Source organism: Actinosynnema sp. NPDC053489, assembly GCF_044544865.1.
In the GTDB taxonomy this organism is placed as follows: domain Bacteria; phylum Actinomycetota; class Actinomycetes; order Mycobacteriales; family Pseudonocardiaceae; genus Actinosynnema.
The window spans coordinates 57,672-115,342 of sequence record NZ_JBITXT010000016.1 but is presented as its reverse complement, the minus strand read 5'-3'; the positions used below and the strand labels follow the sequence as shown (position 1 = coordinate 115,342).

Below are 57,671 nucleotides of genomic sequence, written 5' to 3'. Positions count from 1 at the left end.
GCGCGCTGGGCCAGGCGGCGGCCGGCTCCGGCCGGTTCGCCCACCTCTTCGACGAGGACACGCGGGCCGCGTTCGGCGCGATCGCCACCGCAGGCGTCACCACCGACCCGGCCGCGGCGGTCGCGCAGCTCACCTACCAGGTGCGCAGCCCGCGCGGCGGCAACGTGTCCCAGGTGCCGCGGTGGGCGCCGAACGTGCTGCCGGTGTCGGCGTTCGCGGAACTGGGCGACCCGGCCGTGCTGCGGCTGGACGACCTGGCCGTCGGCGGCGACGCGCACGGCATGTTCGTGATCGACACCGCCACCGGCCGCGAGGTCGCGCCGACGACGTTCCACCTGCTCAACGCGCACAACGAGTCGCCCAACGCGGCCCGGTTCCTGCGCGAGGTCGGCAGCGTCGGCGTGCGGCGGTGGATGCCGTGGGACTGGGGCGCGGCCACCGCGCTGCCCCACACGCCCAGGGTCAGGCACGGGCGCGGCGTGCTCGCCCTGGCCCGCTGGCGGCCGACCGACGCGCTGTGCGACCAGGACGCGCCGTTCGACGACTGGCGGCGCGCCGCGGACCGGTGGCGGCAGCGGTGGCGCGTGCCGGACCGGGTCTGCCTGAGCTACGCCGACCAGCGGATCGACCTGGACCTCGACCACCCGGCCCACCTGCGGCTGCTGCGCCACGAGCTGGGCCGCCGCCGGGAGTCGATCGTGCTGACCGAGGCGCCGGCGGACGCGGGCCCGGGCACGGGCTGGCTGACCGGCCCGGGCGGCGCGCACCGCAACGAGGTGGTGTTCCCCCTGCTGGCGCCGCGCGCGACGGGCACCCGGCCACGCGCGGCGGTCCGCCCGCGGCCCGCCGCGGGACGGCACCTGCCCGGCGGCGAGTGGCTGTACGCGTCGGTCTACAGCTCCGCCGAACGGCACGACGAGCTGCTGCGGTCGGTGCCCGCCCTCGTCGCGGGCTCCCCCGTCGACCGCTGGTTCTTCCTGCGCTACGGCGATCCCGACCACCACCTGCGGCTGCGGTTCCACGGCGCACCGGACGCCCTCGCCGCACAGGTGCTGCCCCGGTTGTCGTCGTGGGCGGCCGCGCTGCGCGACGCCGGGATGGCCCGCCGGCTGGTGCTGGACACCTACGACCCCGAGGTCGAGCGGTACGGCGGCCCCGAGGCCGTCGAGGCGGCCGAACGGGTCTTCCACGCCGACAGCGCCGCCGTCGTCACCCAGCTGCGGCTGCTCGCCACCGACGACCTCGCCCTCGACCCGACCCTGCTGGCGGCGGCCAACTTCGTCGACCTCGCCACCCGGTTCCGGTCCGGCGTGGCACCGGGCGGCGACTGGGTGGCCGCCGAGGTGGCCCGCAACGCCGAGCACCGCGAGTTCCAGCGCCGCCGCCGCGAGGCGACGACCCTGATCAACCCCTACGACGGGTGGACCGCCCTGCGCGCCGCCCGCGGGGGCGAGGCCGTCCTGGCCGCCTGGGAGGAGCGGGCCACCGCGGTGACCCGCTACGGCGACCTGCTGCGCGAGCTGGGCGACCGGGCGTCGCTGCCGCCGACGTCGGTGCTCAGGTCCCTGCTGCACATGCACCACAACCGCCTGGTGGGCATGGACCGCGACGCCGAGCTGCGGGCTCACGCCCTGGCCCGCGGCGCGATCGTCGCCCACCGCGGACGACTGCGGGCCGGCGCGTGAACGCCCGTGCCGCGGCACGGGACACCGTCGCCGAGATCGCCGCCCGGCTGACCGACACCGGAGGCGTGCTCTCGACCGTGCTGGCGCCGGACAACCTGGACCGCCCACCGGGCGTGCCGCCGCGCGCGCCGTGGTCGCCGTTGTCGCTGTCGGACGGCCACCCCGGCCTGGCCCTGCTGTTCGCCGAGCTGTCGCACGAGGACGACCGGTACCGCGCGAACGCGCACGCCCAGCTCGCCGGCGCGACCGGCGAGCTGATCGGCAGCGCCGCCGACGCGTTGTTCGTCGGCGTGCCCGCGCTCGCCTTCGCCGCCCGCTGCGCGCAGCGCACCCCGCGCGACTACGCCACCCTGCTCGACCGGCTGGAACCGCACCTGGCGGACGGCCTGCGGGCGCGGTTGGAGCGCGAGACCGCCCGCCTGGACCGGGGCGGTGCGGGGATGCCCGGGCCGGTCTACGACGTGATCGGCGGCATCTGCGGGCTGGGCCGCTACGTGCTCGACTGGATGCCGACCGCCTCCGGGCTGCTGACGGACACGCTGGCCTACCTGGTGCGGCTGACCGAACCGGTGCGCACCGGGGACGGGCGCGCGGTGCCGGGCTGGTGGGTGCGGGCCGCACCCGCGCTCGGCCAGGACGACCGGTACCCGGCGGGCCACTTCAACCTCGGCCTGGCGCACGGCGTCCCGGGGGTGATGGCGCTGCTGGCGCTGGCCCTGGAAGCGGGCGTCGAGGTGCCCGGCCAGGCCGGCGCGATCACCCGGGTCGCCGAGTGGGTGCTGGCCAGGCGGACCGCCGGGGGTGAGTGGCCCTCGGCGATCCCGTTCGACGCCGAGACCACCGGCGCGCACGTGCCGCCGCGGTCGGGGCCGGCGTGGTGCTACGGGACGGCGGGCGTGGCCCGCGCGCTGTTCCTGGCCGGTCGGGCGCTGGACCGGCCCGACTGGCGGCGCACCGCGCTCGACTCGCTGACCACCGCCGCCCGCGACACCACGACCATGGCCGACTGCGGCCTGTGCCACGGCTGGGCCGGCCTGCTGCACATCGCGTGGCGCACGGCGCGCGACTCCGGCGACCCGGCGCTGGCGGACCGGCTGCCGGGGCTGGCCGCCCGCGTCCTGGACCGCTTCGACCCGACCGCGCCGTTCGGCTACCGCGGCGACGACGCCGGCGGGCGACGCGGCCCGGCCCGCGCGGGTTTCCTCGAGGGTGCGGCCGGGATCGCGCTGGCGCTGCACGCCTGGGCCCGCGACGCCGACCCGGCCACGCCCTGGGAGTACGCGTTGATGCTGCGCTGATCCCGTGACGCCACGGCACGTCGCATCGCCACGGTGGGGCACCCGCCGTCGTTGATCCGCTTCGCCGCTTTCGGTAGAGAGGAGTGGTGGGTGACAGGAGCGGTCACGAGGGGTTGCGGGATGTCCTGGTCGGCGTGCTGGGCGGGGTCGAGGTCCGGCTGAACGGCGTGCCGGTGCCGCTGGGGCACGCCCGGCAGCGGTCGGTGCTCGGGGCGCTGCTGGTGGACCACGACCGGCCGGTGCCGGCGGACAGCCTGGTCGACCGGGTCTGGGGCGAGCGGACACCGGAACGGGCGCGGGCGGCGTTGCGCACCTACCTGTCCAACCTGCGGCGGGCGCTGGCGCCGACCCCGATCACGATCACCCGCCGGGACACCGGCTACGTCGTCACCGTCGACCCGGCCGGCGTGGACGTGGACCGCTTCGACGCCCTGCACGCCGAGGCGCGCGACACCGACGACCCCGAGCGGGCCCTGGCGCTGGTCGAGCGGGCGTTGGCGCTGTGGCGGGGCGAGCCGTTGGCCGAGATCGACACCCCGTGGGCCCGATCGGTGCGGGACCGGCTGCACCTGCGACGTGCCGCCGCCGAGGCCGACCGGGTCGACTGGGCGTTGGCGTGCGGCCGGCACCGCGACCTCGTCCCGGTGCTGACCGCGCGGGCCGCCGAGGACCCGTTGGACGAACGCGTCGCCGGTCAGCTGATGCTCGCGCTGCACCGCGGGGGTCGCCAGGCCGAGGCGTTGGAGCACTACCGGCGGCTGCGCGCGAGCCTGGCGCGGGAGCTGGGCGTCGACCCCGGCGCCGAACTGCAGCGCCTGCACCAACGAATCCTGACCACCGAGCCCGTCGTCGCCGCGGGCGCCGCGCCGACGCCGGTCCCCCGACAGCTCCCGGCCGCGCCCGCGCCGTTCGTGGGCCGCGTGGAGGAGCTGGACCGGCTCGACACCGCGCTCAAGGCCGCCGACCACGCCGCCACCGTGCTGATCTCCGCGATCGGCGGCGCGGGCGGCATCGGCAAGACGTGGCTGGCGCTGCACTGGGCGCACGCGCACCGCGACCGCTTCCCCGACGGGCAGCTGTTCGCCGACCTGCACGGCTTCGGCCCGACCGGCGACCGCGTCACGCCCGATGCGGTGCTGCGCAACTTCCTCGACGCGCTCGGCGTGGACCAGCGGCGCCGTCCCGCCGACCCGGACGCGCAGGCCGCCTTGTTCCGCAGCCTCGTCGCGGGCCGGCGGATGCTGCTGGTGCTGGACAACGCCGCCGACACCCACCAGGTCACCCCGCTGCTGCCGGGCAGCGAGACGTGCACGGTGCTGGTCACCAGCCGCGACCACCTGACCGGCCTGATCAGCGGCCACGGCGCCCACCACCTGGCGCTGGGCGTGCTCCCGGCCTCCGACGCCCGCGCCCTGCTGACCGCCCGCCTCGGCGTGGACCGGGTCGAGAGCGAGGCCAAGGCCGTGGACGACCTGATCAACCTCAGCGGCGGCTTCCCGCTGGCGTTGAGCGTCGTGGCCGCCCACGCCCACACCCGACCGCGGCTGCCGCTGGCCGTGCTCGCCGCCGAACTGCGCGACCTGGGCCTGGACGCGCTCGACACCGGCGACCCCGCGGCCAGCCTGCCCACCGTGCTGTCCTGGTCCCTGCGCGCCCTGTCCGACGGGCAACGCGAGGTCTTCGCCCTGCTCGGCATCGCACCCGGAGCCGACACCGACCTGTTCGCCGCCTCCGCCCTCACCGGCCGCCCCGTGCCGGACACGCGCCGCGCGCTGCTCGCCCTCGAAGACGCCTCGCTGCTGCACCGGGACGCGCAGGGCCGCTACGGCATGCACGAACTGATCCGGGCCTACGCCGCCGACACCTCCCGGAACCTGCCCGACTCGACGCGGCGGGCGGCCCTGACCCGGGTCGTGGACTTCTACCTGCACACCGCCGCCGCGGCCGACCGCCTCCTGGACCCCGACCGGCAACCGGTCGACCCGGAGCCGACGGGCGTCCCCGCGCGGCGACCGGCCGACCTGGCCGGGGCGATGGCGTGGCTGGACGCCGAGCACGCCAACGTCCTGGCCGCCCAGCAGGTCGCCGCCGCCCACGGGCGGCACCGCGTCGTCTGGCAACTGGCCTGGACGCTCTACACGTTCCACTACCGGCGCGGGCACCACCACGAGAACCTGGCGCTGTGGCAGGAGGCGCTCGCCGCCAACCTGCCCGACCCGCCGGCCCTCGTGCACCGCCACCTCGGCGTGGCCCACGCCTACCTCGGCCACCACGACGAGGCCACCGAGCACCTGCACCGGGCGCTCGCCGCGGCCGAGCGGCAGGGCGACCCGACCGAGCGGGCCAACACCCACCGCCAGCTCGCGTGGACCTGGGAACGCCGCGGCGACGACCGGCAGGCCATGGCCCACGCCCACCAGGCCCTCGACCTCTACCGCGCGCTCGACCAGCCCGTCGGCGAGGTCCGCGCGCTCAACCAGGTCGGCTGGTACGCCGTCCGCCTGGGCGACTACGACACCGCCCGCGCCCACTGCCTGGCCGCGCTGACCGCCAACCGACGCCACCACAGCACGGCCAGCGAAGCCGACATCCACCACAGCCTCGGGTGGATCGAGCACCACACCGACCGCCACCACCAGGCCGTCGAGCACTACGACCGGGCCCTGGCCCTGTTCCGGGACCTGGGCGACGAGGTCGGCGTGGCCGGCACCCTCGAGCACCTGGCCGAACCCCACGCCGCCCTCGGCCACACCGACCAGGCCCGCGCCGCCTGGCGGGAAGCGCTGGAGCTGTACCGCGACCAAGGCCGCACCGCCGACGTCGAGCGGGTGCGCGAACGCCTCGACGGGCTCGGCACCACCTGACCGCGGTGCCCACCACCGGAAGCGGTCCGCCGGGGTACGGCGGGATCACGACCGGCGGGCGGAGCCCCTGGCGGTTCCGCGGAGCCGCTCCCGCAGCAGGGCCGCGCCCGATCCGGCGAGCCAGTCCGCGAACGTGCGCAGTCCGGGGTGGACGACGCGCAGCACCTCGACGTCGGCGTGCCACCGCGATCCGGCCGCCCAGCGTTCGCGGACCCGGGCGAGCTCGGGGCTCAGGGCGGTCGCCTCGGCGTGGGTGAGCTGCTCGTAGCGGACCGCCACGCCGGTGGCCTCGCTGATCGCGGCGACCGCCTCGACCGGGGTGGGCGCGTCGCCCGCGAGCTCCAGGCTCCGTCCCGCGAACCGGTCCGGCCGCTCGAAGGCCAGCGCCGCGAACTCGGCGACGTCCTCCACCGCGATGATCTGGGCGGGTTCGTCCGGCGGGAAGATGTGCCGGTGCACGCCGCCGGCGATGCCGTCCACACCGATGGGCGTCGAACCGAGGTAGTTCGACATGAACCGCACCGGGCGCAGGACGGTCACGGAGCGGATCCGCTCGCGCAGGTGGTCCTCGATGCGCTGCTTCCCCTCCGAACCGCCCGGACGACCCGGCGTGGACGCGATCCCGGTGAACACGACGTGCTCGACCCCCACCGCTGCCGCGGCATCGACCAGCGCCCGGCCCCGGGCGACTTCCCGCTCCACTTCGGAGCCGGCCGGGCCGAAGGCCACGGGCGGCACGGCGAACAGCGCCGCCGCCCCCTCCAACGCCGCGGGGAGGCTCGACGGGTCGTCGAAGTCACCGCGCGCGAGCTCGGCTCCCGCGCGTTCCAGCGCCTTGGCGGCGGGCGCGGTCGTGTCCCGCACGAGCGCGCGCACCCGCCGGCCGGCGGCCAGGAGCCGGTGCGCGGTGGCGCCGCCCTGCCGGCCGGTCGCACCGGTCACGACTACCGGGTGGTCAGTGGTCATGTCGTCCTCCGCCCCGGGGTGGTCGGGGTCGGGCCCGGGGTCGATGTGGAATGCTCGACCCGGTTGAGTGGCACGGACAAGGGATTTCGTGACATGACGGCAGTTCACCCCGACGCCGGCCGGGCCGACGCCCGCCGCAACCGCGAGAAGGTGCTCGCCGCCGCGGCGCGGGCGTTCGACGAGCACGGCGTGGACGTCTCGCTCGGCGTGATCGCACGGCGGGCGGGGGTCGGCGCCGGCACCGTGTACCGGCACTTCCCCGGCAAGGAGGTCCTGCTGGAGGCCGTGCTCGTCCGGCAGCTCGACGACCTGGTGGGCACCGCTCGCCGGTGGGCGGTCCGCGTCGACCCCGTCGCGGCGTTCTTCGGCTTCCTGCTGGACGTCGTCGGCACGTCCCACGGGCGCAAGCACGCCTGCGACGCCCTGACCGCGCAGACGAGCTGGCCGCGACCGGGCCTCGCCGCGGCGGCCCGGCGGTTCCGCCAGGCGCTCGACCAGCTGCTCCGCGCGGCCCAGCGGGCCGGCGGGGTCCGCACCGACGTCGGCGCGGACGACGTCGCCGCGCTCACCGTCGGGTGCGCGGCGGTATGGGCCGCCCACCGCGACCGCGACGGCGGCCCCCGCATGGCGCGACTGGTGCTGGAGAGCCTGCGGACGCCCTCGCCCGTCACGCGAGGGCGGGGCTTTCGTGACACCCCCGGCACGCTCGACGCAGCGCCGCGGTGCGAGGTCTGCGGGACCCGGATCGAGCCCCGGTCCACCGGCCGCCCGGCCCGCTACTGCGGGGCGACCTGCCGACAGCGGGCACGCCGTCGCCGCCTCGGCACCGCGACGCTCCCCGGCGGAGAACGCGTCCCCGGGACCGGGAGCCCCGAGCCGGGCGGTCCCGCTGGGTGACGCCGGGCCCGGTTCGCCGCCCCAACGGTGAGGTTTTCGGGTGACCGGGGCGCAACGGGGTTGCCGGCGGGTCCGGGTCCGCACACCGTGGGAGCCGGGGACCGGTTCCGGTGCGGGTCGTGACGCGGTGCGGAGGTGCCGATGGGCAGGTCGGGTCCGGCTCGGGGCGCTGCCCTGGAGCGGCCGTGAGCGTGTTCGACCTGCCCCGGCTCCACTTCGGCGGCACGGCGCGGACCAGCCTGCCCACCGGACCGCGCAGCGGCCTGGTGGACCTCACCACCAACACCGCGCTCACCGACAGCGGCCCGTTCCCGGTGGGGCGGCCGGCCGGCGAGTACCACCGGTACCTGGTGGACCGGGGTCCCCGCTACGACGCCGCGGGTCTGCCGTGCCCCGACGGGGTGTTCAGCGCGACCGCGGGCTGGAACTTCGGCGGCAGCGGGCACTTCGCGATCGACGCGACGATCACCGGGGTGGAGCGCGAGGCCGGCCGGCTGGACCCGGACGACCCGCTGGTGGGCCGCTGCGTGGACATGTGGGGCCACCACAACGAGTACCTCGCGACCACCGTCAACCGGGCTCGGGTCTTCGACGTCGACCCGACCGCCGCGGACACGATGACCCTCGTGGTCGGCCAGTTCGGCTTCGGCCGCGCTGGGCGGTCGCACGACGTCGGGTACGCGGTCACCGGGCAGGTCGCGGGCACGTCGCCGCCGCGGTGGCAGAACCCGGACCACGTGACCGACGTCGGCGAGCACTTCCTGGCGGCGGAGCTGCGCAGGTCGGTCGTCTACCAGTTCGTGGTCGGGGAACCGCGGTGGCTGGACGGCGCCTCCCCCGCGGTCGAGCACCTGAAGGCCGCGGCGGGCGACGGGCTGGTGGTCCAGTTCGCGCTCAGCCACATGTCCCCGCCCGCGGCGCCGGACACGCCGAACCTGTGGCGGCTGCGGGGCACCATCGCGCCGTGGCGCGCGCAGGAATGGCGCACCCACCCCGCCGGGCGGCTGCTCGTGCCGTGCGGCGAGCGCACCGGCCTGCACACCCTCAGCGTCGACGTCTCGCCGACGCACGTCACGTTCAACCTGATCACGGCCGTGCCGCAGCCGTGGCGCGGTGGCGACCTGCTGCTCCGCACGGCCGAGTCCGACGAACTGGTCGCGACCGTGCCCGAGAAGGTGCACGAGCACGCGCCGACCAACGGGATCGTCACCGTGCCCGCCGCGTCCGGGGCGCGGGCGGCGGACCACCAGGCGTTGCGGGTGGTCCGCCTCGACCGGCGCGGCCACCCCGTGGAGCTGCTGCGCGAGGTCGAGCTCAACGTCCAGTCCGACGACGCCGCCCTGGTCCTCGACCACACCGACGGCACCCCGGAGCACGACGCCCGGGTGACGTTCCGGGCGTTCCTGCGGGGCAGGCCGCACCCCGCCGCCCCCGTCGTGCGCCGGCGGGACGACCTGCTCGCGATCGGCGAGGTCGACGTGGACGGCACCGGTCTCGGCGGCTTCACCGTCCGCGGGCTCCGTGCCGGGGTCACCCGGGTGGAGCTCGGACCGCACGGCGTCGTGGCGGTCCGGGTGCTGCCCGACGACCGGGAGCTGGACGACATCCCGGAGCGGGACGTCACCTTCGAGCTCGTGCACGAGAAGGTCCTGGCCTACTACGAGCTGGTGTCCTCGTTCATGCGCACCGAGGTGTTCAGCCTCGCCGACCGGTGCAAGGTCGAGACCTACGCGACGCTGATGTGGCAGATGTGCGACCCGCGCAACAAGGGCAAGACCTACTACATGCCGCCCACCAGGGACCTGTCGGCGCCGAAGGCGCGGCTGCTGCTGAAGTACCTGCGCCGCCAGCAGCGGCGGGCGCCGCGCCCGGTCGCCGCGGCGACGTCGTGGACGCCGCCGATCACCACCCGCGCCGAACTGGTCACCGCGCTGCGCCAGGCCGTCACCCTCGAACTGGCGGTGATGCTGCAGTACCTCTACGCGGCGTACTCGGTGCCGACCTACGGCGTGGGCGCGGAGTGGGTGCGCGAGGGCCGGTGGACCGCGGAACAGCTCGAACTCGCCTGCGGCGACGGCGGGCAGACGCTGCACACCGGGATCCGGGGCGGCCTGCTCGGGGTCGCCCGCGAGGAGATGGCGCACTACCTGGTCGTCAACAACGTCCTCATGGCCGTGGGCGAGCCGTTCCACGTGCCCGAGGTGGACTTCACCACGATCAACACCCGCCTGCCGCTGCCGGTCGACTTCGCGCTGGAACCCCTGCACCTCGGCAGCGTGCAGCGGTTCATCGCCATCGAGGAACCCGACGACGGCCGACCCCGGGGCGGGCCGTACCGGTCGCTGAGCGAGCTGTACAGCGGCATCCGCGACGGCCTGACCCGGGTGCCCGACCTGTTCGCGGTCGAGCGCGGCAGGGGCGGCGGCGAACACCACCTGTTCCTGCGCGAGTCGATCGACGCGGCCCACCCCGACTACCAGTTCGAGGTGGACGACCTGTCCAGCGCCCTGTTCGCGGTCGACTTCGTGACCGAGCAGGGCGAGGGCGGCGTGCTGCCGGCGGTCGGCGACCCCGGCCCGTCGCACCACGACACCTTCCGCCGGATCGCCGACCTGCTGATGACCGAGCACCTCCGCGGCGGAGGCGGGCAGTGGCACCCGGCCCACCCCGTGCTGCGCAACCCGACCACGGGCACCGCTCCCGGGGTGGGCCAACCCGTCACCGACCCCGACACCGCGCGGGTCATGGCGCTGTTCAACAGGTCGTACCACCTGATGCTGCTGCTGACCGCGCAGCACTTCACCGAACGACCCGACTCCAGCCTGCGCCGGTCCGAGCTGATGAACGCCGCGATCGACGTGATGACCGGGATGATGCGGCCCCTCGCCGAGCTGCTGGTGACGCTGCCCTCCGGCGTTCCCGGCCGCACCGCGGGCCCCTCCTTCGAACTGCCGGAACCCCCCGCCCCGGTGTCCCGGCCCGACGTGGCCCGCCGCAGGATCGCGCGGGAGTTCGCCGACCTCGCGGCGCGGTGCCGCCAGGACGACCGGGTACCCGACCGGGTGGCCGGGATCAGCGCCCACCTCGCGGCGCGCTTCGGCGGGCCACCCCGCTGACCGACCCCTTGGGAACCGACATGACGAACCTGGTCGACATCCGGCTCGACGTGAGCCCCGGCGACGTGCAGGAGCACCTGCTCGACCTCGCCCGCCGCCACCCGCTCGCCCGCGTGGCCTGGGCGGGTGGCGAGGTGTGGCTGGTGAACGACCCCGAGCTGGTCCGCCAGGCGTTCCGCGACCGCCGGTTCACCAAGGACGCCGACGCGGCGCCCGACTGGTTCGACGACGCCACCGGGATGGTCGGCTCCGCCCAGACCTCCCGCGCCGCCGCGTTGATCAGCAGCGAGGGCGCCGAGCACACCCGGCAGCGGAAGCTGCACGCCGCGGTCTTCTCGGCCCGGCACCGGGAGCGCTGGGAGCGGCTGATCACCGAGGTCGTGCACGACCTCCTGGGCACGCTCGACGAGGAGGTCGACCTGGTGCCCCGGCTCGCCTACCCGCTGCCCGTGGCCGTGATCAGCGCCGTGCTCGGGCTGCCGCCGGAGATGCGCGACCCGCTCATCGAAGCCTGCCGGCTGGTCACCCACGGCGTGGACGACGCCGAGCGCGAACGGGGGCGCGTCCTGCTCTACGGCGGCGTCGGGGCCTTCCTCGGCCCGCGACGCCACGAGCTGCGCCCCGGCATGATCGCCGACCTGCTGGCGCTGCACGAAGCCGACGGCTCGGTCAGCACCGTCGAGATCGCGACCTGGACACCCGGGCTGGTCGTCCCCGGCCACGAGTCCACGACGAGCGTGCTGGCCGCGCTGCTGGCCGACGTGCTGGACGAACCACCGGACAGCCGCCCGACCACCGCGGAGGAGGTCGGGGCGCGCGTCGAGGCCGCCCTGTCCGCCCACCCGCCGTTCCCCTTGGCCACCTGGCGGTTCACCACCACCCCGGTACCGCTGGGAGAGCACGAGATCCCGGCGGGCAAGCCCGTCCTGCTCAACATCCCCGCCGTCAACCGCGTCTCGCCGCCGACGGCGCACTACACCTTCGGCCACGGCGCCCACTACTGCGTCGGCGCGCCACTGGCCCGCACCGAGCTGCGGATCGCCCTGACCGAGTTCCTCCGGAAGTTCCCCGACGCCACGCGGACCACCCGCGACGCCCGCTGGGTGAGCGGGTACGCCATCCGGCAGCTCACCTCGCTGCCGGTCCGCCTCACCCCCGTCCGGGTCCCGGCCTGACCGGTGCCCGGGACGGGGGCGGTCGCGTCACCCCGGCCAGCCGGTGCGCAGCGGCAGGGTGTGCGGACCGTGGAAGATCAGGTCGTGGTGGTAGCGCACCGGCTGCTCCGCGGCGCGCGGCGCGGGCAGTGCCCGCACCAGCGAGGTCAGGGCGAGCTGCGCCTCCAGGCCCGCCAGGGCGGCGCCCAGGCACCGGTGGGCGCCGTGACCGAACCCGCAGTGCCGGCGGGGCGCCCGGTCCAGCCGCAGCTCGTCGGGCCGCTCGAAGCGATCGGGATCGCGGTTGGCGGCACCGAGCACCAGCACCACCTTGTCGCCCTCCCGGACCCGCCGACCGCCCAGCACCAGGTCCCGCCCGGCCCGCCGGCTCACCATCTGCACCGGACCGTCGTAGCGGATCAGCTCGTCCACGTGGTCGGCGGTGAACACCGGGCGCGAGCGCAGCACCTCGGGGTGCTCCAGCAGCGCCAGCACGGACTTGCCGATCAGGTGGGCCGTGGTCTCGTGGCCCGCGGTGAGCAGGTGCACGCCGGTGCCGACGACCTCGTCGGGGGTGCACCCGGCCCGCACGAGCGGCGCGAGCAGCCCGTCCTCGGCCGGGTCGGCGGCGGCCCGGCGGAAGTAGTCGCCCAGGTCCCGGGCCGCCTCCTCGGCGGCGGCGTAGTCGCCCTGACGGGTCGAGCTGGCCTGCTGGAGCGCGAGCGCGCGCTGGTGCAGCCACTCCCGGTCGGCCGCGGGCAGGCCGAGCAGGTCGCACATCACGTGCAGCGGCAGCCTGGTCGCGAAGTCGGCCACCAGGTCGATCTCCGGTCGGCCCGCGAGGGCGGCGACGAGGTCGTCGGCGACCCGTTGGACTCGCGGGCGCAGGGAGCGCACCGCGGCCAGGGTGAACCGGCCGGCGAGCACCGACCGCAGCCGCGTGTGCCGCGGCGGGTCGAGGAACACCAGCCAGTCGCCCACCAGGCGGGCCAGCGCGTCGCAGCCGGGCGGGAAGACCAACCCGCCGCGGACGAAGTCCGGGCTGCCCAGCACCTCCACCGTCGGCCGGTGGCCGAACACGTACCACGCGCCGCTCGCGGAACTCCAGTGCACCGGTTCCTCGGCCAGGTACCGCCGGTACAGCGGGTAGGGCCGGACGATCTCCTCCTGCCCCAGGCAGCGGTGGTCGAACGGCGGCAGGTCGGACCGGGGCACGGAGAGCACGCTCACGCCGACACCGCCGTCCGCGTCCGGCTGTCGAGGTGCATCCGCCGCGCGGCGTCGACCGCGGACTGGATGGCGCCGTCGATCCACGCCGGGTTCGCCGAGCAGTGGTCCCCGGCGAAGTACAACCCGCCCTCCGGGCTCGCCGCCCGCAGCCGCTCCTCCGCGCGGCCGACGTCGTCCAGCTCCCACTGGCTCACCGCCGCACCGCTGCTCCACCAGTGGTGGCCCCAGGCCATGCTGGCCGCGCCGACCACCATGCCGGGCTCCAGCAGCTCCGGGTGCATCCGGCCCACCTCCCGCAGCACCGCCTCGTGCCGCTCCTCCGCGGGCATCCGGCCGAAGGACTCGGCCTCCTCCCCCAGCGTGTAGCTGGCCAGCAGCACGGCGCCCTTCGCGGGGTCGCCCTCCGCCGGCACGTAGTAGGTCTGGCGCACGCGCCCGCCGCTGAACGACGCACCGCCGGAGATCCCGTCCCCGGTCCAGAACGCCTCCCGGCAGTGGAAGGCGACCTTCGTGGCCGGCCAGTAGGTCATGTCGCGGATCGCCTCGACCTTGGCCCGGCTGAGGTTGCGCAACCGGATCCGGCGCAGGACCGAGAACGGCAGCGTGCACAGCACCCGGGGGCAGCTCCGCGTGACCACGCGATCGCCGGTGCGGACCTGCACCAGCACCCGCTCACCGCACACCTCCAGCCCGACCACCTCGCACCCGAGGCGCACCGGTGACCGCAACCGCGACACGAGCGCCTGGACCAGCTGGTCCATCCCGCCCTCCAGCCGCACGAGGTCGGGGCTGGTCTCCGACAGCACGTCGTCGACGAACCGGGCCAGCCGGCCACCGCAGGCGGCCCGGGCCCCGGGGTGCGCGGCGAAGAAGGCGTGCAGGTCGACCCGATCGCGGTCGACGCCCACCACGAACGGCGCCAGGTCGAGCCGGTCCACCGCGTCCAGCAGGTCCGCGGTGAAACCGCGCTCGCGGAAGCCCGCCGGACCGATCGCGTTGCCCATCGCGGTCAACCACGCGCCGAACAGCACGGTCTCCTCGCGGTACCGGTCGTCGGCGAGCTCCGCGCGGAAGTCCTCGACGAGGACGCGCGCGGCCTGGCCGAGGCGGACGAACCCCCGGCTGGTCGCGTGGTACGCCCGCGGTTCGGAGAACAGGGTCCGGAACGGCCGCACCTTCCCGGACAGCCCCAGCCGGTCGAAGTAGTCCAAAGTGTACCGGTGGTCGCCGGGCACCCGCATGGCGCCGAGCTCCACCAGCGGCCCGTCGGCGCCGAAGCGGTGGGTGAAGACGCGACCGCCCACGCGTCCGCTGCCCTCCAGCACCTCCACCCGGTGCCCCAACGACTCCAGCTCGTGGGCGGCCACCAACCCGGCGATGCCGGCGCCCAGGATCGTGATGGGCGGGGAGTCCGGCCGCGGGTCGGCCACCGGGCGGCCGGCCGGGTTCACGACGCGCACACCGCGCAGCGGACCGGGTCTCGCCGCCCGGTCGGGGTGGTCGGTGGTGGAACAACGGTCGACCACGTGAATGCCGAGCATGGGTTCTCCTCAGATAGGGCACCTCAGCGACCGCGCCCGCCCTCGTTGCGCCACCACAGTGAGCAGAGTCCCCTGGCCCCAGCAACCCCTCCGCCCTTGGTGCCACTCGAAATTCCCACCGTCAGAGCTCGTTCCAGGACACCGGTCACACAGCGGAACCGGCGTTGGCGGAGTCCGGGGAGTCACCCGGAGAACACCGCCCCCGCGATTCTTTTGTCCTCAGTGGACACAAAATGCGTCTCAGCAGTTACCCGATCGGATGGTCGAAGGTGTGCGCACCCGGCGGGGCCAGCAGAATCGACGGCAGGAGCGGACCGATCACGACGACGCCCGGAGGTGGCTCCCGTGCCCGCAGGCAGTGCCCCGCCCTCGACCCGCCAATCGGACGTCCTGGTCGTCGGAGCCGGCCCGGTGGGCCTGGCGATGGCGCTGGACCTCCGCTACCGCGGTGTCGACCACCTGGTCGTCGAACGGCGGGACGGACGCGTCCCCCAACCCGGGGTCAGCACGATCGGGCCGCGGTCCATGGAGCTGTTCCGGCGGTGGGGGCTGGCCGACGACATCCGGGCCGCGGGCTGGCCGCCGGACCACCCGCTGGACATCGCCTGGGTGACGCAGGTCGGCGGGCGCGAGCTGCACCGCTTCGAACGGGGCAGCGCCGCCACCCGCCCGGAGTTCCGGCACACGCCGGAGCCGGACCAGGTCTGCCCCGCGCACTGGCTCCAGCCGCTGCTCGTGGGCGCGGTGGGCCGGGCACCGGACGGCCCGCTGCTGCTGAGCCACCGGCTCGACTCGTTCACCCAGGACGACGACGGCGTCACCGCGCACGTCACCGACCTCGGCACCGGCACGACGAGCGTGGTCCGGACCCGGTACCTGGTCGCCTGCGACGGCGCCTCGTCCCCGGTCAGGCGCTGGTGCGGCATCGACGCGCCGGCGCGGCACGAGGCCAAGGTGCTGCGCAACATCCTGTTCCGCGCGCCGGAGCTGACCCGTCACCTGCGCGAGCACGGCCACCGGCCGGCCATGGTGTACTTCCTCATGCTCTCCAACGAGCTGCGCTACCCGCTGCGCTCGATGGACGGCCGGGAGCTGTTCAACCTGACCGTGTCCGGCCCGGCGCTGACGGCGGACGCGACCGCGCTGCTGCGGGACGCGATCGCGTTCGACACACCGGTCGAACCCGTGGCCGACGACGAGTGGCACCTCACCCACTGGGTGGCCGACCGCTACCGGCACGGCCGGGTCTTCCTGGTCGGGGACGCCGCGCACACCGTGTCGCCGTCCGGCGGGTTCGGCATGAACATCGGCATCGCCGACGCCGCCGACCTGGGCTGGAAGCTGGCCGCCCACCTCCGCGGCTGGGGCGGGGAGCACCTGCTGGACAGCTACGAGGCCGAGCGGCGACCCGTCGCGCTCGACAGCCTCGAAGCCGCCAACCGGCACCTCCAGCGGACGTTGACCCGAGAGTTGCCCGTCGACCTGCGCGCGGCCACGCCGGAGGGCGAGCGGCGCCGTGCGGAGATGGCCGAACGGCTGCGCGCCAGTGGTGCCAACAAGGAGTTCGACAACCCGGAGGTCCACTTCGGCTACCGCTACCGGTCCCCGCTGGTGATCGGCACCGGCGCCGACCTGACGCCGCGGTGGCGACCGGGCAGCGACCCCGGTTCCCGGGCCGCGCACGCCTGGCTGCGACCGGGTGTGTCCCTGTTGGACGTGTTCGGCGAGGGGTTCGTCCTCCTGTGCTTCGAGCACGACCCGCGGGGCACCCGGGAGGTGCGGGAGGCGTTCGACGCGCGGGGCGTCCCGCTGCGCGTGGTCGAGTGCGACGACCCGGAGGTGGCGCGGCTGTACGCGTGCCCGTTCGTGCTGGTCCGCCCGGACGGCCACGTCGCCTGGCGGGACGAGCGGCTGCCCGCGGACCCGGTCGGGCTCGTGGACGCGGTCCGCGGTTCGGTCCTGGCGGCCGTGCCGTCGGGCTGACGGCACGGGCCCGCGCTACGGGACCGGGGAAGCGCCGATGCCCGCGGGCACCGGGGCACCGGTCCCGGCGGCGATCCGCTCCAGGCGCGGGACGAGGGTCTCCACCGGCGGCAGGGCGAGCATGTGGCGCTGGGCGAGCCGGGCTCGCGCGGTCACCGCCGCGTCGTCCAGCAGGGTCCGGCACGCCGCGGCGATCCCACCCGCCGAGCGGTCGGTCACGTGCAGGCCCAGGCCGAGTTCCCGGACCCGGTGGGCGTTGGCGAACTGGTCCCCGTACTGGGGCAGCACGGCCATCGGCACGCCGGCCGCGATCGACTCGCGGATGCCGTTGTAGCCGCCGTGGGTGATGAACAGCCGGGCGCAGCGCAGGAGCAGGAGTTGGGGGACGTGGTCGGCGAGCCGGACGTTCTCCGGCACCGGGGAGTCGGCCGGGATCAGGCCGCCGGTGGCGACCACGCCGACGCAGTCGATCTCGGCGAGCGCGGCGACGACGGCCAGCAGGGCCGACCGCGTGTCGGCCTGCACCGCGACCGTGAACGGGTCGACGGCCTGCGCGTGCAGCACGGAGATGACGGTCCCGAACGACGCCAGCACCAGGGGGCGGTCCGCGGGCAGTGCGAGGGCCCAGTCCGGCAGGACCTCGGCGCGGTCGATCGCGTCCGGCTGCCGGCAGGTGATCGCCTCCGGCAGGTGGGGAGGTGCGAACGAGTACGACGCGGGCATGAAGTCGAGCCGCCCGTGGCGGTGGAGCGGTTCGAGGTCGTCCCACTCCGGTCGACCCAGCTCGCGCCTGCGCGCGTTGAGCAGGAAGAGCAGGTAGTCCGGGAGGAGCGCGTTGGCGCTGCCGGCCGGTGCCGGGACGTGCGGCACACCGAGGTCCTCGGCGAGCAGCACGGCCGCGAACTCCGCCTCGCCGCGCAGCACCAGGTCGGGGCGGAACCGCTCGGCCACCGCGGCGAGGGCGTGGTACCCCTCGATGACGTGCGGACCGGCGAAGAGGCGGACGCCCACCTTGCGGGCGAGGGTGACCTCGTCCTCCTCGACGCCCCGGCCCGCCTCGGCGAGGGCCGGGCTCACGTCGGGGATCAGCGGTGGCAGGTCCGGGCGGGCGGGGAACGGTTCGCCGTCGAACACGCGCAGCAGCGGCACCGTGGTCGCCACCAGGACCTCGTGCCCCGCGCACGCCAGGGCGCGCGCCACCGGGAGGAGCGCCCTGGCGTGGGAGACAGCGGTGGTCACGCAGCACAGCACTCGCATGGCGCGCCTTTCCGTTCACCCTGGCGCGATCACCGCCCGGTGACCGCCACCTGTCGGCGACCACGGTAAGGCGAACCGGGCCGCGCCACCCGCGCACACACCCGAACGGGTCGTCGCGCGAGTGGGCACCGGCCCGGGTGCGGCACCGGACACGTGCCCCCCGGGATCACCCGGTGTGGGTGAGCCGTTCGTCCTGGGCCGCGTGGTGCGGTGCCGCGCGGTGCCCGCGGAGCGTGGTCGCGGCGACGAGGGCGGCGAGCACCAGGAGGACCGCCGTGGCGAGGAAGACGGCCGCGTGGCCCTCGGTCAACGCGCCCGCGGGCGAGTCGCCCTCTCCCAGCGCGTCCTGGGTCCTGGCGGCGTAGATGGTCGTGAACACGGACAGGGCGATGCAGCCGCCGATCTGCATGACCGAGTTGACCAGCGCCGAGGCGGCTCCCGCGTCGTGCGGGGCGACGCCGGTGAGGGCGACGTTCTGCAGCGGGACGATGGTGCAGGCGATGCCGACCCCGGCGACGAGCAGCCCGGGCAGGACCTGGTCCCAGTAGCCGCCGTCCGGGGTGACGCGCGTCAGGTACAGCATCCCGGCCGCGGCGATCAGCGGACCCGCGGTCATCAGCACGCGCGCGCCGAACCTGGCGAACAGCCTCGCCGCGACCGGCGCGGTGACCATGGTCGTGACCGTCATGCCCAGGGCGGCGAACCCGGCCGGCAGCGGGCTCAGGCCGAGCACGATCTGCAGGTGGAAGGCCAGGTACAGGGTCATCCCGATGAAGACCGCGCCGACGATCGCCTGGATGAGCAGCGCCCCGGCGCGGACGCGGTCGCGGACCACGCGCAGCGGCAGCAGGGGCTGGGCGGCCCGGGACTCGACCCGCACGAACAGGGCGAGCAGCACCAGGCCCAGCACCAGGGAGGTGATCGCCCACGGGTTCGCCCAGCCGGCTTCGGCGAGGGTGAACCCGTAGACCAGGGCGCCCAGGCCGAGGGTGACCGTGACGGCGCCGGCGACGTCGTACCGGTTGTCGCCGTCGGCCCTGCTCTCGGAGACGAACACCAGCGCGCCGACCAGGCCGACGACCGCGAAGACGATGTTCACCAGCAGGCACCACCGCCAGCCCGCGAACTGGGTGAGCACGCCGCCCAGGGCGAGGCCGACCGCCGCGCCGGTCCCGGCGACGGTGCCGAACACGGCGAAGGCGGTGCCGCGCTCGCGCCCGGACGGGAAGGTGACGGTCAGCAGGGCCAGCGCCGCCGGTGCGAGCAGGGCGGCGAACACCCCCTGCAGACCCCGGGCGAGGATCAGCTCGGTGGGGCTGTGCGCGAGCCCGCCCCACGCCGACGCGGCGCCGAACCCGAGCATCCCGACCATGTAGCCGCGCTTGCGGCCCCAGTAGTCGGCGACCCGGCCGCCGAGCAGCAGCAGCGCCCCGAACGCCAGGACGTAGGCGGTGACCACCCACTGGCGCTGGGCGTCGCTCATGCCCAGGTCTTCCTGCGCCCGGGGGAGGGCGACGTTCACGATCGTGGCGTCCAGCACCACGACGAGCTGGGTCAGGGAGAGCACGGCCAAAGCCCACCAGCGCCGCGGGTCGGGCGAGGGCACGGGGACGGACACGATGAAGCCTCCGGCTTCCGCATGAAGGGGATGCTGGAGGTTTCGAGCCTCGGATCGCCCGCGCGCCGGCGGGTCAGACCACCTCGGCCCCGTGGCCGAGCAGGACTGCATCTTAACCCGTTCGGAGGCACCCGCACGCACCGCGGTGGGGTGTTCCGCGGCACGCGGGACGGAGCGCCGCCGCCTACAGGCCCGTGGTGGAGCCGATCGCCTCGGCCCTCGCGGATTGCCACAGGAATTCCAGGAATGTCGGCGCCATCGGCCGCGCCTCCTCTTCCCCCTCGGTGTACAGGAACACGGCGTCCGGTGACGCCCGGTCGAAGAAGTAGAACTGGTAACCCTGGTGCGTGGCGAAGAAGAACCGGTCGGCCAGTTCGAGCCGGGGGTCCTGCGCGTGGAACTCCCGGGCGTGGTCGTTGGCCTCGACCGGCTCGGGGAAGCAGACGTCCGTGCCCCGGAACAGCCTGCCCGCCCTTCGCCCCATGAGCCGCAGGAACGCCAGGTAGTGCGCGGGCAGGGGGAAACCACCCGCCCGGTCCGAAACCGCTCGCAGCTCGTCCGCGCCGCAGCCCAGGACCTCGTCCGGCCGCGCCACTCCCAGCTCGACCAACGCGGCCGCGAAACGCCTGATGTCCTCGACGACCCCGCCAGCCATGGGCGACCTCCACGTGAATGCCGGGACAGGCGGTCCGGAACCGGTCGATCACACTACTGGAGGCATCGCGGATTCCTCTTCCCCAATACGGGCCGACCGCTCCCCGCGACAAGGGCGACGACGCGGTCGCGAGTTGTCCGGATTGCCCCAGCGCACGATGCCGGCGGCGTTCTCCGGTTCCGCCGGAGCAGGACCTCGCCCGGCGCGGACCGGCCGAAGCGGAGCACCCGCGCCGGGCGACGGTGAGTCCCACGCCCTGACGACGGTCCGGTCCGACCTGGACCTCATCGATGCCCGTTGAGGAACGATCGTTCTTGACCAATCGTTCCTCAACCGTCTACGGTTGGCGCATGGGTCGACCCAGGGGATTCGACGAGGCCGAGGTGGTGCGGGCGGCGGCGGCGTTGTTCGCGAGCCGCGTGTACGACGGGGTGTCGGTGGACGACCTGGTCACCCACCTGGGCGTGCACCGCAACAGCCTCTACAAGACCTTCGGCAGCAAGCGCGGGCTGTACCTGGCGGCGCTGCGCTGGTACGTGGAGCACGAGGTCGGTCCGCTCGCCGAGTCGATCAGGCGTGCCGGCGACTTCGAGGAGGCCTCGCGCCTGGCCTCGACCACCGGGACGGGGTTGGGGTTCCTGCTGCTGGCGACGGCCGAGCGGGCTCCCGTGGACGACGAGGCCGCCGCCGAGGTCGACCGGGCGCTGAACGCGCTCGACGGGGCGCTGGCCGCGGTCACGTCCGTTCCCCATGCCACCGCGGCGTTGCTGGGGCTGAGCCTGCGCTCCAAGGCCGGGCCGGACCGGCACCACCCCTGACCCTCCCCCCGAACAGCGAGGAGCACGACATGGCGAAGGTCCACATCGACGGTGACGACCTGGTCGTGACGATCGAAGGGCTGAACAAGCTCTGGGCGCTCAAGAGCACCCTGACCATCCCCCTGGCCAACGTCCGGGGCGCCACCGCGGACCCCGGGATCGCCAAGGAGCCCAAGGGCATCCGCGCCCCCGGCGCCCACGTGCCCGGCGTGATCACCGCGGGGACCTTCCACCTCGACGGCGACCGCGTGTTCTGGGACGTGCGCGACCCCGCCGACGCCGTCGTCATCGAACTGGCCGACGAGCGCTACGCCCGCCTGGTGCTCCAGGTCGACGACCCGCGCGCCACCGTCGAACTGGTCGAAGGCGCCACGCACCGCCGCTGACCTCCGATCCGCCCACCCGAGAGGTCCCACCCGTGCCCCAGCGCCGAACAGCGCTCACCGCGTTACCGGCCGGCACCGCGTTCCTCGTCCCGACCGCCGCCGAGGCGACCCCGCGGCGAGTCCCGGCCCTCGACCGGTGAGGTCGTGTTCACCGTCGAGGGCACCAAGACCTGCGGCACGCCGCCCGGCAGCGGCCCCACCGACCGCGACGGGAACCAACCCCCGGCGATCACACCCCACACCTTGCCCCCGCTCGCCGCCGCGCTCGACCGCCAGGGGGTCGTCGCCCTGCGCTTCGCCCTCGACCACCGCCGCACGACTCCCCGACACCCGGGTCCTGCCGACCTGCGGCACCAACGACGTCCAAGTGCCCTGCGCCACCACCGAAGCCCTCGCCCGAGCCCTCGCCGAGCGGGCACCACGGGCCCCGGCCGCGCGATCCCGACCGGGGTGGACCACAACCTGCGCGAGCACCCTGGCACCCGCCGTCGTCGACCGCGCCGATCCCTGTAGTCCACAATGGACCCAACACTGGACTTCTCGCCCGAGAGCGGACATTTCACGACGTAAGCCGCATACCGCGAGACGTCTTGACAAGCCACATGGTCTAGTCCAATTCTGATGGCCGGTCGCCACCGCCGGGCCCCACCGGGCCCGCGTCCCTTCCCCTGCTGGAGCGCACATGCGTCCGACCAGAGTCCTGGTACTCCTGGTGGCCCTGCTCACCTCCCTGTCCCTCATCCCGACCGCCGCCGGCGCGGCGGCCAAGGCGGCGGCCAAGCCGCTGCCCGCGCGGGTCTTCGCCCCCTACTTCGAGGCCTGGACCGGCGAGAACCCGGCCACCCTGGCACAGCAGTCCGGCGCGAAGTACCTGACCTTCGCCTTCCTCCAGACCGCGACCAAGGGCTCCTGCACGCCGCTGTGGAACGGCGACACCGCGATGCCGGTCTCGTCGGGCGTGTTCGGCAGCGAGATCAACGCGCTGCGCGCGAACGGCGGTGACGCCATCCCGTCGTTCGGCGGCTACACCGCCGACCACGAGGGCACCGAGATCGCCGACAGCTGCACCGACGTGAACAAGATCGCCGCCGCGTTCCAGAGCGTCATCACCACCTACGACGTGAGCCGGATCGACCTGGACATCGAGGTCGAGTCGCTGGACAACGCGGCGGGCATCGACCGCCGCAACAAGGCGATCAAGCTGACCCAGGACTGGGCCGCCGCCAACGGCCGCAGCATCCAGTTCTCCTACACCCTGCCCACCACCCCGACCGGCCTCGCGCCCAGCGGCCTGGCCGTGCTGCGCAACGCGGTCACCAACAACGCCCGCATCGACGTCGTGAACCTGATGACGTTCGACTACTACGACGGCCAGCAGCACCAGATGGCCAACGACACCAAGACCGCCGCGCAGGGCCTGGTCAACCAGCTCGGCTCGCTGTGGCCGGGCAAGACCGAGGCCCAGCGGTGGGCGATGGTCGGCGTCACCGAGATGATCGGCGTGGACGACTACGGCCCCGCCGAGACCTTCCAGCTCGCCGACGCCCGCACCGTGTACGACTGGGCGGTCGCCAAGGGCATCAACACGCTGTCGTTCTGGGCGCTCCAGCGCGACAACGGCGGCTGCCCCGGCGGCGCGGCGGCGGACAACTGCTCAGGCATCGCGCAGGGCACGTGGGACTTCACCCGGATCTTCGCGCCGTTCAGCGGTGGCGGGAACCCGAACCCGGTCAACGACTTCACCCTCGCGGTCTCCCCGTCGTCCGCGGCGATCGACCCCGGCGGCTCGACCACGGCGACCGTGGCCACGGCGGTGGCCTCCGGCACCGCGGAGACCGTGTCCCTGACGGCGGGACCCGCGCGGACCGGCCTCACGGCGACCCTGTCGGCCTCCAGCGTCACCGCGGGCGGTTCGGCGACGTTGACCGTCGCGGCGGCGGCCACGGCGGTGCCCGGCGACTACGCGTTCACCGTGACCGGCACCAGCCCCTCGGCCACGCACTCCGCCTCGTTCACGGTGAAGGTCAAGGGCACGGTGCCGGACGGCGTCATCGTCAACGGCGACTTCGAGACCGGCGCGCTGGCGCCGTGGACCGCCCCCGGTGACGCGATCGTCGGCACGCCGGCGCACTCCGGCACGCACGCGCTCCAGGTCACGCCGAACGGGTCGGGCAACGGGCAGGCGTCGCAGACGGTCACCCTCACCCCGAACAAGGCCTACACGCTCAAGGCCTGGGTGCGCGGCAACTACGCGTTCGTCGGCGTGAGCGGCGGCGCGACCGCCAGCGCCTGGACGTCGGCGAGCGACTGGACGCAGCTGTCCGTCCCGTTCACCACCGGTGCGTCCGGCACGGTCACCGTCTACGTGCACGGCTGGTACGGCCAGCCGTCCATCTACGCGGACGACTTCACGATCAGCTAGTGGAGGTGGGAACGGCGGGTGCGTCCCGGATCGGGGCACACCCGCCGTTTTCCGCTTATGTCCTTTCTGTCGAACATAAACGCGGCGAATACCAACCTTGAATGACCTCCCGGGCCGCGGACGCGCGATGGTGCAGGGGTGACCCGGGTACGCGCACCCGGGCCGCCCGCGCGGGACCCGCCCTTCCCGGTGCCCGCGCGGCCCCTGTCGCGCGATCGAGAGGCAGACCCATGAGAAGCGCTCGCCTGTTGCGCCGTGCCGCCGTCATCGGCGCGGCCCTGGCGCTGGTGGCCGGCGGAGGCCACGACGCCTTCGCCGCGCCCGACGACCCGCCGGTGGAGGTCCAGGTCATCGGCGGCCACAACGCCACCGAGGTCTACCCGTTCCACGCCCAGATGAGCAACGGCTGCGGAGGCAGCCTGGTGGCGCCGCAGTGGATCGTCACCGCGACGCACTGCGGCAGCGCCGGTTCGGCCCGGCTCGGGTCCAACACCCGCAGCTCCGGCGGCGAGGTCCGCAGCGTCGACCGCGTGGTGAACCGCTCGGGCACGGACCTGACGCTGATGCACCTGTCCCAGGCGTCGACCTACACCCCGGTCAGGATGGCCACCGCCAACCCGGCCGCGGGCAGCCCGGTGCGGTTGATCGGCTACGGCTGCACGAGCTGGCCCTCGTGCGTCAACCCGACCACGCTCCAGGAGATCGACCTGACCGTCCTGGCCTCCAGCCGGTGCGCGGCGGGCGGCGGCACGGCCACCGACGTCTGCGTCTCGGGCGACCGCACGCACTCCGCGTGCCACGGCGACTCCGGCGGCCCGGCCCTGGTCGGCACGCGCGGCGACTGGACGCTGGTCGGCGAGACGCACGGCCCGGGCGACAACAACGGCGAGTGCGCCACGACGACCCTGTACACGGGCATCGCCGCGAACGTCGCGTGGATCAACCAGCAGACCGGCGGCACCACCCCGCCCACGGGCAAGAGGTTCGAGAACACCGACAACCTCGACATCCCGGACAACGGCGCGGCCGTGACCAGCCAGGTCACCGTCTCCGGCCAGGCGGGCAACGCCCCGGCCGGGTTGAAGGTCAACGTGGACATCAAGCACCCCTACCGCGGCGACCTGGTCTTGGACCTGGTGGCCCCGGACGGTTCCGCGTACCGGCTGAAGTCCTCGTCGGCGGATTCGGCGGACAACATCCTGACCACCTACGTGGTGGACGCGTCGTCCGAGCCGGCCAACGGGATCTGGAAGCTCAGGGTGCAGGACGTCGGCCCGCAGGACGTGGGCTACCTCGACGCCTGGAGCGTCGAGTTCTGAGCGTTCCCGGGGATCGCGGGCGGTCCGGCTCGTCGTTCACGGCGGGCCGGGCCGCCCTTCGCCCGGAGCGGGGTCAGGAGGTGGCCTGCGACCCGCTCCGGGCCCGCGAGTCGGGCACCCCCGCGTAGTCGGGCAGCTCGACGCCGTTGAGCACGCGGTCGACCAGGTCCGCGAACCACTCGCCGGTGAAGTCGGGTGCCGGCCCGGCGTCCGGCCCGGGGACGTCGCGGCTGCGGGCGTTGAGCCGGCCGATCTCCTGGTTGGCCTCGACGAACGGGCGCATCCGCGCCTCGTAGCGGGCGAACCCGGCGGTGGGGTCCCACCCGGCGGCGGCCAGTTCACCGGCCAGCAGGTAGGCGCCGACCAGGGCCAGCCCGGTGCCCTGCCCGGACATCGGCGACGAGCTGAACGCCGCGTCCCCGAGCAGCCCCACCCGGCCGCTCGACCAGCGGTCCATCACGACCTGGGCGATCTGGTCGAGGTAGAAGTCCGGGGCGTCGTCCAGGTGCGCGAGGATGCGCGGGGTCAACCAGCCCAGGCCGGCCATCCGCTCGCGCAGCAGGGCTTTCTGGGCCGCGACGTCGCGGAAGTCGACGTCGAAGTCGGCCGAGGGGAAGGTGAACACCGCCATCGCCAGTGCGGCGTCCTGCACGGGGCGAAGGAGGGCCGAGCGCCCGGACTCCCGGTCCTGGTACTCGAGCAGCCAGCGGTCCAGCCCGAACTCGTTGGGCAGGCTGTAGAAGGCCAGCACGTGCCCGAGGTGGCGGACGAACCGCTCGTGCGGCCCGAAGACCGCCGCCCGCAGCGACGAGTGCAGCCCGTCGGCCCCGACCACCAGGTCGAAGCGCCGCCGGTCACCGCCCGCGAACACCACGTCGACCCCGTCCGCGTCCTGGGTGAGCCCGGCGATCCGGTCGCCGAACACGTACTCGACGTCGTCGCGGGTGTCGTCGTAGAGCACCCGGGACAGGTCCCCGCGCAGGATCTCGATCTCCGCGATGAACCCGTCGCCACCGTCGTCGTCGGCGCTGAAGGTCTCCAGCACCTGGCCGTCCGCGTCCACGGTGTGCGCGCCGGCGGTGTCGGTGCACGCCGCGCGCACCACCGCGTCCAGCCCCATGCGCCGGATGACCTCCTTGGCCACGCCGCGCGCGTCGACCGCCTGCCCGCCGGGCCGCAGCTCCGGCGCCCGCTCCACCACGGTCACCTCGGCTCCGCGCCGACGCAACCAGTGGGCCAGCGCCGGCCCCGCGATGCTCGCCCCCGTCACCAACACCCTGGTACCGCTCACGTCGCCCCCCATGCTCGTCCGTCCGAATCGTACAGTGGCCCGCGGCACCGATCGGCGACCCTGAACGCGCGACCGACGACCTGGCCGCCCGGAATCACGAGGGCCGGGAGGGGTGGTCCCCGCTTCGGGTGGCGTAGCGGTGGGAGGTGCGGAAGTAGGCGAGGTTCCCGGCCGTGCACTCGGCCAGGCCGAGGGCCCAGCGGTGTTCCGCGGCGGCTTCCGCGGGGAGTGCCCGGCGGGCGCGCTCGAAGGCGTGCACGTGGTGGTGGACCTGGACCGCGGTGGCGTCGGCGGCCTGCTGCCAGGTGTAGCCGTGGTGGTGGCGCAGGGCGGTCGGCAGGTTGTAGGTCTCCCCTCGCGCGTGTTCCTCGTGCGCCGAGCAGAGGTCGTTGGTGAAGGTGGTGGCGTCGGTGATCGGTTCCACCAACGAGCGGTAGGCGGTGCTGTCGCGGAAGGTCGGCGGGAGTTCTTCGCCGTTGGCGTATTCGATCAGGTCGTAGAACCGCACCAGGGCGGAGGTGGCGCGGCGCATCGGGACGTACTCCGCTCGGGTGGGGATGATCCGATCCCGGCGGTGACGGGCGACGTCGCGGTTGGAGGCGGTCCAAGTAATCGTCGGATTGCCACCTTCCCGCATCACGGCGGTCCGATCACGTGGCTTCGGTGTCGGTCTTGTATGCCGTCGTCGAAGCGGACGAAGCAGCGCAGCGCGCCGGATCCGTGGTCGCGGATCTCGGCGTAGCCCAGGCTCTCGTAGAAGGCGCGTTGGCCGGGCTCGTCGTCGGTCAGCAGGACCTTCTGCCGGACCGCGCGGTAGCGGTCCAGCACCGCCTCCACCAGGGCACGGCCGATCCCGCGACGGTGCGCGGTCGGGTGCACGAGCACGTCCTGCAGGTAGCAGATGGTCGCCCCGTCGGACAGGGCGCGAGCGAGACCGACCAGTTTCCCACCCCGGCGCGCGGTCACCACGAGGGAAGCGCCGGCCACCGCGGCTCCGAGCACCTCGGGCGAGTCGGTGTAGGCCGACCAGCCGACCGACCCGTAGAGCACGAGCAGTTCGTCCACCGGTATCCCCGACTCCGCTGCGATCACGACCTCGGCCTCGTCCACGCGGCGATCGTGGCACAGCGATCGCGATCCGACCGGGGTACCCGTCCACCGGCGCGAAACCGGCCCCGCCCAGAGGGTGTGCCCTACGCTCGTGCCATGTCCCGCACACTGCGGTTGGCCGTCGCGCAGAGCACGGTGCCGGAGGACCCGACCGATCCCGACGGCATCCGTGCCGGCGGGGCGCAGATCCGCGACCTCATGCGCCGGGCGAGCGCGGCCGGGGCCCGGCTGGTGCAGTTCCCCGAGGGGGCGATCACCTACCCGAGCAAGCGAGTGCTGTCCTCGACGGGCCCGGACCGGATCGGTGACGCCGACTGGACCCGCGCCGCGTGGCAGGTCATGCGCGACGAGGCCGAGGCGGTCGTCGGGCTGGCCGGTGAGTTGGGCATCTGGACGGTCTTCGGCTCCCCCCACCGGCTCTCCGGGGGCAACCGCCCGCACAACAGCCTCTACGTCGTCTCCGACCGGGGTCGGCTCGTGGGGCGCTACGACAAGCGCTTCCTGTCCGACACCGAGGTCCGGTTCATGTACACGCCGGGCACGCGACCCCTCGTCTTCGAGGTGGACGGCTTCCGCATCGGGTGCGCCCTGTGCATCGAGGTGAACTTCCCGGAGCTGTTCGCGGAGTACGAAGCGCTGGACGTGGACTGCGTGCTGGTGTCGGTGATGGTCGACGACGCGCCCCGAGCGGTGGTCGCCCAGGCGTACGGCACCCTCTACGACTACTGGCTCGGCTACTCCGTGCCGGCCCAGTTCAGCGCCACGGCGCCGGCCGGCCTCGTCGCGCCGGGCGGGCGCTGGGTCGCACGCTGCACCGACGACGGTCGACCGGGCATCGCCGTGGCCGAACTCGACCGCCACCCGACCGACCCCGACATCGACGTCGCCGTCCGACTGGCCCGGCCGTGGCGTCGCACCGCCAGGTCCGGCCTGTACGACGACCGCGTCGTCGTCGGCGACCCGAGGAGCGACGACCGAACCAGCCTGTGAGCAGCCGCGAAGCGCGCACCCGGAGTAACCGCGCCGCGGTCCGTCAGGTCGCCAGGCGACGCCAGGAGAGGAGGAAGACCAGCGCGGCGGTGATCGACCCGGCCGAGGCGAACGACCCCGCGCCCAGGTAGACGGCCCACTCGTAGTCGCGCGCCGCCCCGGCCGCGCCGACCCGGACCAGGGGCACGCCCCACAGGATGCCGCCGAGGACCAGCCCGACCAGCGCGGACACCGCGGCGATCGAGCCGATGACGACCCGGCCGACCCGGCGGCGGCCCTCGTAGCGGTGCAGCGCCCCGCGGCGCGCCAGCCACCACGACGCCAGCGCCGCCACGGCCAGGGCGATCGCGTCCGCGGCGAGGGTGTCGCTGAGCCGGTGCCACTTCGCGGTCAGCGTGTACTGACCGATGCCCACCGCCCACGGCAGCACCACGAGCATCACCACGCCGCGCCACCGGTAGGGCGCGACGATCACGGCGGCGAACAGCACGGTCATGGCGATCGCCGTGTGCCCGCTGGGCAGGCTGTTGTGCGTGTAGTCACCCGTCACCTGCACCAGCGCGGGCCGGACCAGCACGAACCGCTTGAGGACCTGGACGACGACCTGCCCGAGCGCGATCACGCCGACCGACGCGACCACGAGGTCCCACCGCCGCCGCAACGCGCCGACCAGCGCGATCAGCCCCGTGGCCGCCGCCAGCGAGTACAGGGTGATCTCGTCCAGCGCACCCCACGCCTCGCCGACCTGGGCCTCGTCGACCTGGTCCGCGCCCCGCAGCGCCGCGTTCTCGAGATCCTGGCCCGCCGTCGTCCACACCGCGAGCACGTAGACCAGCGCCGCCACCGCGACGGCGACGGCCGCGATGACCTGCCACCGCCGGACCGCCACCCGCGCGACGGGCCGCCGGTCCACCTCGTCCTCGACCGCCACGACCAGCACCTCCACCCGCCCGTTCGCACGAACATCATGGGGCAGGCGGCCCACCGGTGCCCGGGATGGCGGATCGTGGCGTCCCCGGCCCGGGCGACGGCAGTACCCGATCGAGGTAGGTGCAGGTGCCCGGTGCGGCCCTCACCGCGTCGACCGGTGCGCCTCAGGTCCGCGCCTTCTCCCTGACCCGGCCGGCCGCGCGGCGCAGCAGCGCCGAGCGGCCCCGGTTCGGCACCGTCCACAGGTCGTGGCCGCGCAGGCCCCACCCGGCGAGCAGCGCGTTGGCGGCGAGGAACCCGGTGGTGGCGGCGCGTTCCATCAGCGCGACCGGCAGGTCCACGCGGGCCAGGTCGCCGGCGACCACCACGGCCGGGTCGGGGGTCGTGACGGTCGGTCGGGTGGCGAACGACCCCGGCGCGAACAGGGGGCAGTCGGCGGACAGCACGTGCTCCGCCTGCACCACCCGCGCCCCGGTCAGCTCCGGGTAGACCAGCTCCAGCTCGCGCAGCAGCGTGGCCACCACCTCGTCCCGGTCGCAGCCCTCCTCCAGGGCGTAGGCGTGCAGCTCCACCACCGAACCGCCGGTGCGGTCGCGGTAGGCCCGCGCCTCCCCTTCGAAGTGGTCGAGGACGCTGACGTTGTCCAGCCGCCCGAAGCCGCTGGTGCCGAGGAACGGCGCCCGGTCGGGGCGCGCCGGGCGGTCCAGCCACAGCCTGCTCACCAGGAACGGCGGGGTCGTGCGCAGGTCCGCGATCCCCGCGCGCCACTCCGGGGTGACCAGGTCCGGCGAGGCCTCGACCAGGGCGCGCAGGCCGTTGACGTCCAGCGCGAGCACGACCGCGTCCACGTCCTCCTCGCCGCCCGCCGACACCCGGCAGCCGTCGGCGCGGCGGGTGACCCGCTCGACCGCGCTGCCGGTGCGGACCTCGACGCCGAGCGCCGTCAGGTGCTCGCGCATCGGCTCCCAGATCGCCGCCGGGTACGGGTCGGCCGGCACGTCGAACAGCAGGCCCTCGCTGGAGCCCAGGAAGTAGATGTGGAACATGGTGACCAGCTCGGCGGCCGACAGCGCGGAGGGGTGGGCGAAGAAGCTGCGCGAGAAGACCTCGAACGCCAGGTGCCTGGCCGCGTCCGGGAAGCGGATGTCGCGCAGCAACCCGTCGGCGTCCACGTCGTCCAGCTCGGCGTAGGTGCGCGGCAGCGACACGTCGAACAGGGCGGTGGCCGCGCGGGTGTCCATCCTGGCCAGGTCGCGCAGTCTGAACGTGTCGCTGCGCAGCACGAACCCGGCCACGTTCCAGGGCGGGGTCAGCGGCAGCTTCGCGAAGCTCTCCCGGGTGCCGTTGGCGTGCAGCAGCGGGTAGTCGGCCACCGGCCGCATCCGGGTCAGGTCGGGGTCCGCGCGGCGCAGCAGGGCGCGCAGGTTGTAGTACTGCCGGAAGAAGGCGTGGAACCCGCGCGTCATCGTCTCGCCCGTCGGGGTGGTCCACCCGCGCACCCGGCCGCCCAGCTGGTCGTGCCGCTCGTGCAGCACCACCCGCACGCCGCGCTCGGCCAGCGCGACCGCCGCGGCCACCCCGGCGATGCCCCCGCCGACGACGGCGACGCGCGGCTCCCGCCCGCGATCGGGTCGGGCGCGCCCGGGACGCGCGGGCAGCAGGTGCGCCCGGCGGTCGCGGCCCGACGGCGGGGCCTCCCGGCCGGTGAGCAGCAGCAGGGGCAGGCCGGGGAACTCGCTCATGCCGCCGATCCTCACACCGCCGGATCGGGCACGCATGATGAGCGATCGCCCCGCTCATCAAGCCCCATCGGGTGACGGCCACTAGGTTCCTGGACATGTCGACGCGTGTGGCCCACCGCCTCCCCGTGCGCGCGGCCCCGGTCGCGGCCTGGTCGTTCGCGGTGGGCGTGGTGCTCGCCCAGATCGTCTACTCGGTGACCGAGCCGGCCGACCGGTTCCCGACCACGGTGCTCTCGGTCGTGCTGTTCTGCGCGGCGTCGGTGCTCGACGCGGCCTCCCGGTTCGGGGTCCGCGCCGCCGGGCTGCTGGTGCTGGTGGCCGGTGGCGGCGGGCTCGCGGCCGAGGCGGTGGGCGTGCACACCGGCTTCCCCTTCGGCGAGTACGCCTACACCGGGACGCTGGGCGCGCAGCTCGCGGGCGTCCCGGTGGTGGTACCGATGGCGTGGGTGATGATGGCCTGGCCGGCGCTGCTGGTGGGGCGGGCGCTGGGCGACCGGCTGCCCGGCGGCCGCTGGTCGGTGGTGGCGGTCGCGACGTGGGCGCTCGCGTCCTGGGACGTGTTCCTCGACCCGCAGATGGTCGACGCGGGCCACTGGACGTGGGCGGACCCGGTGCCCGCGCTGCCCGGCGTCGCGGGTGTCCCGCTGACGAACTTCGCGGGGTGGTTGCTGGTCGCCGCGCTGATCACCGGCGCGCTGCACGTGCTGGTCGGCGAGGGCACCGGCGGGGTGGACCTGCGGCACGGCCCCGCGCCCGCGCTGTACCTGTGGACCTACGGCTCGTCGGTGTGGGCGCACGCGGCGTTCTTCGGCCGACCCGGCTCGTCGCTGGTGGGCGGGCTGCTGATGGGCCTGGTCGCGGTGCCGTTCGCGGTCGCGCTGTGGCGGGCGCACCGGTGAGGCGCGCGCTGAGTGCCCTGGTCGCGAGCGGGTCGGCGATCGCCGCGCTGGGCACCGCGCACGCCCTGGTCAACGCGCGGCTGGTGCGCGCGCCGACCGCCGACCCGCCGCCGTGCGCGGAACCGGTGTCGGTGCTGGTGCCCGCCCGGGACGAGGCGGACCGCATCACGCCCACGCTGCGGTCGCTGCTGGCGCAGCGGGGCGTGCCCGACCTGGAGGTGCTGGTCTGCGACGACGGGTCCACCGACGGCACCGCCGACGTGGTGCGCGCCGTCGTCGCCGGTGACCCCAGGGTGCGGCTGCTCACCGGCTCCCCTCCCCCGGACGGCCTGCCCGGCAAGCCCGGCGCGTGCGCGCGGCTGGCCGCCGAGGCGCGCGGCCGGGTCCTCGTGTGCGTCGACGCGGACGTGGTGCTGGAGCCGCACGCGGTGGCGGCCGCCGTGGACCTGCTGCGGTCGGCGCGGCTCGACGCGGTGTCGCCGTTCCCGCGCCAACTGGCCGATGACGCGCCGACGCGCCTGGTGCAGCCGCTGTTGCAGTGGTCCTGGCTGGTCTTCCTGCCGCTGCGGTGGGCCGAGCGGTCGTCGCGCGAGTCGTTGAGCGCGGCCAACGGCCAGTTCTTCGTCATCGACGCGGGTGCCCTGCGCCGCTGCGGCGGGTTCGAGGCGGTGGCGGACGCCGTGCTGGACGACATCGCGCTCATGCGGGCGGTGAAGCGGTCCGGGGGTCGGGGCGCGGTGGCCGACGGGTCGGGCGTGGCGCGGTGCCGCATGTACGAGGGGTGGGCCGAGGTCGCGGCGGGCTACGAGAAGTCGCTGTGGGCGGCCACCGGCGGCCCGGTGAACGCGGTGCTGCTCGCCGCCCTGCTGGGGTGGGCGTTCGTGCTGCCGCCGGTGGCCGCGCTGGCCGGGTCGCGGGTCGGGTTGCTCGGGTACGCGGCCGCGGTCGCCGGGCGCGTGGTGACGGCCCGCCGGACCGGCGGACGGGCGTGGCCGGACGCGCTGGCGCACCCCGTGTCGATCGGGGTGCTGCTGCGCCTGCTCGCCCGTTCCTGGCGCGCCCGGCGCGCGGGGACGTTGACGTGGAAGAACCGACCGCTGCACAGGAGCCGCTGATGGCACGGGTCGTCGTGATCGGCGCGGGCATGGGCGGGCTGGCCGCCGCCGCGCGCCTGGCCGCAGGCGGGCACGAGGTGACGGTGCTGGAGCAGTCCGGGACGCACGGCGGCAAGCTCGGCGAGCTGCGCCGCGACGGGTTCGCGTTCGACACCGGGCCGTCGCTGCTGACGTTGCCGCAGGTCTACCGCGACCTGTTCGCCGAGACCGGTGGGGACCTCGACGCGGCGGTGGAGGTCGTGCCGGTCGACCCCACGTGCCACTACCGGTTCGCCGACGGGTCCGAAGTGGACGTGCCGCACGACCCGGCCGCCGTGCCCGGCGCGCTGGAGGCGGCGTTCGGCGGCGGCGCAGGGCGGGAGTGGGCCGGGCTGATGGCGGACGCGGCCCGGTTGTGGGACCTCGTCGGGGACCCGGTGCTCCAGCGCCCGCTGAACGGGGTGGGCGACCTGGTGCGGAGGTCGGCGAGCGTGCGGGACCTGTGGGCGCTCGCGCCGTGGCGGACCCTGCGCGGGGTGGGTCGGCGGCTGTCCGACCCGCGCGCCCGGATGCTGCTCGACCGCTACGCCACCTACAGCGGCTCGGACCCGCGCCGCCTGCCCGGCCTGATGACCGTCGTGCCCTACGTGGAGCAGCGCTACGGCGGCTGGTACGTGCGCGGCGGCCTGCGACGCCTCGGTGACGCCCTGTTCGCGCACTGCGGCAAGCTCGGCGTGCGCTTCGAGTTCGGGGCCCGCGTCACGGCGGTGCGCGCGGCGGGCGGCGGGGTCACCGTGGCGGGCGGGGCGGTGGTGCCCGCCGACGTCGTGGTGTCCGACGCGGACGCGCGACACCTGTACGGCCACCTGCTCACCGACCGGCGGGCGCGCGGGCCGCGTCGGGCCCTGGCCCGCGCGGTGCCGTCCCTGTCCGGGTTCGTGCTGCTCCTGGCGCTGCGCGGGCGCTCACCGGCGCCGTACCACCACCGCGTGCTGTTCCCCGCCGACTACGACGCCGAGTTCGACGCGCTGTTCGGCCCGCGCCCGCGTCCGGTGGTCGACCCGACGGTCTACGTGTGCGCCCCGGACGACCCGGCCGTCGCGCCCGACGGCCACGAAGCGTGGTTCGTGCTGGTCAACGCCCCGCGCCAGGGCCAGGTCGACTGGACCGCGCCCGGGGTCGCCGAGCGGTACGCCGACCACGTGCTGGACGTGCTCGCCGAACGGGGCCACGACGTGCGCGACCGCCTGCTGTGGCGCGAGGTCCGCACGCCCGCCGACTGGGAGCGCGACACCGGTTCGGTCGGCGGCGCCCTGTACGGCTCGTCGTCCAACGGCGCGCGGGCCGCGTTGCTGCGCCCGGCCAACCGCAGCCCCGTGCCCGGCCTCTACCTGGTCGGCGGCTCCGCCCACCCCGGCGGCGGGCTGCCGCTGGTGGCCATGTCCGCCAGGATCACCGCGGACCTCATCGGCCCGGCGTGACGCGGTCGCGCAGCTCCCGGCGCAGCGCGACCGCCAGGTGCGCCCCGCCGACCACCGCGAGGACCGCCCACAGCACCAGGCACACCGCACCCCACGACCAGCCCGTCCACGGCGTGCCGCCGGGCCACAGCCCCGCGCCCAGGCACGCCACCGCCGCGATCACCACGCGCGTGGGGCGTTCGGCCACCGTGATCGCCCCGGCGCCGGTCATGCCCGCGCCCTGCGCCCGGGCACGGGCGTACTCGTGCAGGAACAGCGAGCAGCCCACCGCCACCGCGAGCCACCCCGGGCCGCCCAGCACGACCAGCAGCAGCACCAGGCACGCGTCGGAGAGCCGGTCGGCCACCGCGTCCACCACCGCCCCCAGCGGGCGGGCGCGGCCCGTGCGCAGCGCCACCGCCCCGTCCACGCCGTCGAGCAGTCCCGACACCACCACCAGCGCGCACGCGAGCAGGGCCCACCGCCCGCCCGCCGCCGCCACCCCGACCGCGCCCGCGGCCACCACCACCCCCGCCGCCGACAGGACGTCCGGCGGCACCGGCAGCAGGCCGCGGGCCAGCACGTGGACGAGCTTGATCCACCCCACGGCGACCCGGTTGCCGGACACGTCGTGCTCGTGCAGCTGCGACCAACCCCGCACCTCGTCCACCGCACCACCGTAGGGCGGTCGGTGTGCGCGTGCCGGCCGCGGGGTACACGGCACCATGCGAACGGTCCGTGCCGTGCTGCGGCACGCCCTCATGGCCCTGCGCGGACGCGACCTGGCGCTGTGGGCGGCCGGGATCAGCTTCTTCGCGGCGCTGGCGGTGGTGCCCGTGCTGCTGCTGGCGTTGCGCGGTGCCGCCGTCCTGTTCGGACCCGACCTGATCACCGAGGGGGCACGGCTGCTGGGTGAGGCGCTGCCCGACGCGCAGCGGCCGGGACCGGCGCTGCGGACGCTGGCCGACGCCGCGCTGGGCGCGTCCTGGCCCGTGCTGCTGTCCACCCTGCTGCCCGCCAGCCTGTACGGCGAAGGGCTGCGGCGCGGCCTGCTGCAGATCGCGGGCGAGCCGTCCGGCGCGAAGACCGGGTGGCTGGGCCGGATCGGCTTCGTCCCGGTGCTGCTGGCCGCGCCCCTGCTGGTCGCCGCGCCGCTCGCGCTCGCACCGTCGGTCGCGCCGGACTACCGGGCGGGCGGCTGGTCGGCGGTGTGGGGCGTCGTGGTGTCGTTCCACGTGGACTGGATCGCCCTGTCGGTGGCGCTGTGCCTGGTGTTCCTCACCACCGGCCCGAACCTGCTGCCGCGCGGGCTGGCCGTCGCCGGCGGCTTCGGCGCCGGCGCGGTGCTGACCGGGTTCCTGCACGGCTTCCTGCTGTTCCTGGCCATCCCGGTGGACTGGGCGTTCCCGTTCGCCGGTCTGACGCCGGTGGGCGCGGTGGGCGCCCTGGGCCTGTGGCTGTACCTGCTGCACATCATCCTGCTGCTGGCCTACCGGGTGCTGCTGAGCACGCACGCGGTCCTCCGGAACCGGGCGGAGGACCGGTAGGGCGCCTCTGTCCGAAGAGGACACCCATCACATCGGGACGGGGACGTGCCCGGGTTCCGGCGGCGGTCGGCAGCAGTGTTCGCCGCGCCGGGCCTCGCGGCCCTCCCCGACCGCGACGGCGGCGATCACGAGGGCGGCGGCCGAGCCCGGTTCGCGCCCGGCGCGGCGCTGCGCGGCCGACAGGAACGGCATGACGACCAGGGACACGGCCGCCAGGGCGATGCCGGCGGTGGAGTGGTCGGCGTCGGCGGTGCCGAGCAGGGCGCGCACGGACTCGACGGTGACGTAGCCGGCCAGCGCGAGGAACGACACCGCGATGACCTCCAACGCCGCCCGCTCGCGGGACCGCGGGTCCCCGCCGGAGAACTGCCAGGCCACCGCGGCGGCCGAGGCGACCTCGATGACCGGTCCAGGCCGAAGCCGATCAGGGCGGCGGAGGAGGCGATCGCCCCGGCGGTGATCGCCACGATCGCCTCGACCACGTTGTAGGTGATCGTCGCGGCGACCAGCAGCCGCACCCGGCGGGTCAGCACCGCGCGCCGTCGCGGTTCCGGCCTCGGCGGTCCACCGGTCCCGGGTGCGCGGCAGGCGTCCGCGCAGCCGTCCCCACAGCCGTCCCCGCAGCCGTTCCCGGCCGCCGTCGGAGCGGAGGTGGGCGTCGGCCGGCGCGTAGCGGACCTGGCGACCCTCGTAGGTCGCCGCGACCAGGCCGCGGCCGCGCAGGCAGGACAGTGGTCGGACACGTCGGAGCGGGTCGGGTCGGCCGGCGCCCTGCCCAGCGCGTCCTCGCGCGTCTCACACTTCAGCACACGTTCGTCACCTGCACGGGTGCAAGAGGTGCCCAGCCCGTCGGTTCCGTTTGCGGCAGTGGGGCACCGCACCCATGATCGGTCGCGGAAGGGGGCCGTCGGGTGGTCGCGACCCGGTCGCGTCCGCCGTACCGCGACGAGTCGGTCTTCCCCACGAGAGGTGACTTGCCCAGATGCCCCGCCCCGGTCCTCCCGCGCCGCGCGCCGCCGAGGGCGTCACCGTGGTCGTGTCCGTGCGGCGGGACCAGGGCGACCTGGCGGTCGCGGTGGACGACCTGCTGTCCACGTTGGACCGGGTCGGTGAACGGCACTGCGTGCTGCTCGTGCTCGCGGACGACAGCCCTCCCGCCGCCGGCGACGTCGCCGCCGGGTTGGCGGACCGCTACCCGGACCGGGTGCGGGCGGTCCGCCGCGGGACCGGCGAGGGCGGGCACGAGTCGCCGCGCACGGGGTTGGCGGTGGCCCTGGCGGAGACCGACCACCGGCGGATCTTCCTGACCGACGGCCGCATCCCGGCGGCGCAACTGCCACCCATGCTGGCGACGGCGCGGGCGGAACGGGCCGACCTCGTGGTCGCGTACTGGCGCGACCACCTCGACACGCGTCGCGGGAGGTCCTGGCTGCGGGCGGTCGTGCTGCCGGTCGCGTCGCGCACCGGCCGGCTCCGGCAGGACCCGGCCCACCACCTCGTCGACCGGCGGACGCTCACCGACCTAGACCTGACCGCGCGGGCCGCCGGTTCGCGCGGGGACCTGCTGGACGAGCTGCGCCGACGTGACGCGAGGATCCTGGTCCGGGACCTGCCCGGGCGGGACGGCGGTGGGTCGGCGGTGAGCGTGCCGGGCGTCCGGAAGAGCCTGGTCCGCGGTGCCGTCCCGCCACGCGACCCGCTGTTGTGGGCGGTGCTGGCGGCGGCGGTGGTGCTGTCGGTCGGGGCCTGCGCCGCGGTGGCCGCGAGCGGGACGACGCTGGCGTACCCGGACGCGGTGTCGCACCTGCTGATCAGCCGCCGGGTCCTCGACGCCTCGACGCCCGGGGCCGCGCAGCTCGGCGGGGTCTGGCTGCCGCTGCCGCACGTGCTGACCCTGCCGCTGGTCGTGACCGAGTCCTGGTCCCACGCGGGCGTGCTGCCGAGCGCGGTGTCCATGGGCGCCTACGTGGCCGCGGCGGGGTGGCTGTACCGGATCGCGCTGGCGCTGACCGGGCGTCGCGCGGGCGCGGTGGTGGCGGTGCTGGTGTTCTGCGCGAACCCCAACGTCCTGTACCTGCAGAGCACGCCGATGACCGAGGCGCTGCTGTTGGCGTGCCTGGCCGCGGCGACCTGGCACCTGCTGCGCTGGTGCCGGCAGGGCGACTACCGGCACCTGCTGGCGACCGCCCTCGCCGTGTTCTGCTCGACGTTGGTGCGCTACGAGGGCTGGGTGTTCCTGGCGGCGGTGGCGGTCGTCGTCGCGGTGCGCTCGTGGCAGCGGTCGAGGGGCACGCCGGACCCCCTGGTCCTCGTGCGGGCCGACCTGGTCTTCTTCGGCTGCCTGGCGGTCAGCGGCGCCGTCGGCTGGGCGATGTGGAACGCCGCCATCTTCGGCGACCCGCTGCAGTTCGTGCGGGGCGAGTTCGCCAAGCCCGCGCTGTGGGTCGGCGAGGCGGAGCGCGCGGTCGGCGACTGGAGCACGTCGCTGCGGACCTACGGGTACGCCGCGGTCCACGTCCTCGGGCCGGTCGTGGCGGTGTCGGGCGTGGTCGGGCTGGGGTGCTTCGCGTGGCGGACCAGGCTGCGGGACGCGGCCCTGGCGCCGCTGCCCCTGCTGGTGTTCCTGCCGTTCTTCGTCTGCGCGCTGTACTCCGGCCAACGCCCGCTGCACGTCCCCGAGATCGGCGGTGACCTCTACAACGTCCGGTTCGCGCTCGTCATGGTGCTGCCTGCGGCGGTGTTCACCGCCTACCTCGTCGCGGCGCCGGGTCGAGCGCCGTTCCGGCTCCTGCCCGCGGTGGTGGTGCTGGTGGGCTGCGGCCAGCTCTTCCTCTCCGCACCGGTCACGGCGCGGGAAGCGGAGGTCTTCCGCGCGAGCGCCGCGGAGCGCGCCAACGCACAGGCCGCCACCTGGTTGCGCGAGCACTACGACGGCGGCCGGGTGCTGATGCAGTCGTGGAGCAACGAGACCGTCGGCTTCGACTCCCGGGTGCCCACGGCGCTGATCGTCTACGAGGGCAGCTTCCGCCAGTGGGAGGAGGCCCTCGGCGACCCCGTCGGACGAGGGGTCCGCTGGATCCACATGCGGCGCACCCCCGGCGGCGAGGACGAGGTGTGGCGGCGCCTGCACGACAGCCCTCTGATGCACTTCCCGTACAAACCGGCCTACGCCGACGACCACCACGTCTTCTACCGGCGCGTGGACCTCCCCGCGCCGGATCAGCCCACCCCACGGGCGGTTCCCGAGTAAGGAAGGGTCGGTGGCACCGTGAGCCGAGGCGGGCAACGGGACGAGCGGCGCTCCATCGCGTACGTCTTCCCGGTGTACAACGAGGCGGAGAACGTCGAGCTGCTGCACGCCACGGTGTGCCGGGTCACGCGGGACCTCGCCGACCGCTACCGCTTCACGTTCATCTACGTCGACGACGGCAGCGAGGACGACTCCGCGAGCCGGTTGCAGGCGCTGGCCGACGCCGACGACCGGGTCACCGTGATCGAGCTGGCGCGCAACTTCGGCCACCAGGCGGCGGTCACGGCGGGCCTGGACCTCGCCGACGCCGACGCCGTGATCGTCATGGACAGCGACCTGCAGGACCCGCCGCGGGTGAGCCTGGACCTGATCGCGAAGTGGCGGCAGGGCTACGAGGTCGTGTACGCCCAACGGCGCTCGCGCCGGGACTCGCCGTTCAAGAAGCTCACCGCGAGCGCGTTCTACTGGCTCCTGCGCAGGATCGCCTCGGTCGACATCCCGCCCGACACCGGCGACTTCAGGCTGCTGGACCGCAAGGTGGTCGAGGAGCTGCGCCGGTTCCGCGAGCGCGACCGGTTCCTCCGCGGCCTGGTCAGCTACATCGGCTTCCGCCAGACCGGGGTGCTGTTCGACCGGGACGAGCGGCACGCCGGCACCACGGGCTACTCCCTGGGCAAGATGGTGCGGTTGGCGGCCGACGGCATCCTCGGCTTCTCCGCCGCCCCCCTGAAGATGATCAGCAGGCTCGGTTACGGGATCTCCCTGTTGAGCTTCCTGGGGATCGTGTACGCGGTCGGGGTGAAGGTCCTGGCGCCGGAGACGGCGGTGCCCGGGTGGGCCTTCACCTCCATCGCGCTGTTCTTCCTCAGCGGTGTCCAGATCACCATGCAGGGGGTGCTGGGCAGCTACATCGGCCGCACCTACACCGAGGCGCAGGGGCGACCGCTCTACACCGTCTCGTCCGTGCGCACGGCCGGCGAACCGCGGGTCCCGGCGCAGGCCGCGCCCGACCGGTCCGCGCAGCCGGGAGACCGGGTGTCGAACCGGTGAGGCCGGGCACCGGCACGAGCCTGCGCTTCGGGGCGGTCGGCGTCGTGAACACCCTCGTGGACGTGGTCGGGTACACCGGGCTCGTGCTGGCCGGCACCCCGGCGTTCGCGGCGAACCTCGTCTCCACCTCGGCGGGCATGGCGGTGAGCTTCGTGCTCAACAGGTCGTTCACCTTCCGCGCCGGGTCGGGGGCGCTGCGCGTGCAGGTCCCGCTGTTCGTGCTCTGCACCGCGCCGGGGCCGTGGCTCGTCCAGCCACTCGTCATCGCCACGACCGGCGACCTGGTCACCGGTCCGACCACCCTGACCGCGGTCACGGTCCCCAAGCTGGCGGGTCTGGCGCTCGCCCTGGTGTGCAACTACGTCCTGTACCGCAAGGTCGTCTTCCGGCCGCGACCACGGACCGGGTCGCGGTCACCCGCCCCGGCGAGGAGGTCGTCGTGAACCGCCCGGACCAGGTCCCGCGCCCGATTCCGCTCCGGGTCCCGCGCCCGACCCGGCGCAGCGCATGACGACCGCCTCCCCGCACCACCCGGCCCTCCCCGAGCGGTTCAGCGCGCGCAGGCTGCTCAGCCGCGGGCAGCAGGTCGCTGTGGTGGCGACGACCGCCGCCCTGGCGGGCGCGATCGTGGCGGGTCTCGTGACCACCGCCGCACCGAGTCCCCTGTGGTGGGTGCGGGCGGCGGTCGCCGGTGTCACGGCCGGCTACGTGGCGCTGATCTCCTTCCGGTGCCTGCTGGTGATCGCGGGCCCCGGCGCGCGCATCATCAGGGCGCGGGACGACGACCGGACCGCCGACCAGGACCTGCCGCCGTACACGGTGCTCCTGCCCGTGCACCGCGAGGCGGTGATGCTGCCGAAGCTGGTCGAGACCGTCCACCGGCTCGACTACCCCGCGGAGCGGCTCCAGGTGCTGCTGCTCGTCGAGCAGGACGACGAGGTCACCCGTGCGGCGCTGGACCGCATCGAGCTGCCGCCGGAGTTCGAGGTGGTGCTCGTGCCCGAGGGCGGACCGCGCACCAAGCCGAACGCGTGCAACGCCGGCCTGGCCCGCGCCACCGGCGAGCTGTGCGTCATCTACGACGCGGAGGACCAACCCGAGGCCGACCAGCTGCGCAAGGCGGCCGCGGCGCTCGACGCCCAACCAGACCGGGTGGTGTGCGTGCAGGCCGAGCTGGCCTACTGGAACCCCTGGACGAACTGGCTGACCCGCCACTTCGCCGCCGAGTACGCCGTGACCTTCGCCCTGGCGCTGCGCGGGCTCGACCGCTTCCGGCTGCCCATCCCGCTGGGCGGCACGTCCAACCACTTCCGGGTCGACGCCCTGCGCGCGCTCGGCGGGTGGGACCCCCACAACGTCACCGAGGACGCGGACCTGGGCGTGCGCATCGCCCGCCGGGGCTGGGAGGTGCGGATCTTCGACTCGGTCACCCACGAGGAGGCCAACAGCGAACTGGGCAACTGGGTGCGCCAGCGCAGCCGCTGGATCAAGGGCTACCTCCAGACCTGGCTGGTGCACATGCGCAACCCCTGGCGGCTGCTCCGGGACCTGGGTCCCCGGGGTTTCGCCGCCTTCCAGCTCACGTTCGGCTTCACCACCGTCACCACGCTGGTCAACCCGCTGTTCTGGGCGCTGACGTGCGCGTACCTCGTCGCCGGTCCCGAACCGATCGAACCGCTGTTCACGCCGGCGGCGCTCTACGCGGGCACGGCCGCCATGCTCGCGGGCAACCTCGCCGTGCTCTACCAGGTCATGGCCGGCTGCATGCAACGCGACCTCCACCGCGCCGTGCCGACCATGCTCACCGTCCCGCTGTACTGGGCGCTGATGAGCGCCGCCGCCTACAAAGCGCTGGTCCAACTGCTGCGCCCCGGCAAGCGCCACCACTGGGAACTCACCCGCCACGGCCTGGTCGGCGAGCACGGGCAGCGCCACGTGCCGCCGCGGCCACCGGCCGACTGACCCGCGCGGGTCCTGGACGCGCCCGCGCGGGTTCCTCGCCGGTGCCCACCCGGGCCCCTCAGGGCGCCTGGAAGGACCACCGCTGGTCGGCCCGGTCCTGGCAGTCCCGGAGGCTGACGCCGGTGCCGTTGGCCGTGCCCGGATCGGCCTGCAGGCAGCGCCCGCTCAAGTAGTTGACCAGCACCTGGCGATCGGCGTCGTAATCCCAGACCTGGTTCTCGTCGCCGTGGCAGGTCCACAACTGGACCTTCGTGCCGTTGTGCGGGGTGCCGGCCAGCTCGGCGTCCAGGCACCGCCCGCTCTGGTTGTTGCGGATCAAGCCGTGGGGCTCGAAGGTCCACAACTGGTTGTCGTCGCCGTGGCATTCCCAGAGCTGCACCTTCGTCCCGTCGGTGCCGATGGTGCCCAGGTCGGCGTCCAGGCAACGGGCGTTGCCGCCATTGCGGATCGTGACGCCGCTCTGGGCCGACGCGGTGCCCGCGAAGCCGATCAGGGAACCGCAGAGCGCGATCGAGGCAGCCAGGGTGAGCAGTTTCCTCGCAATTCCGAAGGTCATTTTTGATCATTTTCCTCGTCCGGGGGCGAATCGAGGACGACGCTACCGGGGAATCGCAGGGCCTCCCACACGACGAACCCGACGGCACTCTTGCGGGTGATTTCCCGGTAATTCCAGGGACTATCCGCTCACGTCAGCCAGACGCGGTAGGCCACGACGGAGTGCGCCGGCACGCGGGCGCGCAACTCGTCGGTGGTCGTGCTCGGCTGCTTGGTCCACAGGTCGAACACCCGGTACTCCGCCGCGGACGGCAGACCGACGGCGTCGACGGTGATGCCCATCTCGCGGTCCGAAAGCCCCCGGTTGAACAGCACCACCACGGCCGACCCGTCCGACATCGGCTTCGTCCACACCTCCTGCTCGCCGTCGTCGCGCAGCCGGTACCCCTGCTTCCCGCCCCAGTCCTGGTCGACGGCGATGAGGTCGCGGTCCAGCAGGATGGCCTTGGTCCCGGGGCTCATCACCCGCAGGTCGTTGCCCGCGATCAGCGGCGCGTTCAGCAGGGCCCACATCGTGAAGTGCGCCCGGTCCTCGTGCTCGGCCATGCCGCCGTTGCCGACCTCCAGCATGTCCGGGTCGTTCCAGCCGTTCGGCCCGGAGTGCTGCTCCAACCCCACCTGGAGGTCCAGCAGGGCCGTCCAACCGGCCCAGGAGTCGGTGATGTCGCGGGCCGTGCGCCATAGGTGCCCGCCCGCCTTGCGGCCCCAGCCCTCCCACGGGCGCTCGTGCCCCCACTCGCAGATGCCGAACACGACCTGCCTGCCCGACTCGCGCAACGCGCGCCCCATCTTCGCGTACCGCTCGGCCGCGGGGCTGCCGTCGTTGTTGCAGTTGTCGTACTTGAGGAAGTCGACGCCCCACTCGGCGAACCCGCGCGCGTCGACCTGCTCGTGCCCCAGGCTGCCGGGATAACCGGCGCACGTCTTCGACCCCGCGTCGGCGTACACGCCGAACTTCAACCCGCGCTCGTGCACGTAGTCGGCCACCGGCGCGAGCCCGCGGGGGAACTTCACCGGGTCCGGCACCAGCCTGCCCTGCTCGTCCCGGTCGCGCGCCATCCAGCAGTCGTCCAGGTTGAGGTAGGTGTAGCCGGCGTCGCGCATGCCGGACTCGACCATCGCGTCCGCGGTCTCGCGGACCATCCGCTCCCCTATGTCGCAACCGAACCGGTTCCACGTGTTCCACCCCATCGGGGGTGTCGGCGCCAAACCCGCCGACACCGGGTGGACCGCGGGGGGCGCGACCCCGACCACCGCGGAGGCGAACAGCACCGCCAGCGCGACCTTGGCTGCGGACCGGCGCACGACACCTCCGGGAGGACGACGCGGTCCACGCAACCAGAAACCGCCCAAAGGGGAAACCCGGGGCACGGATTTTCACCGCACCGTGGGTCCGAGGATCACCGCATCAGCGGGCACGACGAAACGCGAGCCGTGCGGGCGAGAGTTGTCCCACGAATGGTTGACCGCTCTTCGGCCGCGCCGACAAGGGAAAGACCTCGGCGCGACGAGGTACGACGCATCAGAACCACACCGCGACCACTGGTGACCACCGCGGTGACGGCCTGGTTCCTCCTGGCCACGCTGCTGGACGAGGAGAGATCGCCGTACCTCGCCTTACGGCGAGGACCTCCGGAATTCGCGCACGACCGACATGCCATAAAGGTGACACACCGCTGAATCGATGCGCTCGGAAAACCCTCGACTCCGCCAGCCTACCGCACCCACGTCGCATCCGCCGGGCACCGGCTCGACGGTGCTTCCCGTGATCTCCCCGGTCCGAGCTCAGGCGACCGGGTGGAAGGTCACCGTGAAGCCGGTGCACTGGCGGCACTGGCGGACGACCTGGTTGCCCGGCTCGGTGTCGTGGCGCGACCACGCGTACGCCTTCGGGCAGCGCGACGACAGGGCGTCGCTGTAGGCGGTCCGGGCGTCGCGGTTCGGGTTGGTGCACAGCATCGGCCTGCCGTCGGCCCACCGGGTCAGGTTCTCCGCCGGGCAGTACGGCAGCAGGTCCTCCGGGCAGCCGACCGCGGTGCACTCGGTGGAGCCCGGCGGGGTCACGCCGTCACGGGCCTCGATGGTGATCGGCAGCGAGAACGCGTTGACGTAGCTGACGTCGTACCAGGGCGCGAGCCAGTCGCCGCGGTCGAAGTTGAACTCCGCCAGGCTCGCCGGCTGCTCGCCGGTGGTGCAGCGGTCCGCCAGCGGGCCGCAGTCGCCGACGCGGCAGTGGAACGTGCTGCCGGGCGTGCCGGTGCAGTCCTGGCGGGCGAAGAACTTGCCGCGCCAGTGGTTCGGCGTGACCGACTCCGGGATGGTGACGGTCGCCGACTGACCGTTCTGCAACGCGGGCAGGCCGGTCAGGGCACGCGAGCCGTCGGCGTTCACCGTGCTGCCGATCCACACCGCGCGACCGGACCGGTTGACGAAGGTGACCGTGTGGTCGGCGGCGGCGGACACCGGTGCGACCACGGCGAACGCGGCGACCAGCGCGAACGCGACGGCCAGGACCCTGCGCATCGCTCCTCCGGGCAAGGGTTCAGGGGACGGATCGGTAGGCCACGCCGGTGGCGTTGGGCGTGGTCCCGTCGTAGAGGCCGGTGGGGGTGGTGCGGGTGGAGAGCGAGAACCACGCGAACCGCTCCACGAACGACAGGCCGTTCAGCATCGCGCCGGAGCGCCGGGCGAAGTCGGACTGCTGCGCCTGGTCCGGGTACCGCGGTTGCGAGCCGGTGAAGTCGATCAGGCCGTACTCGGTGACCCAGATCGGCTTGCGGTAGCGGTCGTGCACCGCCTGCACGTAGCCCTGCAGATGCCCGGTGGCGGCGGTCGAGAAGTCGCTGCCGTACCAGTGCAGCGGGATGAAGTCGACCCGGTACCCGCGGGCGGCGGCGCCGCTCAGGAACCGGTCCAGCCAACCGCCCGCCCGGTCGCCGCCGAACGCGACGGCGGGCGCGCCGAGCCGCATCCCGGTGGCCTGCAGCCGCGGCCACAGCGACAACGCCTGCTCGACGGTCAGGTTCGCCTGCCCGGCCATGTCCGGCTCGTTGAACCCGAGCAGGGTCGAGCCGAGCGACCTGGCCCGGTTCAACTCGGTGTCGTTCACCGCGCCGGCGCCCCAGATCATCGGCACGAACTCGACGCCGGCGGGGGTGGTGACGCCCTGCGTGTCGGAGGCCCAAGTGTAGTACCAGCCGGCCCGCACGTCGGCCAGCGCGGCGGTCACGCCCGGGTGGTTGTTGGCGCTCACGCCCTTCTTGGTCGCGACCGCCGCGGCCGGGGTGGTGAGCAGCCCGACGGCGGTGAGCACCGCCGAGGCGAGGGCGAGCAGTCGTCGCATGCGCCTGCTTCCTCCGTGGTCGACCGGAACCGCGAACGTGAGAGCGCTCCCATTAAGCCTGCCGATGGTCTGGACCGCCGTCAATCGGCCGGCCGGGCGACCACCACCCGGTTCCGCGGCGCCGGCGGTCCGGGCGTCCGGTGGAGGTAACGCCCGCACCCGTCGGGACGAAGGCCCTTCGTGGGGACGAACCGCCGCGGAGGTGCCAGGTGAAGATCGGGACGACGTGGAAGACGAACGTCAGGAAAGAGGACCTGGACGAGCTGCTGGCCCTGATCACCAGTGGGGACCAGGAGTACAACCCCAAGACCGGGATGATGGTCGAGCAGTACAAGGAGTGGACCTCCGACCTGGCCGTGGAGGAGCTGGAACGGGTCATCGCCCTGCTCGGTCGCGGCAGGGACATCGGCAAGTCCGACATCCCCAAGCTGGAGCAGGAGTTGGCCGAGCGGCGCGACCCGGTGCGGGCCGAGCAGCTCCGCCTGGCGTTGCAGGCCCGTCGCGAGGAGTTGGCCAGGACCGAGGAGCGGCTGCTCGGGCAGGGCTTGGAGGCACTCGGCGGCACCGGTGACACCTGGGACGGCCGACGCGACCGGATCGACACGTGGTGGCGCGCGGTGAAGGCGGCCGAGGCCGCGGAGACCTGGGCGACGGCGTTCTCCGCGAACCGGATGACCGCGCGGCAGGTCAACTCCAACAGCATCCTGGGCGGCCGGTTCGGCATCCGCAACGCCCACCACCGCCGCGACCGCTCGTGGGACCGGGAGATCGTGCTCGACCGCACCCTGGACGGGGTGCGCAAGCGGATGCAGCCGGCGAACTTCCACGACCCGGCGACCGGGGCCAACCGGAAGAACGAGCTGGGCCTGCACGACCTCAGCGCCTCCCTGCTGGACGGCAGCCGCACCCCGATGTCGGTCCACACCCAGCTCAAGCCGTACGAGGACGCCACCGTGGTGTTCATGCCGGTGCCCACCGAGCGGGACGCCCAGATCTTCAACGCCATCCAGTCGCTCACGCCGGTCACCGAGGCCGACCGGGAGCAGGTGCGCCGGATGCGCAACAGGTTCACCCGGCTGCGGATGGCGCAGGCCACCGACATGCACACCTACCTGCTCAACGTGAACGAGGTCCGCGACGGCGAACCGCTGGTCCGCTACGGGCACTCCGGCCGCGTCCGGCGGCCCGGTGACAGGGCCGAGGTGCGCGCCGACGAGATCGACATCGCCACCCGCCGGACGAACGCCCTGGAGCACGGCGTGATCCTGAGGACGAACACGGACCAGGTGGTGAACGAGGTGGTGGTGGTCTACCGGGAGCACGCGTCCGCCCTGTTCCCGGTGTTCGCCCGGTGGGACGGGGTGCGGTCGAGGTTCGTGGTGCTGGACCGGCGCACCAACGAGCGCACCAAGGCTTGCATCACGAACGAGGGGACGTGGGTCGGCTGGGGCCCTCGTGCCGACCGGGCGGCCCGGGCGGGTTCCCGCAGGCGGGTGATCGGGCTATCCGGACGCGGGACACCCGGCACGCGAGCCACCGCCGCGGTGAAGTCGGGGAAGAGCCATCAGGGGGAAGGTGTTCGATGCGTGATCTCTCGGCAGCCCTGTGGGTTTGCCGCACCCCACATCGCCACGGAAGCGAACGCAGTCCGCGATCGAGCCGTATCACGTGCCGAGGGCAGCGCCTTGCGACCTGACCGGCGAGAAGCCCGGGTCACGTCGGGCCCCCACAGTGGTCAACTGCTGATCGCCACGTTGGACGAGAGCGATTCGGTGATCGCCGTCTTCTACGAGGAAGAAGAGGGCGGCCTGACTTTCGTGGCGGACTACTGGTTCGCCACCTTCGAGGACCTGGAAGCCGGTGTCGCCGAGGCGGGATGGGAGGTCGCGTGGCTGCCGTAGCCAGGCTCGTGGAAGTCGTCGACTCCGGTGGCAGAGGTCACGAGACCTCGCGGTTGAACAGGCGGATGGACCAGCCCACGGCCAGGCCGCAGGCGGTCAGCATGACGAGGCCGCCCTGCCAGACCGCGGGGGCGGTGAAGTGGCCCGTGAACAGGGCGCGCAGGGCGTCGGTGGCCCACGCGAACGGGTTCCACAGCGCCACGGTCTGCACCCACAGCGGTGCCAGGGTCAGCGGGATGAGGACGCCGGCGAGCAGTGACACCGGTTGGCCCACGGTGTTGATCAGCACGCCCAGGCTGTTCTCGTTGCGTACCAGCAGTGCGATCGCGTAAGAGATGGAGATGCTGAGCAGGATCACCAGCGACAGCAGGGTGTAGGACACCACCAGGTCCAGCAGGTTCACCCGCAACCCGAACGGCAGGGCGGCGATCGTGATCACCGCCGCCTGGAACTCCAGCAGCGCCACGTGCATCAGCGCCCTGCCCAGCAGCAGGCCGGTGCGGCTGATCGGGGTGACCCGGCAGCGGTCGATGATGCCGGCGCGCAGGGCGCTCAGCAGGCCGTAGCCCGCGTACAGCCCGCCGAGCAGGCCCATCGACACGAACAGGCCCGGCACGTACACGGCGTAGGCGTCGCCGTAGCTCTCCACGCCCCGGCCCGCCATCGCCACCTTGAGGAACGGCGCGAACAGCACCAGGAACGCGATCGGCTGGGCCAGCGTCAGCGCGACCACGGTGGGGTTGCGCGCCATGATCCTGGTCTCGAAGGTGAAGATCAGCCAGGTGTCGCGGAGCACTTTCACGCCGACCGCCCTTCAGTCGTCCAGGGTGCGGCCGGTCTTGGCCAGGAACACGTCGTCCAGGCTCGGCCTGCGCGCCTCGACGGCCCTCGGCTCGACCCCGACGCGCAGCAGCGCGGCCGCGATCAGCGGGATGGCGGTGGCCGCGCCGTCCACGTACAGGCGCAGGGCCGTGTCGACCGCCTCCACCCCGCGCACGTACGGCTGCGGGGTCAGCACGTCGGCGGCGCGGCGCAGCTCCTCGTCGTCGGGCCGCCCCGACGACGAGGGGGCCAGGTCGACCGTGACGACGTCGCCCGAGATCTCCCGCTTGAGGTCCGAGGGGGTCCCCTCGGCGACGATCAGGCCCCGGTCGATGATGGAGATCCGGTCGCACAGCGAGTCCGCCTCGTCGAGGTAGTGCGTGGTGAGGAAGACGGTCATGCCGCTGTCGCGCAGCCGCCGCACCTCGCGCCACATGCGCGCCCGGCTGGGCGGGTCCAGGCCCGCGGTCGGCTCGTCCAGGAACATCACCGACGGCTCGTGGATCACCCCCAGCGCGAAGTCCAGCCGCCGGCGCTGCCCGCCGGAGTAGGTGCGGACGCGGCGGTCGGCGAACTCCTCGAGGTCGAAGGTCGCGATCGCCGCGGCGGCCAGCCGTTCGGCCTCGGCCTTGCCCCGACCGTGCATCCGGGCCTGGGTGACCAGCTCCTGCCGCGCCGAGGCGTCGTCGTAGGTGCCGCTGGACTGCGCGACGAACCCGATCACGTCGCGGACGCGCGCGGGTGAGCGCACCAGGTCCACGCCGCCGATGCGGGCGCTGCCGCCGTCCGGGCGGAGCAGGGTGGCCAGCATCCGCAGCGTGGTCGACTTGCCCGCGCCGTTGGGCCCGAGGAACCCGAAGATCTCCCCCGCGCGCACGGCGAAGTGCACGTCCCGCACCGCTTCCACGGCCTTGGCGTCGCGCCCGCGCTTGCGATAGGTCTTGCGCAAACCGCTCGCCTCGATGACCAGCTCCCGCTCGCCGCCGGCGGCCCGGTCGGGCACCGCGGGACCGGCTGCCGGCAGCGTTGGGCGGGTGACCATCCGCTGAGGCTAGGTTACCTGTGGCGCAACGACAATCACGCTTTCGGACGCGGGCACGTGCCGCCGCGGGGAGGTGTCCGCGTGCCTGGGCGTGTCCGGTGCCCGCGGTTCGCCCGCGCGGGATCGCGGGGCGGTCGCACCGCCACGCGATCTCCGCTTCGGTGCTCCGCTGTGACCGGGTGACCGGTGGGAGCGATGCCGGGCGCGGGCTCGACGGGCACCGCCGTGCCCGTCTCGGCGCAACGGCGGCAGGCGCGTACCCCGGTGGGGTGCACCGTCGCGTCCGGACCGACCAGTGGGCGCAGGACCTCCCGGCCACACCGCGCCGTCTTCTGTCCACAATGGATCGATAGGACGAGTGACGTGCATTGACGTGCACCAGGACGCGTGGTGTGATCCGGACTGTGACCGCGTTCAACGCGGTGTCGGTGCACACGCCGGCTGTCCGCGTTCCCACCGGACGTCCCGCGGGACCACGCGCGAGGTGTGCCGGCAGGTCGACCCGGGGCGGGATCGGGGGCGCGCTGACCGGGAACCGGCCGCACGACGAAGGAGCACGCATGATCCCCCTGTTCAAGGTCGCGATGTCCGGTGCCGCGCCGGCCCTCGTCGAGAAGGTCCTGACCAGCGGCTTCATCGGGCAGGGCCCCAAGGTGGACGAGTTCGAGTCCGCCCTGGCCGCCAGGATCGGCAACCCGAAGCTCGCCACCGTCAACAGCGCCACCTCGGGCCTGCACCTGGCCCTGCACCTGGTGACCGGCGGCGTGGGCGGCGAGGGCGGCGAAGTGCTGACCACGCCGATGACGTGCAGCGCCACCAACTGGCCGGTGCTGGCCAACGGCCTGCGCCTGCGCTGGGTGGACGTCGACCCCGCCAACCTCAACATGGACCTGGACGACCTGGCCCGCAAGATCACCCCGCGGACCAGGGCGATCATCGTCGTGCACTGGGCCGGGTACCCGGTGGACCTGCGGCGGCTGGCCGAGGTGCTGGACCAGGCGGAGAAGGTGCACGGCGTGCGACCGGTGGTGATCGAGGACTGCGCGCACGCCTGGGGCGCCACGTTCGACGGCAGGCACCTGGGCAACCACGGCAACATCTCGGTGTTCAGCTTCCAGGCCATCAAGCACCTGACCGCCGGTGACGGCGGCCTGGTCGTGCTGCCGGACAAGGAGCTGGCCCGCCGGGCCCGGCTGCTGCGGTGGTACGGCATCGACCGCGAGACCAACGCGCGGTTCTCGTTCCTCAACGACATCCCCGAGTTCGGCTTCAAGTTCCACATGAACGACATCAACGCCAGCATCGGCATGGCCAACCTGGACCACGTGGACGAGAACCTGGCCAAGCACCGGCGCAACGCCGCCTACTTCGACGCCGAGCTGGCCGACGTGCCGGGCCTGGAGCTGACCGAACGCGCGCCCGACCGCGAGTCGTCGTTCTGGATCTACACGATCAAGGTGGACGACCGCGACGGGTTCATGCGCCGCCTGGAGGAGGCGGGCATCATGGCCAGCCAGGTGCACGAGCGCAACGACGTCTACACGACGGTGCGCGAGTACGCGGCGCTGCTGCCCGGCCTGGACAGCGTGAGCACGCGGATGGTGTCCATCCCGGTCGGCTGGTGGCTGACCGAGGAGGACCGCGGGCACATCGTGTCCACCATCAAGGCGGGCTGGTAGGGACGCGCGCCGCGTCGGCCCCCGGCGCGGCGCTCACCTCCGGGAGCGCGCGAAGGCCAGGAACCGGTCGTTGGCCTCGGCCGTGCCGACGGTGACCCGCACGCCCCGCCCGTCCAGGCACGCCACCAGGATGCCCGCGGCCCGCGCGTCGGCGGTGAAGGCGGCGCTGCCCTCCCCCAGCGGCAGCCACACGAAGTTGGCCTCGCTGTCGGGCGCGGTGTACCCGGCGTCGCGCAGCCCGGCGAGGAGCCGGGCGCGCTGCGCGGCCACGTCGGCGCACCGCCGTGCCAGCTCCTCGGTGACGTCCGGGTCGAGGGCGCGCAGCGCGGCGGCCTGGCCCAGGGAGTTGGCGAAGAACACCATGCCGGTCATCCGCGCGGCCATCACCCGGTCCGCGGGCAGCACCGCGTAGCCGACGCGCAGCGCGGCCAGGCCGTAGGCCTTGGAGAACGTGCGCAGCACGCAGACGTTCGGGTGGTCGCGGTACAGGTCCAGCGCGTCGGGGAAGCCCGGGTCGGTGGCGAAGTGCCGGTAGGCCTCGTCGATCACCACCGGCACGTCGGCGGGCACCCGGCCGAGGAACTCCTCCAGCTCGGCGCGGCCCAGCGCGGAGCCGGTGGGGTTGTTGGGGTTGCATACCAGCACGCACCGGGTCGCGTCGGTGACGGCGTCGGCCATCGCGCGCAGGTCGTGCCGGTGGCCGTCCATCGGCACGGGCACGCCCCGAGCGCCCGCGTTGGCGACGATCAGGGGGTAGCCCTCGAACGACAGCGCCGCGTGCACGACCTCCGGCTTCGGCCCGAACGACTGCACCAGGTGTTGCAGCAGCCCCGCCGACCCCGGTCCGACGAGCACCGCCTCCGGGGCGACGCCCAGGTGCCGGGCCAGCCCGGCGGTGAGCGCGCCGGCCAGCCGGTCGGGGTAGCGGTTGAGCAGCGCCGCCCCGTCGGCGACCACCTGCCGCAGCGCGGGCAGCGGCGGGTGGGGCGTCTCGTTCATGGACAGGTCGTGCAGCCGGTCGGCGTCGACGGCGGTCATCGGACCTCGCTTCCCCTCGGGTCGGCCGCGTGCGGGTCGTGGGCGCGCCGGTCGGCGAGCACGCCCAGCTGGTGGAGCCGGTCGACGAACGTCAGCGGCCGGACGTCCGTACCGGACAGGTTGCCCGCGGTGCGGCGCAGCAGCCGGGGGTTGGCCGCGGTGCGGCGCATCATCCGGGCGCCCAGCAGCCGGGGCGCACCGGACAGCGCGGTGATCATGCGGGCCGCGTTGTGGCTGACCGTCGCGATGTGGTCGAGGCTCGGCCGCCGGGCCGCCTCGTAGGCCGCCAGCGCCTCGTCCGCCGCGTGCCGCCCGGCCGGCGCCCCGGCCAGCGCCCCGGCCAGCGCCTCGGCGTCGGCCAGCGAGCTGTTGACGCCCTGCGCGGCCATCGGGTGCACGGCGTGCGCGGCCTCGCCGACCAGCGCGAGGCCCGGCACGGCCAGCCGTCCCGCCCGCAGCCGGGAGACGCCGAAGAGCTGCCGGCGGTGCAGGCTCGCCCTCAGCGCGGGGGCCAGCGGGGCGAGCGCGGGCACCTCGGCGAGCACGCCGTCGACCCAGCGGCCCAGGTCGGCCGTCCCGGTGGAGCGGAACTCGTCCGGCGTGACCTGGGCGTAGAGCCGGCAGCGGCGGCCGGGCAGCGGGTAGACCAGGCGCAGGCCGCGCGCGGTGCGGTAGGCCGTCACCTCGGCGGGCACGTCGGCGTCGGCCACGTCGAAGGCCAGCAGCCGGTGCGGGTACTCGTCCCGGTCGACGGTGATCCCGGCGTCCCTGCGCAGCACCGAGGACATGCCGTCGGCCGCCACGACCACCCGCGCGCGGACCCCGCCGCCGGCGACCGCCACGCCCGCGACCCGCCCGCCCTCGCGCAGCACGCCGTCCACGCGCACGCCGCGGACGACCCGCACGGTGTCGGGCAGCGAGCGCGTGATCGCCGCGCACAGGTCCTCGTAGGCCGCGCACAGCACCTGCCGGTGCGGGCCGGGCAGGGTCGCGTACTCGACGGCCAGCAGCGCGGAGCCGTCGCCGTCGCGGATGGCCAACCGGTCGACCGGGCGCGCGTCGGCGGCCCTCAAGTCGTCCAGCGCGCCCCAGTCGTCCAGCACCCGGACCGCGCCGGGCTGGAGGATCTCGCCCTTGGCCGTCGGCGCGGGGGTGGGCCTGCGGTCCAGCACCAGCACCCGCAGGCCGGTGCCGCCCAGCGCCCGCGCGGCGGCCAGCCCGGCGGCGCCCGCGCCGGACACCACGACGTCGACGGCCTCCGGGAGCGTCATCGGGCGGCGGCCCGGTACTCGCCCAGCGCCTTGAGCGCCACGGCCTGCGTGACCACGCCGTTGGCGTAGCGCACGTGGTGGCGGATGTAGTTGCACACCCTCGTGGGCTCCCACCGGCCGTCGGGTCCGGCGGCGTCCACCAGCCAGGCCGCGCCCCGGTCGACCGCGTCCGCGCCGGTTCCCGCCGCCAGCAGCGCCTGGACCGCCCAGGACGTCTCCTCGACCGAGCCCTCCGTCCCGTCGCCCGGGCCCCACGAGCCGTCGGGCAGCCGGGTGCGCAGCAGCCAGTCCACCGCCTTGCGCACGACCTCGTGCCCGCCGTGCCCGGCCCGCGCCAGCGCCCCGACCACCACGGCGGTCCCGGACGTGTGGTCGCGGTACCACAGGTTCTCGAACGTGCCGTCCGGGTTCTGCGCGGTGAGCAGCCACGCCGCGGCGGAGGCGACGGCCGGGTCGTCGGCGGGGCGGCCCGCGTCGAGCAGGGCCTGGACGGCCTGGCTGGTGATCGCCGGGCACGGCCCGTCGTTGGCGAGCCTGGTGTCGCGCACCCACAGGCTCCACGAGCCGCGCGTGTCCTGCCGGCCGGTCAGCCACTCCAGCCCGCCGCGCAGGTGGGCGTCGTCGGCGGCGCCGGGCAGCCCGGCCAGCGCGCTGAGGATCTCGGCCGACTCCAGGGTCACCGGCCAGCCGCGCCGGGTGGAGAAGCTCCAGCCGCCCGCCGGGACGTCCAGGACCGCGAACGGCTCGGTGGTGCGGGCGGCGTGCAGGAAGTCGCGGGCCGCGCGCAGCCGGGGGTCCGCGGCGTACCCGGCGGCGACCAGGCCGGTGGTGGCGTAGCCGGTGCGGGTCAGGTCGAGGTTGGCCACCGCGTCCCACGCGCCCTCGGGCCGGACCGCGGCGCGCAGCCAACTCGCGACGGCGGCGGCGATGTCGGGCGCCTCGCCGGAGCGGGCCAGCCCGAGCAGCACCAGGGCGGCCGGCCACGGGTCCTCGCTGAGCGCCCCGGTGCGGCCCTCGTGCTCGTACACCGCGCGGACCAGCCGCAGCGCCGCCGGACGGGCCAGGCGCAGGGTGAACCGGCGCACCGGCCCGGTGGGCAGCAGGCCGTCCTGGGCCAGCGCCAGGCCGACGAACGGCGTCGTGCGGAACGAGATCAGCCGCCGCCGGAGCTTGTCGGCCAGCACGACCTCCAGTGGCAGCCGCCGCAGTGACCCCGCCTCGGTGGTCAGCCCGGCCAGCGCCAGGAACTGGCGGCACATCAGCGCCACCGCGCGGTCGGTCACCGCGTCCACGCCGCCCAGCGCGGCCAGCGCGGCACGCCCGGCGGTCACGGCCGCCGCGCTGCGGTCCGGGGAGACGACGCGCAGGGCGGCGGTGGCGATGGCGGTGGGCACGACCTCGCTGGGCGCGCCGTCCACCCCGCCCCAGCCACCGTCCCCGCGCTGCCGGTCGCGCAGCCACGCCGCGCCGGCCGAGACCAGGTCGGCGTGGGCCACCGGGTCGGCGGCGTGCAGCGCCGTGATCGTGCCCGCGGTGCCCAGCACGGAGGCGGGCGGGTCGTCGGTGAACGCGCCGTCCGGGCGCTGCCGGGCCAGCAACGCCTCCGCGCCGCGCTCCACCGCCTTCGCGACGTCCACCCGCGACCCGACTGTCATGTCTTGTCCTCCAACGGGATCAGGTCGCGCGGGCCGACCTCGGCCGGCCGGGACGTGCCCGGTGTGGGCCTGCGCAGTTCTTGCCTGCCCGGTTCGTGCCCGCCCAGTTCGTGCCGGCTCCGCATCACCGACTGCGTCCACCATGTCAGCGCGGCCAGCGGCAGGACCAGCCCCAGTTGCCAGCCGACGCCCAGGCCGAGGCCGACCGTCGCCGAGGCGAGCACGAGCCGTTCGACCACCAGCACTTCGTGGCTCCGCAGCGCGACGACCACCGGCACGGCCGCCCGCCGCCGGACCAGGGGCGCCAGCGCCGGCACGCCCAGCGCGGCCACGACGGCCAGCGTCACCAGGTACGCCGTGCGGTCGCCGATCGCGGCCAGCAGCCCGCCCGCCACCGCCGCGCCGAGCACCGCCAGGTACAGCGCGAGGACCGTCCACACCGCGAACGGCACACCGCGGCGCACCGGCAGCGTGTCGTAGCCGCCCGCGCGGTCGCCGTCCACGTCGCGCAGCGTGCCGACCAGGTTCGACGTCGTGTCGTGCAGCCAGAACACCGCCGCCAGCACCACCACCGCGGCGATCCCCGCCGCCGGCCACGTCCCGGCCACGCACACCCCGTACACCAGGGCGATCGCGCCGAGCGCGCCGCGCACCAGGTTGCCCGCGATGCCGCGCGCCTTGGCCCACCGGCTGTAGGCGACGATCCCGAACACCCCGAGCGCGGCGGCCAGCAGCGTCGACCACCCGCCCAGGACGGCGATCGCCGCCACCACCAGCATGCACAGCACGCCGCACGCCCGGGCGACGCCGGGGCTCAACCGCCCCGACGGGATCGGTCGGTGCGGTTTCCCGATGGCGTCCAGGTCCCGGTCGAAGTAGTCGCCCAGGTAGTGCCCGCCCAACCAGCCCGCGGTGGGCGCGGCCCACGCCGCGAGCAGCCGCCACGGGTGCCCGGACGCACCGGCCAGGACCGCGCCGCCGAGCCCGACCAGCCCGACGTACCAGAGCGTGTAGGGGCGCCACGTCTCCACGTGCGCCCGGACCGCCGCGCCGACGCCCAACGCCCTCACCCCCGGCCGTCCGGCGGTGCGCTCACCGCCCGGCTCGTGGTCCAGCGCGCGATGTCGGCCAGCGCCGTCGCGTGCGGGGACGGCGACAGCGCCGCGAGCCCGGCCAGTGCCAGCTCCACGTGCGACGCCATCCGCCGGTGCGCGCGCTCCACCGCGCCGGACGCCGCCACCAGGTCCCGGACCCACCGCACGTCGCCCTCCCGGGCCGCGCGGCGGCCCAGGACGTCCCGCAGCTCGCGCCGGTCGGCCTCGTCGGCGGCCTCGTGGGCCAGCAGCACCGGCAGCGTGGGCCGTCCGTTGAGCAGGTCGCTGTCGCCGGGCTTGCCGGTCTGCTCGGGCGTGGCGACGAAGGCCAGCAGGTCGTCGCGGATCTGGAAGGCGATGCCGACGTGCTCGCCGTAGGAGGCCAGCATCGCGCCGGTTTCGGCGCCCGCGCCGCCCAGCGTCGCGCCGATGTGGCAGGCGGCCCGGAACAGCGCGCCGGTCTTGAGCCGCGCCATCTCCTCGTACCAGCGCGCGCCCTCCTCCGGGTCGCCGACGAGGCGCGACTCCAGCACCTGGCCGCGGCACACGTCGCGGCCGGCCTCGGCCAGCTCGCCGACCACCGCCACCACGCGCGCGGGCGAGGCCGCCCACGGTTCGTCCACAAGAGACTGGAAGGCGTCGAAGATCAGGCCGTCGCCCGTGACGATGGCGTTCGGGACCCCGTAGGCGGCGTGCACCGACGGCCGCCCGCGGCGCAGCGCGTCGCCGTCGATGAT

The 57,671-nt window shown here is 74.4% G+C and carries 46 protein-coding genes and 2 pseudogenes (2 of these 48 cut by a window edge); 22 read left to right on the top strand and 26 right to left on the bottom strand.

What is annotated here, in order from left to right; translation table 11 throughout:
* The 3 genes from ACIGNX_RS29910 to ACIGNX_RS29900 all read left to right on the top strand — a co-directional run.
* Positions 1-1,685: the 3' portion of a lantibiotic dehydratase gene (locus ACIGNX_RS29910; protein ID WP_396544165.1), read on the top strand. Its footprint begins 1,438 nt before the window's first position; 1,685 of the gene's 3,123 nt are visible here — the last part of the coding sequence; its start codon lies beyond the left edge, outside the window; it ends in the stop codon at positions 1,683-1,685.
* Positions 1,682-2,983 carry a lanthionine synthetase C family protein gene (locus tag ACIGNX_RS29905; RefSeq protein WP_396544164.1) on the top strand — a complete coding sequence of 434 codons (1,302 nt, stop codon included), beginning with the start codon at positions 1,682-1,684 and terminating at the stop codon, positions 2,981-2,983. Before ACIGNX_RS29910 ends, ACIGNX_RS29905 begins: the two co-directional genes overlap by 4 nt.
* 86 nt (positions 2,984-3,069) lie before the next feature.
* Positions 3,070-5,847: a BTAD domain-containing putative transcriptional regulator gene (locus ACIGNX_RS29900; protein ID WP_396544163.1), complete on the top strand. Its 2,778-nt coding sequence runs from the start codon at positions 3,070-3,072 to the stop codon at positions 5,845-5,847.
* A 45-nt stretch (positions 5,848-5,892) separates the two neighbouring features.
* On the opposite strand, the gene ACIGNX_RS29895 is transcribed toward ACIGNX_RS29900, so the two are convergent.
* Positions 5,893-6,813: an NmrA/HSCARG family protein gene (locus ACIGNX_RS29895; RefSeq protein WP_396544162.1), complete on the bottom strand. Its 921-nt coding sequence runs from the start codon at positions 6,811-6,813 to the stop codon at positions 5,893-5,895.
* A 93-nt stretch (positions 6,814-6,906) separates the two neighbouring features.
* Between ACIGNX_RS29895 and ACIGNX_RS29890 the strand changes: the two genes are divergently transcribed.
* The 3 genes from ACIGNX_RS29890 (at position 6,907) to ACIGNX_RS29880 (ending at position 12,001) form a co-directional block, all read left to right on the top strand.
* A complete protein-coding gene (locus ACIGNX_RS29890) occupies positions 6,907-7,710 on the top strand; it encodes a TetR/AcrR family transcriptional regulator (protein WP_396544161.1) in 804 nt (267 codons plus the stop codon).
* A 185-nt stretch (positions 7,711-7,895) separates the two neighbouring features.
* Positions 7,896-10,826, top strand: a complete 2,931-nt coding sequence (locus ACIGNX_RS29885) for a ferritin-like domain-containing protein (RefSeq protein ID WP_396544160.1) — start codon at positions 7,896-7,898, stop codon at positions 10,824-10,826.
* Between the two features lie 20 nt (positions 10,827-10,846).
* Complete coding sequence (locus ACIGNX_RS29880; RefSeq protein ID WP_396544159.1) at positions 10,847-12,001, top strand: cytochrome P450; 1,155 nt, start codon at positions 10,847-10,849, stop codon at positions 11,999-12,001.
* Between the two features lie 27 nt (positions 12,002-12,028).
* On the opposite strand, the gene ACIGNX_RS29875 is transcribed toward ACIGNX_RS29880, so the two are convergent.
* Together ACIGNX_RS29875 and ACIGNX_RS29870 are read right to left on the bottom strand one after the other, a co-directional pair.
* Positions 12,029-13,210 (bottom strand): cytochrome P450, encoded by a 1,182-nt coding sequence (locus ACIGNX_RS29875; RefSeq protein WP_396544158.1) that lies wholly within the window; start codon positions 13,208-13,210, stop codon positions 12,029-12,031.
* Positions 13,207-14,751, bottom strand: a complete 1,545-nt coding sequence (locus ACIGNX_RS29870) for a flavin monoamine oxidase family protein (RefSeq protein ID WP_396544157.1) — start codon at positions 14,749-14,751, stop codon at positions 13,207-13,209. The genes ACIGNX_RS29875 and ACIGNX_RS29870 overlap by 4 nt, the downstream gene beginning before the upstream one ends.
* A 345-nt stretch (positions 14,752-15,096) precedes the next feature.
* Here ACIGNX_RS29870 and ACIGNX_RS29865 point away from each other — a divergent pair, with 345 nt between their 5' ends.
* The gene (locus ACIGNX_RS29865; protein WP_396544156.1) at positions 15,097-16,734 is read left to right on the top strand and encodes an FAD-dependent monooxygenase; all 1,638 of its coding nucleotides are present in this window, start codon (positions 15,097-15,099) and stop codon (positions 16,732-16,734) included.
* 15 nt (positions 16,735-16,749) lie between these two features.
* On the opposite strand, the gene ACIGNX_RS29860 is transcribed toward ACIGNX_RS29865, so the two are convergent.
* The 3 genes from ACIGNX_RS29860 to ACIGNX_RS29850 all read right to left on the bottom strand — a co-directional run bounded on the left by ACIGNX_RS29860 (position 16,750) and on the right by ACIGNX_RS29850 (position 20,264).
* Positions 16,750-17,973, bottom strand: a complete 1,224-nt coding sequence (locus ACIGNX_RS29860) for a glycosyltransferase (protein WP_396544155.1) — start codon at positions 17,971-17,973, stop codon at positions 16,750-16,752.
* A gap of 184 nt (positions 17,974-18,157) precedes the next feature.
* Entirely contained in the window at positions 18,158-19,609 is a 1,452-nt protein-coding gene (locus ACIGNX_RS29855; protein ID WP_396544154.1) for an MFS transporter, read from the bottom strand.
* Between the two features lie 184 nt (positions 19,610-19,793).
* Positions 19,794-20,264, bottom strand: coding sequence for an SMI1/KNR4 family protein (locus ACIGNX_RS29850; RefSeq protein WP_396544153.1), 471 nt, complete (start codon positions 20,262-20,264; stop codon positions 19,794-19,796).
* A 350-nt stretch (positions 20,265-20,614) separates the two neighbouring features.
* On the opposite strand from ACIGNX_RS29850, the gene ACIGNX_RS29845 reads away from it, so the two are divergent.
* Both ACIGNX_RS29845 and ACIGNX_RS29840 read left to right on the top strand, forming a co-directional pair.
* Entirely contained in the window at positions 20,615-21,082 is a 468-nt protein-coding gene (locus ACIGNX_RS29845) for a TetR/AcrR family transcriptional regulator (protein WP_396544152.1), read from the top strand.
* Between the two features lie 29 nt (positions 21,083-21,111).
* A complete protein-coding gene (locus ACIGNX_RS29840; RefSeq protein WP_396544151.1) occupies positions 21,112-21,468 on the top strand; it encodes a hypothetical protein in 357 nt (118 codons plus the stop codon).
* A 62-nt stretch (positions 21,469-21,530) separates the two neighbouring features.
* On the opposite strand, the gene ACIGNX_RS29835 is transcribed toward ACIGNX_RS29840, so the two are convergent.
* Positions 21,531-21,701, bottom strand: a complete 171-nt coding sequence (locus tag ACIGNX_RS29835) for a hypothetical protein (protein WP_396544150.1) — start codon at positions 21,699-21,701, stop codon at positions 21,531-21,533.
* Between the two features lie 449 nt (positions 21,702-22,150).
* On the opposite strand from ACIGNX_RS29835, the gene ACIGNX_RS29830 reads away from it, so the two are divergent.
* Positions 22,151-23,890, top strand: coding sequence for a carbohydrate binding domain-containing protein (locus ACIGNX_RS29830; protein WP_396544149.1), 1,740 nt, complete (start codon positions 22,151-22,153; stop codon positions 23,888-23,890).
* A 230-nt stretch (positions 23,891-24,120) separates the two neighbouring features.
* On the top strand, positions 24,121-25,209 hold the full coding sequence (locus ACIGNX_RS29825; protein ID WP_396544148.1) for a trypsin-like serine protease: 1,089 nt from the start codon (positions 24,121-24,123) through the stop codon (positions 25,207-25,209).
* Between the two features lie 73 nt (positions 25,210-25,282).
* Here ACIGNX_RS29825 and ACIGNX_RS29820 read toward each other — a convergent pair whose 3' ends face one another.
* The 3 genes from ACIGNX_RS29820 to ACIGNX_RS29810 form a co-directional block, all read right to left on the bottom strand.
* The gene (locus ACIGNX_RS29820) at positions 25,283-26,500 is read right to left on the bottom strand and encodes an FAD-dependent monooxygenase (protein WP_396544147.1); all 1,218 of its coding nucleotides are present in this window, start codon (positions 26,498-26,500) and stop codon (positions 25,283-25,285) included.
* Between the two features lie 94 nt (positions 26,501-26,594).
* The gene (locus ACIGNX_RS29815; RefSeq protein ID WP_396544146.1) at positions 26,595-27,137 is read right to left on the bottom strand and encodes a terpene synthase family protein; all 543 of its coding nucleotides are present in this window, start codon (positions 27,135-27,137) and stop codon (positions 26,595-26,597) included.
* Positions 27,137-27,610, bottom strand: a complete 474-nt coding sequence (locus tag ACIGNX_RS29810; protein ID WP_396544145.1) for a GNAT family N-acetyltransferase — start codon at positions 27,608-27,610, stop codon at positions 27,137-27,139. Before ACIGNX_RS29810 ends, ACIGNX_RS29815 begins: the two co-directional genes overlap by 1 nt.
* Before the next feature lie 96 nt (positions 27,611-27,706).
* Here ACIGNX_RS29810 and ACIGNX_RS29805 point away from each other — a divergent pair, with 96 nt between their 5' ends.
* Complete coding sequence (locus ACIGNX_RS29805) at positions 27,707-28,600, top strand: carbon-nitrogen hydrolase family protein (protein WP_396544144.1); 894 nt, start codon at positions 27,707-27,709, stop codon at positions 28,598-28,600.
* Positions 28,601-28,643: 43 nt separating this feature from the next.
* Here ACIGNX_RS29805 and ACIGNX_RS29800 read toward each other — a convergent pair whose 3' ends face one another.
* Positions 28,644-29,531, bottom strand: coding sequence for a phosphatase PAP2 family protein (locus ACIGNX_RS29800; RefSeq protein WP_396544143.1), 888 nt, complete (start codon positions 29,529-29,531; stop codon positions 28,644-28,646).
* 163 nt (positions 29,532-29,694) lie between these two features.
* Positions 29,695-31,272: an FAD-dependent oxidoreductase gene (locus tag ACIGNX_RS29795; RefSeq protein ID WP_396544142.1), complete on the bottom strand. Its 1,578-nt coding sequence runs from the start codon at positions 31,270-31,272 to the stop codon at positions 29,695-29,697.
* A gap of 95 nt (positions 31,273-31,367) precedes the next feature.
* Here ACIGNX_RS29795 and ACIGNX_RS29790 point away from each other — a divergent pair, with 95 nt between their 5' ends.
* From ACIGNX_RS29790 to ACIGNX_RS29780, 3 genes are read left to right on the top strand one after another with little or no spacing between them, the layout of a single operon-like run.
* Positions 31,368-32,171: a carotenoid biosynthesis protein gene (locus tag ACIGNX_RS29790; RefSeq protein ID WP_396544141.1), complete on the top strand. Its 804-nt coding sequence runs from the start codon at positions 31,368-31,370 to the stop codon at positions 32,169-32,171.
* On the top strand, positions 32,168-33,286 hold the full coding sequence (locus tag ACIGNX_RS29785) for a glycosyltransferase (protein ID WP_396544140.1): 1,119 nt from the start codon (positions 32,168-32,170) through the stop codon (positions 33,284-33,286). Before ACIGNX_RS29790 ends, ACIGNX_RS29785 begins: the two co-directional genes overlap by 4 nt.
* On the top strand, positions 33,286-34,746 hold the full coding sequence (locus ACIGNX_RS29780; RefSeq protein WP_396544139.1) for a phytoene desaturase family protein: 1,461 nt from the start codon (positions 33,286-33,288) through the stop codon (positions 34,744-34,746). The genes ACIGNX_RS29785 and ACIGNX_RS29780 overlap by 1 nt, the downstream gene beginning before the upstream one ends.
* Here the strand turns inward: ACIGNX_RS29780 and ACIGNX_RS29775 are convergent.
* Positions 34,730-35,395 carry a CDP-alcohol phosphatidyltransferase family protein gene (locus ACIGNX_RS29775; RefSeq protein WP_396544138.1) on the bottom strand — a complete coding sequence of 222 codons (666 nt, stop codon included), beginning with the start codon at positions 35,393-35,395 and terminating at the stop codon, positions 34,730-34,732. The genes ACIGNX_RS29780 and ACIGNX_RS29775 overlap by 17 nt on opposite strands.
* A gap of 55 nt (positions 35,396-35,450) precedes the next feature.
* Here ACIGNX_RS29775 and ACIGNX_RS29770 point away from each other — a divergent pair, with 55 nt between their 5' ends.
* Positions 35,451-36,272: a YhjD/YihY/BrkB family envelope integrity protein gene (locus tag ACIGNX_RS29770; RefSeq protein WP_396544137.1), complete on the top strand. Its 822-nt coding sequence runs from the start codon at positions 35,451-35,453 to the stop codon at positions 36,270-36,272.
* 27 nt (positions 36,273-36,299) lie between these two features.
* Here the strand turns inward: ACIGNX_RS29770 and ACIGNX_RS29765 are convergent.
* A pseudogene (locus ACIGNX_RS29765) lies at positions 36,300-36,883 on the bottom strand (cobalt transporter); the annotation flags it as partial.
* Positions 36,884-36,920: 37 nt separating this feature from the next.
* Positions 36,921-37,081 (bottom strand): annotated as a pseudogene (locus ACIGNX_RS29760) (transcriptional regulator); the annotation flags it as partial.
* 173 nt (positions 37,082-37,254) lie between these two features.
* Between ACIGNX_RS29760 and ACIGNX_RS29755 the strand changes: the two are divergent.
* The 4 genes from ACIGNX_RS29755 to ACIGNX_RS29740 all read left to right on the top strand — a co-directional run bounded on the left by ACIGNX_RS29755 (position 37,255) and on the right by ACIGNX_RS29740 (position 42,534).
* On the top strand, positions 37,255-39,522 hold the full coding sequence (locus ACIGNX_RS29755) for a glycosyltransferase family 39 protein (RefSeq protein WP_396544136.1): 2,268 nt from the start codon (positions 37,255-37,257) through the stop codon (positions 39,520-39,522).
* An 18-nt stretch (positions 39,523-39,540) separates the two neighbouring features.
* On the top strand, positions 39,541-40,572 hold the full coding sequence (locus ACIGNX_RS29750; protein ID WP_396544135.1) for a glycosyltransferase family 2 protein: 1,032 nt from the start codon (positions 39,541-39,543) through the stop codon (positions 40,570-40,572).
* Complete coding sequence (locus tag ACIGNX_RS29745; protein WP_396544134.1) at positions 40,569-41,015, top strand: GtrA family protein; 447 nt, start codon at positions 40,569-40,571, stop codon at positions 41,013-41,015. Before ACIGNX_RS29750 ends, ACIGNX_RS29745 begins: the two co-directional genes overlap by 4 nt.
* A 64-nt stretch (positions 41,016-41,079) precedes the next feature.
* Complete coding sequence (locus tag ACIGNX_RS29740) at positions 41,080-42,534, top strand: glycosyltransferase family 2 protein (RefSeq protein ID WP_396544133.1); 1,455 nt, start codon at positions 41,080-41,082, stop codon at positions 42,532-42,534.
* 58 nt (positions 42,535-42,592) lie between these two features.
* Here the strand turns inward: ACIGNX_RS29740 and ACIGNX_RS29735 are convergent, their stop codons facing one another.
* The 4 genes from ACIGNX_RS29735 to ACIGNX_RS29720 form a co-directional block, all read right to left on the bottom strand.
* The gene (locus ACIGNX_RS29735) at positions 42,593-43,090 is read right to left on the bottom strand and encodes an RICIN domain-containing protein (protein WP_396544132.1); all 498 of its coding nucleotides are present in this window, start codon (positions 43,088-43,090) and stop codon (positions 42,593-42,595) included.
* Between the two features lie 128 nt (positions 43,091-43,218).
* Entirely contained in the window at positions 43,219-44,394 is a 1,176-nt protein-coding gene (locus ACIGNX_RS29730) for a glycoside hydrolase family 27 protein (RefSeq protein WP_396544131.1), read from the bottom strand.
* Between the two features lie 480 nt (positions 44,395-44,874).
* The gene (locus ACIGNX_RS29725) at positions 44,875-45,612 is read right to left on the bottom strand and encodes a thaumatin family protein (protein WP_396544130.1); all 738 of its coding nucleotides are present in this window, start codon (positions 45,610-45,612) and stop codon (positions 44,875-44,877) included.
* 19 nt (positions 45,613-45,631) lie between these two features.
* Entirely contained in the window at positions 45,632-46,432 is an 801-nt protein-coding gene (locus ACIGNX_RS29720; protein ID WP_396544129.1) for a glycoside hydrolase family protein, read from the bottom strand.
* A 209-nt stretch (positions 46,433-46,641) separates the two neighbouring features.
* Here ACIGNX_RS29720 and ACIGNX_RS29715 point away from each other — a divergent pair, with 209 nt between their 5' ends.
* A complete protein-coding gene (locus ACIGNX_RS29715; RefSeq protein ID WP_396544128.1) occupies positions 46,642-48,333 on the top strand; it encodes a hypothetical protein in 1,692 nt (563 codons plus the stop codon).
* Between the two features lie 37 nt (positions 48,334-48,370).
* On the opposite strand, the gene ACIGNX_RS29710 is transcribed toward ACIGNX_RS29715, so the two are convergent.
* Positions 48,371-49,135 (bottom strand): ABC transporter permease, encoded by a 765-nt coding sequence (locus tag ACIGNX_RS29710; protein ID WP_396544127.1) that lies wholly within the window; start codon positions 49,133-49,135, stop codon positions 48,371-48,373.
* A gap of 12 nt (positions 49,136-49,147) precedes the next feature.
* Positions 49,148-50,197 carry an ATP-binding cassette domain-containing protein gene (locus ACIGNX_RS29705; RefSeq protein ID WP_396544126.1) on the bottom strand — a complete coding sequence of 350 codons (1,050 nt, stop codon included), beginning with the start codon at positions 50,195-50,197 and terminating at the stop codon, positions 49,148-49,150.
* A gap of 560 nt (positions 50,198-50,757) precedes the next feature.
* On the opposite strand from ACIGNX_RS29705, the gene ACIGNX_RS29700 reads away from it, so the two are divergent.
* On the top strand, positions 50,758-51,876 hold the full coding sequence (locus ACIGNX_RS29700; protein WP_396544125.1) for a DegT/DnrJ/EryC1/StrS family aminotransferase: 1,119 nt from the start codon (positions 50,758-50,760) through the stop codon (positions 51,874-51,876).
* Between the two features lie 33 nt (positions 51,877-51,909).
* Here the strand turns inward: ACIGNX_RS29700 and ACIGNX_RS29695 are convergent, their stop codons facing one another.
* The 5 genes in view from ACIGNX_RS29695 to ACIGNX_RS29675 are tightly spaced (each overlapping or abutting the next) and all read right to left on the bottom strand, a layout consistent with a single transcriptional unit that may run on beyond the window.
* Positions 51,910-52,914 (bottom strand): histidinol-phosphate transaminase, encoded by a 1,005-nt coding sequence (locus ACIGNX_RS29695; protein WP_396544124.1) that lies wholly within the window; start codon positions 52,912-52,914, stop codon positions 51,910-51,912.
* Entirely contained in the window at positions 52,911-54,185 is a 1,275-nt protein-coding gene (locus ACIGNX_RS29690) for an FAD-dependent monooxygenase (protein WP_396544123.1), read from the bottom strand. The genes ACIGNX_RS29695 and ACIGNX_RS29690 overlap by 4 nt, the downstream gene beginning before the upstream one ends.
* Positions 54,182-55,840, bottom strand: coding sequence for a prenyltransferase/squalene oxidase repeat-containing protein (locus tag ACIGNX_RS29685; protein WP_396544122.1), 1,659 nt, complete (start codon positions 55,838-55,840; stop codon positions 54,182-54,184). Before ACIGNX_RS29685 ends, ACIGNX_RS29690 begins: the two co-directional genes overlap by 4 nt.
* Positions 55,837-56,910: a UbiA family prenyltransferase gene (locus ACIGNX_RS29680; protein ID WP_396544121.1), complete on the bottom strand. Its 1,074-nt coding sequence runs from the start codon at positions 56,908-56,910 to the stop codon at positions 55,837-55,839. Before ACIGNX_RS29680 ends, ACIGNX_RS29685 begins: the two co-directional genes overlap by 4 nt.
* Positions 56,907-57,671 carry the 3' portion of a polyprenyl synthetase family protein gene (locus tag ACIGNX_RS29675; RefSeq protein WP_396544120.1) on the bottom strand. Its footprint extends 153 nt past the window's final position, so only the last 765 of its 918 coding nucleotides appear in the window; its start codon lies off the right edge, out of view; the stop codon is at positions 56,907-56,909. The genes ACIGNX_RS29680 and ACIGNX_RS29675 overlap by 4 nt, the downstream gene beginning before the upstream one ends.

Coding starts and splice junctions, on each gene's coding strand:
- ACIGNX_RS29845 (WP_396544152.1), top strand. CDS start 20,615: ATGGGTCGACCCAGGGGATTCGACGAGGCCGAGGTGGTGCGGGCGGCG.
- ACIGNX_RS29870 (WP_396544157.1), bottom strand. CDS start 14,751: ATGCTCGGCATTCACGTGGTCGACCGTTGTTCCACCACCGACCACCCC.
- ACIGNX_RS29720 (WP_396544129.1), bottom strand. CDS start 46,432: ATGCGACGACTGCTCGCCCTCGCCTCGGCGGTGCTCACCGCCGTCGGG.
- ACIGNX_RS29755 (WP_396544136.1), top strand. CDS start 37,255: ATGCCCCGCCCCGGTCCTCCCGCGCCGCGCGCCGCCGAGGGCGTCACC.
- ACIGNX_RS29795 (WP_396544142.1), bottom strand. CDS start 31,272: ATGAGCGAGTTCCCCGGCCTGCCCCTGCTGCTGCTCACCGGCCGGGAG.
- ACIGNX_RS29805 (WP_396544144.1), top strand. CDS start 27,707: ATGTCCCGCACACTGCGGTTGGCCGTCGCGCAGAGCACGGTGCCGGAG.
- ACIGNX_RS29840 (WP_396544151.1), top strand. CDS start 21,112: ATGGCGAAGGTCCACATCGACGGTGACGACCTGGTCGTGACGATCGAA.
- ACIGNX_RS29725 (WP_396544130.1), bottom strand. CDS start 45,612: ATGCGCAGGGTCCTGGCCGTCGCGTTCGCGCTGGTCGCCGCGTTCGCC.
- ACIGNX_RS29695 (WP_396544124.1), bottom strand. CDS start 52,914: ATGACCGCCGTCGACGCCGACCGGCTGCACGACCTGTCCATGAACGAG.
- ACIGNX_RS29880 (WP_396544159.1), top strand. CDS start 10,847: ATGACGAACCTGGTCGACATCCGGCTCGACGTGAGCCCCGGCGACGTG.
- ACIGNX_RS29780 (WP_396544139.1), top strand. CDS start 33,286: ATGGCACGGGTCGTCGTGATCGGCGCGGGCATGGGCGGGCTGGCCGCC.
- ACIGNX_RS29705 (WP_396544126.1), bottom strand. CDS start 50,197: ATGGTCACCCGCCCAACGCTGCCGGCAGCCGGTCCCGCGGTGCCCGAC.
- ACIGNX_RS29770 (WP_396544137.1), top strand. CDS start 35,451: ATGCGAACGGTCCGTGCCGTGCTGCGGCACGCCCTCATGGCCCTGCGC.
- ACIGNX_RS29685 (WP_396544122.1), bottom strand. CDS start 55,840: ATGACAGTCGGGTCGCGGGTGGACGTCGCGAAGGCGGTGGAGCGCGGC.
- ACIGNX_RS29850 (WP_396544153.1), bottom strand. CDS start 20,264: ATGGCTGGCGGGGTCGTCGAGGACATCAGGCGTTTCGCGGCCGCGTTG.
- ACIGNX_RS29825 (WP_396544148.1), top strand. CDS start 24,121: ATGAGAAGCGCTCGCCTGTTGCGCCGTGCCGCCGTCATCGGCGCGGCC.
- ACIGNX_RS29815 (WP_396544146.1), bottom strand. CDS start 27,137: ATGCGGGAAGGTGGCAATCCGACGATTACTTGGACCGCCTCCAACCGC.
- ACIGNX_RS29735 (WP_396544132.1), bottom strand. CDS start 43,090: ATGACCTTCGGAATTGCGAGGAAACTGCTCACCCTGGCTGCCTCGATC.
- ACIGNX_RS29890 (WP_396544161.1), top strand. CDS start 6,907: ATGACGGCAGTTCACCCCGACGCCGGCCGGGCCGACGCCCGCCGCAAC.
- ACIGNX_RS29700 (WP_396544125.1), top strand. CDS start 50,758: ATGATCCCCCTGTTCAAGGTCGCGATGTCCGGTGCCGCGCCGGCCCTC.
- ACIGNX_RS29740 (WP_396544133.1), top strand. CDS start 41,080: ATGACGACCGCCTCCCCGCACCACCCGGCCCTCCCCGAGCGGTTCAGC.
- ACIGNX_RS29830 (WP_396544149.1), top strand. CDS start 22,151: ATGCGTCCGACCAGAGTCCTGGTACTCCTGGTGGCCCTGCTCACCTCC.
- ACIGNX_RS29790 (WP_396544141.1), top strand. CDS start 31,368: ATGTCGACGCGTGTGGCCCACCGCCTCCCCGTGCGCGCGGCCCCGGTC.
- ACIGNX_RS29690 (WP_396544123.1), bottom strand. CDS start 54,185: ATGACGCTCCCGGAGGCCGTCGACGTCGTGGTGTCCGGCGCGGGCGCC.
- ACIGNX_RS29895 (WP_396544162.1), bottom strand. CDS start 6,813: ATGACCACTGACCACCCGGTAGTCGTGACCGGTGCGACCGGCCGGCAG.